This is a genomic window from Caulobacter sp. SRI_008 (genome assembly GCF_057586355.1).
The window spans coordinates 1-56,940 of the sequence record NZ_JBYCZS010000026.1 but is presented as its reverse complement, the minus strand read 5'-3'; the positions used below and the strand labels follow the sequence as shown (position 1 = coordinate 56,940).

Annotated in this window: 51 protein-coding genes, 1 tRNA gene and 1 pseudogene (1 of these 53 only partly in view); 28 read left to right on the top strand and 25 right to left on the bottom strand. The window is 65.8% G+C overall.

What is annotated here, in order from left to right; genetic code table 11:
- The 5 genes from AC2YHT_RS20720 to AC2YHT_RS20700 all read right to left on the bottom strand — a co-directional run.
- Positions 1-411 carry the 5' end (the start) of an alpha/beta fold hydrolase gene (locus AC2YHT_RS20720; protein ID WP_487291779.1) on the bottom strand. 627 nt of this gene lie to the left of the window's left edge, so only the first 411 of its 1,038 coding nucleotides appear in the window; it begins with the start codon at positions 409-411; its stop codon lies beyond the left edge, outside the window.
- Positions 412-449: 38 nt separating this feature from the next.
- Positions 450-1,667 carry an epoxide hydrolase family protein gene (locus AC2YHT_RS20715; RefSeq protein WP_487291778.1) on the bottom strand — a complete coding sequence of 406 codons (1,218 nt, stop codon included), beginning with the start codon at positions 1,665-1,667 and terminating at the stop codon, positions 450-452.
- Positions 1,668-1,884: 217 nt separating this feature from the next.
- Positions 1,885-4,140 carry a TonB-dependent receptor gene (locus AC2YHT_RS20710; protein WP_487291777.1) on the bottom strand — a complete coding sequence of 752 codons (2,256 nt, stop codon included), beginning with the start codon at positions 4,138-4,140 and terminating at the stop codon, positions 1,885-1,887.
- The gene (locus AC2YHT_RS20705; RefSeq protein ID WP_487291776.1) at positions 4,137-5,468 is read right to left on the bottom strand and encodes an MFS transporter; all 1,332 of its coding nucleotides are present in this window, start codon (positions 5,466-5,468) and stop codon (positions 4,137-4,139) included. Before AC2YHT_RS20705 ends, AC2YHT_RS20710 begins: the two co-directional genes overlap by 4 nt.
- A gap of 64 nt (positions 5,469-5,532) precedes the next feature.
- On the bottom strand, positions 5,533-6,096 hold the full coding sequence (locus tag AC2YHT_RS20700; protein WP_487291775.1) for a helix-turn-helix domain-containing protein: 564 nt from the start codon (positions 6,094-6,096) through the stop codon (positions 5,533-5,535).
- 190 nt (positions 6,097-6,286) lie between these two features.
- Between AC2YHT_RS20700 and AC2YHT_RS20695 the strand changes: the two genes are divergently transcribed.
- Positions 6,287-9,085 (top strand): ATP-binding protein, encoded by a 2,799-nt coding sequence (locus AC2YHT_RS20695; protein ID WP_487291774.1) that lies wholly within the window; start codon positions 6,287-6,289, stop codon positions 9,083-9,085.
- 13 nt (positions 9,086-9,098) lie between these two features.
- Complete coding sequence (locus AC2YHT_RS20690; RefSeq protein ID WP_487291773.1) at positions 9,099-11,846, top strand: ATP-binding protein; 2,748 nt, start codon at positions 9,099-9,101, stop codon at positions 11,844-11,846.
- A 171-nt stretch (positions 11,847-12,017) separates the two neighbouring features.
- Here AC2YHT_RS20690 and AC2YHT_RS20685 read toward each other — a convergent pair whose 3' ends face one another.
- Entirely contained in the window at positions 12,018-12,389 is a 372-nt protein-coding gene (locus AC2YHT_RS20685) for an ester cyclase (RefSeq protein WP_487291772.1), read from the bottom strand.
- Positions 12,390-12,598: 209 nt separating this feature from the next.
- Here AC2YHT_RS20685 and AC2YHT_RS20680 point away from each other — a divergent pair, with 209 nt between their 5' ends.
- Positions 12,599-15,463, top strand: a complete 2,865-nt coding sequence (locus AC2YHT_RS20680) for a tetratricopeptide repeat protein (protein WP_487291771.1) — start codon at positions 12,599-12,601, stop codon at positions 15,461-15,463.
- A 33-nt stretch (positions 15,464-15,496) separates the two neighbouring features.
- On the opposite strand, the gene AC2YHT_RS20675 is transcribed toward AC2YHT_RS20680, so the two are convergent.
- The 7 genes from AC2YHT_RS20675 to AC2YHT_RS20645 all read right to left on the bottom strand — a co-directional run bounded on the left by AC2YHT_RS20675 (position 15,497) and on the right by AC2YHT_RS20645 (position 23,094).
- On the bottom strand, positions 15,497-16,435 hold the full coding sequence (locus AC2YHT_RS20675) for an HNH endonuclease (protein WP_487291770.1): 939 nt from the start codon (positions 16,433-16,435) through the stop codon (positions 15,497-15,499).
- A 78-nt stretch (positions 16,436-16,513) separates the two neighbouring features.
- Complete coding sequence (locus tag AC2YHT_RS20670) at positions 16,514-16,636, bottom strand: hypothetical protein (RefSeq protein ID WP_487291769.1); 123 nt, start codon at positions 16,634-16,636, stop codon at positions 16,514-16,516.
- A gap of 223 nt (positions 16,637-16,859) precedes the next feature.
- Positions 16,860-18,887, bottom strand: coding sequence for a hypothetical protein (locus AC2YHT_RS20665; protein ID WP_487291768.1), 2,028 nt, complete (start codon positions 18,885-18,887; stop codon positions 16,860-16,862).
- A 171-nt stretch (positions 18,888-19,058) separates the two neighbouring features.
- A complete protein-coding gene (locus AC2YHT_RS20660; protein ID WP_487291767.1) occupies positions 19,059-20,357 on the bottom strand; it encodes an integrase arm-type DNA-binding domain-containing protein in 1,299 nt (432 codons plus the stop codon).
- Between the two features lie 181 nt (positions 20,358-20,538).
- A complete protein-coding gene (locus AC2YHT_RS20655; protein WP_487291766.1) occupies positions 20,539-22,224 on the bottom strand; it encodes a recombinase family protein in 1,686 nt (561 codons plus the stop codon).
- An 18-nt stretch (positions 22,225-22,242) separates the two neighbouring features.
- Positions 22,243-22,401 (bottom strand): hypothetical protein, encoded by a 159-nt coding sequence (locus tag AC2YHT_RS20650; protein ID WP_487291765.1) that lies wholly within the window; start codon positions 22,399-22,401, stop codon positions 22,243-22,245.
- A gap of 168 nt (positions 22,402-22,569) precedes the next feature.
- Positions 22,570-23,094 carry a hypothetical protein gene (locus AC2YHT_RS20645; protein WP_487291764.1) on the bottom strand — a complete coding sequence of 175 codons (525 nt, stop codon included), beginning with the start codon at positions 23,092-23,094 and terminating at the stop codon, positions 22,570-22,572.
- Positions 23,095-23,242: 148 nt separating this feature from the next.
- Here AC2YHT_RS20645 and AC2YHT_RS20640 point away from each other — a divergent pair, with 148 nt between their 5' ends.
- Positions 23,243-23,461, top strand: a complete 219-nt coding sequence (locus AC2YHT_RS20640) for a helix-turn-helix domain-containing protein (RefSeq protein WP_487291763.1) — start codon at positions 23,243-23,245, stop codon at positions 23,459-23,461.
- Positions 23,462-23,689: 228 nt separating this feature from the next.
- On the opposite strand, the gene AC2YHT_RS20635 is transcribed toward AC2YHT_RS20640, so the two are convergent.
- Positions 23,690-24,703 (bottom strand): hypothetical protein, encoded by a 1,014-nt coding sequence (locus tag AC2YHT_RS20635; RefSeq protein WP_487291762.1) that lies wholly within the window; start codon positions 24,701-24,703, stop codon positions 23,690-23,692.
- A gap of 464 nt (positions 24,704-25,167) precedes the next feature.
- Between AC2YHT_RS20635 and AC2YHT_RS20630 the strand changes: the two genes are divergently transcribed.
- From AC2YHT_RS20630 to AC2YHT_RS20605, 6 genes are all read left to right on the top strand, one after another.
- Positions 25,168-26,532, top strand: coding sequence for an ATP-binding protein (locus AC2YHT_RS20630; protein ID WP_487291761.1), 1,365 nt, complete (start codon positions 25,168-25,170; stop codon positions 26,530-26,532).
- Entirely contained in the window at positions 26,532-27,476 is a 945-nt protein-coding gene (locus AC2YHT_RS20625; RefSeq protein ID WP_487291760.1) for an O-methyltransferase, read from the top strand. Before AC2YHT_RS20630 ends, AC2YHT_RS20625 begins: the two co-directional genes overlap by 1 nt.
- A gap of 70 nt (positions 27,477-27,546) precedes the next feature.
- Entirely contained in the window at positions 27,547-28,626 is a 1,080-nt protein-coding gene (locus AC2YHT_RS20620; protein ID WP_487291812.1) for a DNA cytosine methyltransferase, read from the top strand.
- Between the two features lie 98 nt (positions 28,627-28,724).
- The gene (locus tag AC2YHT_RS20615; protein WP_487291759.1) at positions 28,725-29,198 is read left to right on the top strand and encodes a very short patch repair endonuclease; all 474 of its coding nucleotides are present in this window, start codon (positions 28,725-28,727) and stop codon (positions 29,196-29,198) included.
- A 114-nt stretch (positions 29,199-29,312) separates the two neighbouring features.
- Positions 29,313-29,585, top strand: a complete 273-nt coding sequence (locus AC2YHT_RS20610) for a hypothetical protein (protein WP_487291758.1) — start codon at positions 29,313-29,315, stop codon at positions 29,583-29,585.
- A 349-nt stretch (positions 29,586-29,934) separates the two neighbouring features.
- Positions 29,935-31,245 (top strand): DUF5677 domain-containing protein, encoded by a 1,311-nt coding sequence (locus AC2YHT_RS20605; RefSeq protein WP_487291757.1) that lies wholly within the window; start codon positions 29,935-29,937, stop codon positions 31,243-31,245.
- 160 nt (positions 31,246-31,405) lie between these two features.
- On the opposite strand, the gene AC2YHT_RS20600 is transcribed toward AC2YHT_RS20605, so the two are convergent.
- Positions 31,406-31,777 carry a response regulator transcription factor gene (locus tag AC2YHT_RS20600; RefSeq protein WP_487291756.1) on the bottom strand — a complete coding sequence of 124 codons (372 nt, stop codon included), beginning with the start codon at positions 31,775-31,777 and terminating at the stop codon, positions 31,406-31,408.
- A 111-nt stretch (positions 31,778-31,888) separates the two neighbouring features.
- Positions 31,889-32,506, bottom strand: a complete 618-nt coding sequence (locus AC2YHT_RS20595) for a response regulator transcription factor (protein ID WP_487291755.1) — start codon at positions 32,504-32,506, stop codon at positions 31,889-31,891.
- Between the two features lie 65 nt (positions 32,507-32,571).
- Here AC2YHT_RS20595 and AC2YHT_RS20590 point away from each other — a divergent pair, with 65 nt between their 5' ends.
- The 7 genes from AC2YHT_RS20590 to AC2YHT_RS20560 all read left to right on the top strand — a co-directional run bounded on the left by AC2YHT_RS20590 (position 32,572) and on the right by AC2YHT_RS20560 (position 39,426).
- Complete coding sequence (locus tag AC2YHT_RS20590) at positions 32,572-34,194, top strand: sensor histidine kinase (protein WP_487291754.1); 1,623 nt, start codon at positions 32,572-32,574, stop codon at positions 34,192-34,194.
- Between the two features lie 127 nt (positions 34,195-34,321).
- Positions 34,322-35,377 (top strand): NAD(P)-dependent alcohol dehydrogenase, encoded by a 1,056-nt coding sequence (locus AC2YHT_RS20585; protein WP_487291753.1) that lies wholly within the window; start codon positions 34,322-34,324, stop codon positions 35,375-35,377.
- 200 nt (positions 35,378-35,577) lie between these two features.
- Positions 35,578-36,171 carry a helix-turn-helix domain-containing protein gene (locus AC2YHT_RS20580; protein WP_487291752.1) on the top strand — a complete coding sequence of 198 codons (594 nt, stop codon included), beginning with the start codon at positions 35,578-35,580 and terminating at the stop codon, positions 36,169-36,171.
- A 96-nt stretch (positions 36,172-36,267) separates the two neighbouring features.
- Positions 36,268-37,593, top strand: coding sequence for a histidinol dehydrogenase (gene hisD, locus AC2YHT_RS20575; RefSeq protein ID WP_487291751.1), 1,326 nt, complete (start codon positions 36,268-36,270; stop codon positions 37,591-37,593).
- A 5-nt stretch (positions 37,594-37,598) separates the two neighbouring features.
- Positions 37,599-38,378: an SDR family NAD(P)-dependent oxidoreductase gene (locus AC2YHT_RS20570; RefSeq protein ID WP_487290604.1), complete on the top strand. Its 780-nt coding sequence runs from the start codon at positions 37,599-37,601 to the stop codon at positions 38,376-38,378.
- Between the two features lie 48 nt (positions 38,379-38,426).
- Positions 38,427-38,513 (top strand) — tRNA-Leu (locus AC2YHT_RS20565).
- 181 nt (positions 38,514-38,694) lie between these two features.
- Positions 38,695-39,426 (top strand): hypothetical protein, encoded by a 732-nt coding sequence (locus AC2YHT_RS20560; protein ID WP_487291750.1) that lies wholly within the window; start codon positions 38,695-38,697, stop codon positions 39,424-39,426.
- Between the two features lie 215 nt (positions 39,427-39,641).
- Here the strand turns inward: AC2YHT_RS20560 and AC2YHT_RS20555 are convergent, their stop codons facing one another.
- The 5 genes and pseudogenes from AC2YHT_RS20555 to AC2YHT_RS20535 form a co-directional block, all read right to left on the bottom strand.
- Positions 39,642-40,067, bottom strand: a complete 426-nt coding sequence (locus AC2YHT_RS20555) for a hypothetical protein (RefSeq protein WP_487291749.1) — start codon at positions 40,065-40,067, stop codon at positions 39,642-39,644.
- 80 nt (positions 40,068-40,147) lie between these two features.
- Positions 40,148-40,489 carry a hypothetical protein gene (locus AC2YHT_RS20550; protein WP_110121678.1) on the bottom strand — a complete coding sequence of 114 codons (342 nt, stop codon included), beginning with the start codon at positions 40,487-40,489 and terminating at the stop codon, positions 40,148-40,150.
- A 95-nt stretch (positions 40,490-40,584) separates the two neighbouring features.
- Complete coding sequence (locus AC2YHT_RS20545) at positions 40,585-40,731, bottom strand: hypothetical protein (RefSeq protein WP_199228593.1); 147 nt, start codon at positions 40,729-40,731, stop codon at positions 40,585-40,587.
- Complete coding sequence (locus AC2YHT_RS20540) at positions 40,704-41,060, bottom strand: hypothetical protein (protein ID WP_487291748.1); 357 nt, start codon at positions 41,058-41,060, stop codon at positions 40,704-40,706. Before AC2YHT_RS20540 ends, AC2YHT_RS20545 begins: the two co-directional genes overlap by 28 nt.
- A gap of 172 nt (positions 41,061-41,232) precedes the next feature.
- Positions 41,233-41,421, bottom strand: a pseudogene (locus AC2YHT_RS20535) (LuxR C-terminal-related transcriptional regulator); the annotation flags it as partial.
- A 106-nt stretch (positions 41,422-41,527) separates the two neighbouring features.
- Between AC2YHT_RS20535 and AC2YHT_RS20530 the strand changes: the two are divergent.
- Positions 41,528-41,905, top strand: a complete 378-nt coding sequence (locus AC2YHT_RS20530; protein ID WP_487291747.1) for a helix-turn-helix domain-containing protein — start codon at positions 41,528-41,530, stop codon at positions 41,903-41,905.
- Here the strand turns inward: AC2YHT_RS20530 and AC2YHT_RS20525 are convergent.
- Positions 41,902-42,654, bottom strand: coding sequence for a competence/damage-inducible protein A (locus tag AC2YHT_RS20525; protein WP_487291746.1), 753 nt, complete (start codon positions 42,652-42,654; stop codon positions 41,902-41,904). The genes AC2YHT_RS20530 and AC2YHT_RS20525 overlap by 4 nt on opposite strands.
- Positions 42,655-42,713: 59 nt before the next feature.
- Positions 42,714-44,684, bottom strand: a complete 1,971-nt coding sequence (locus AC2YHT_RS20520; protein WP_487291745.1) for an alpha/beta hydrolase family protein — start codon at positions 44,682-44,684, stop codon at positions 42,714-42,716.
- A 97-nt stretch (positions 44,685-44,781) separates the two neighbouring features.
- Between AC2YHT_RS20520 and sfsA the strand changes: the two genes are divergently transcribed.
- The 9 genes from sfsA (at position 44,782) to AC2YHT_RS20475 (ending at position 54,523) form a co-directional block, all read left to right on the top strand.
- On the top strand, positions 44,782-45,495 hold the full coding sequence (gene sfsA / locus AC2YHT_RS20515) for a DNA/RNA nuclease SfsA (RefSeq protein WP_487291744.1): 714 nt from the start codon (positions 44,782-44,784) through the stop codon (positions 45,493-45,495).
- Positions 45,496-45,737: 242 nt separating this feature from the next.
- Positions 45,738-46,568: a type I methionyl aminopeptidase gene (map, locus tag AC2YHT_RS20510; protein WP_110121681.1), complete on the top strand. Its 831-nt coding sequence runs from the start codon at positions 45,738-45,740 to the stop codon at positions 46,566-46,568.
- Between the two features lie 200 nt (positions 46,569-46,768).
- Entirely contained in the window at positions 46,769-47,461 is a 693-nt protein-coding gene (locus tag AC2YHT_RS20505) for a GntR family transcriptional regulator (protein WP_487291811.1), read from the top strand.
- Positions 47,462-47,654: 193 nt separating this feature from the next.
- Complete coding sequence (locus AC2YHT_RS20500; RefSeq protein ID WP_487291743.1) at positions 47,655-48,179, top strand: antitoxin Xre/MbcA/ParS toxin-binding domain-containing protein; 525 nt, start codon at positions 47,655-47,657, stop codon at positions 48,177-48,179.
- On the top strand, positions 48,176-48,847 hold the full coding sequence (locus tag AC2YHT_RS20495) for an RES family NAD+ phosphorylase (RefSeq protein WP_487291742.1): 672 nt from the start codon (positions 48,176-48,178) through the stop codon (positions 48,845-48,847). The genes AC2YHT_RS20500 and AC2YHT_RS20495 overlap by 4 nt, the downstream gene beginning before the upstream one ends.
- A 181-nt stretch (positions 48,848-49,028) precedes the next feature.
- A complete protein-coding gene (locus AC2YHT_RS20490) occupies positions 49,029-51,431 on the top strand; it encodes a TonB-dependent siderophore receptor (RefSeq protein WP_487291741.1) in 2,403 nt (800 codons plus the stop codon).
- A complete protein-coding gene (locus AC2YHT_RS20485; protein ID WP_487291740.1) occupies positions 51,431-52,714 on the top strand; it encodes an MFS transporter in 1,284 nt (427 codons plus the stop codon). Before AC2YHT_RS20490 ends, AC2YHT_RS20485 begins: the two co-directional genes overlap by 1 nt.
- A gap of 100 nt (positions 52,715-52,814) precedes the next feature.
- Positions 52,815-53,876 carry an LLM class flavin-dependent oxidoreductase gene (locus AC2YHT_RS20480; RefSeq protein ID WP_487291739.1) on the top strand — a complete coding sequence of 354 codons (1,062 nt, stop codon included), beginning with the start codon at positions 52,815-52,817 and terminating at the stop codon, positions 53,874-53,876.
- Positions 53,873-54,523 carry a cysteine hydrolase family protein gene (locus AC2YHT_RS20475; protein WP_487291738.1) on the top strand — a complete coding sequence of 217 codons (651 nt, stop codon included), beginning with the start codon at positions 53,873-53,875 and terminating at the stop codon, positions 54,521-54,523. The genes AC2YHT_RS20480 and AC2YHT_RS20475 overlap by 4 nt, the downstream gene beginning before the upstream one ends.
- A 72-nt stretch (positions 54,524-54,595) precedes the next feature.
- Here AC2YHT_RS20475 and AC2YHT_RS20470 read toward each other — a convergent pair whose 3' ends face one another.
- Together AC2YHT_RS20470 and AC2YHT_RS20465 are read right to left on the bottom strand one after the other, a co-directional pair.
- Positions 54,596-55,288 carry a TorF family putative porin gene (locus AC2YHT_RS20470; protein WP_487291737.1) on the bottom strand — a complete coding sequence of 231 codons (693 nt, stop codon included), beginning with the start codon at positions 55,286-55,288 and terminating at the stop codon, positions 54,596-54,598.
- A gap of 248 nt (positions 55,289-55,536) precedes the next feature.
- Positions 55,537-56,340 carry an SDR family NAD(P)-dependent oxidoreductase gene (locus tag AC2YHT_RS20465; protein ID WP_487291736.1) on the bottom strand — a complete coding sequence of 268 codons (804 nt, stop codon included), beginning with the start codon at positions 56,338-56,340 and terminating at the stop codon, positions 55,537-55,539.
- Positions 56,341-56,432: 92 nt separating this feature from the next.
- Between AC2YHT_RS20465 and queF the strand changes: the two genes are divergently transcribed.
- Positions 56,433-56,888: a preQ(1) synthase gene (queF, locus tag AC2YHT_RS20460; protein WP_110121693.1), complete on the top strand. Its 456-nt coding sequence runs from the start codon at positions 56,433-56,435 to the stop codon at positions 56,886-56,888.
- Positions 56,889-56,940 lie beyond the last annotated feature (52 nt).

The following is a 56,940-nucleotide window of genomic DNA, read 5'->3' as shown; positions in this document are numbered from 1 at the left end:
GATGTCGCCGGCCATGGTCTTCTTGTCGTAGCCGCCAGCCGGCTTGGCCGAGCCGCCCATGCCGCGAATGTCGACGGCGATGACGGTGTAGTGCTTGGAGAGCTCGGGCATGACCTTGTTGAACTCCCACCAGGTCTGCAGCCAGCCGGGCATCAGCACCAGCGGCGGGCCCTTGCCGCCGATCACGTAGTGGATGCGCGTGCCGTTGACGTCGGCATAGGCGCTCTTGAAGTCGCCCAGCCGCTTGGCGAGGTCGGCGTCGGACACCGCGGGAATGACGCGGTCGGCAGGGGCGGCGAAGACGGTCGTCGAGACGGCCAGAGGCGCAGCGAACAACAAGGCCAGGGCGCCGGCCATCAGGGCGCGACGAAGGCTCGCGCCGGCGCGGCGCGTCGAGGACGTATGGGTCATGAGGGGTCTCTTCGGTTGGGGAGGCGGATGCAGCGGCGCTAGGCCGCGGGCAGTTTGGCGAAGCAGTTGCGCAGCTCGTCGACGAACAGGGCCGGCTGCTCGAGGGCGGCGAAGTGGCCGCCCTTGGGCGGGTAGTTCCACCAGATCAGCTTGCTGTAGGCGGCCTCGCCCCAACTGCGAGGAGGCAGATAGACCTCGCCGGGGAAGACGCTGATGCCGACCGGGATATCGAGCGGGATCGCCGTGAAGGTGAAGTTGCGGTTTTCCCAGTAGGTCCTGGCCGAGGACGCCCCGGTGTTGGTGATCCAGTAGAGCATGATCTCGTCGAGGATCTCGTCGCGCGTCAGGACCGTCTCGGGCACCCCGCCGCTTTCGGTGGCGTCGACATAGTGGTCGTACATCCAGGCGGCTTGGCCCAGCGGCGAGTCCGAGAGCAGAAAGCCCGTCGTCTGGGGCTTGTTGGCCATCTCGTGGAAGTAGCCCGACCGGGTGTCGCTGTAGAGCTTGAGCGCGGCGATGGCGGCGGCTTCCTGCGGCGTCGGGGCGGTCGGCAGCTTGGCCGGCAGAACGATCGGGAAGTTCAGGTGAATGGCGTCCAGCCCCGGGACATGGTCGCGCGCCATCAGGGTGGTGACGATCGCGCCCCAGTCGCCGCCCTGGGCTACGAAGCGCTCGTACCCCAGCCGACGCATCAGCGTCGACCAGGCGTGGGCCGTCGTCTGGTGGGTCCAGCCGGGCTTGCTGGGCTTGCCCGAGAAGCCAAAGCCCGGAAGCGCGGGGATCACCAGGTGAAAGGCCTGATCGGCCGTGCCGCCGTGCGCGGTCGGGTCCGTCAGCGGACCGATGACCTTCATGAACTCCAGCACCGATCCAGGCCAGCCATGGGTCATGATCATCGGCTTGGCCTGCGGGTGCTTGGAGCGGATGTGCAGGAACCAGATGTCGAGGCCGTCGATCCTGGTCTTGAACTGCGGATAGGCGTTCAGCTCCCGCTCGATCCGGCGCAGGTCATACTTGTCGCGCCAGTGCGCCATCAGCGCCTTCATCGGTTCGGTGCGAATACCTTGGCTGCGATCGGGGACGATTTCCGGGTCCGGCCAGCGGATCGCGGCCAGTCGGCGCTTGAGATCGTCCAGATCGGCTTGCGCCAGCGCGACCTTGAAGGGGACGACCGCCTCACCGGCGGGCGCGGCAGCCAGGCTTTGAGTCGCTGGCGCCAGACCCGCCAGCGCGACCAGGGCCAGTCCCGAAGCCACCAGACTCCGGCGAGAGACAAGGGGCTCGTCGCGAAGACGGTCTGTGGAGGATGCGGACGTCATGGCGGGCTCCCGGCGAAGATCTCGGACTGGCCGCCGTCCGCCAGGATTTGGCGCGAGCGGCGGTGTCCCTCCTTCGTGCCAGCCGCCCAATCGAATGTGTTGAAGACGCCCACGCGAACTGGGACGAGAGCGCGGTAATGACGGTTTCTGCGGGCTAGAGCCGGCGCCGGACAACCAGGCCCAGCGTGCGCGGGGGCGCGCTCGTCACCTGGGTTCGGCCAAGGGTGACGGCGTTGGCGGCGGCGGTCGACAGCGCGACCTCGTCGAACAGGTTGTCGATATAGGCCAGCATCGACCACCGACCATCCTGGCTCTCGACGCCGACACGCAGGTTGGTCAGGACGGAACTGGGAAGCCGTCGGTAGAAGGCGTTGGTGGGCCGAAACTCCGAGTAGGACGCGCCTGAATAGCTCAGGTCCAACTGGATCGATCCGGTGAGGCCGGCGATCGGGCGCTCGTAGCGCGCCGAGGCGGTCGCGATGGTCTTGGGAATGTAGGGGATGCGATCGTTCTTGCGGCCGGCGGCGACCACGGCGGCGTTGATCTGATCTTCGGAGAGCGCCGCGTCCAGGGCGGTCAGCGCGCCCGTCAGGCTAAGGCCCGGCGCGGGACGGATCCGAGCTTCCAGTTCAACACCCGAGATCTCGGCGGCGCCCGCGTTGGCGGTGAAGCGGAAGAGGCCGTCGGGACGCGAGCCGAGCGCCTGCAGATCGCTCCAATCGCTTCGGAAGGCCGAGGCCTGGAGGTCGGCGCGGCCGGCCAGACCCTCGAGCCGAGCGCCCGCCTCGTAGGTCCAGACGTGATCCGACCGATAGGCCACCAGTGCGTCGGGCAAGCCCAGAACCTGGTTCACGCCGCCCGGGCGATACCCCTTGCTGGCCTGGCCAAACACCAGGGCGCCCGGCGCGATCCGATAGCTGGCGTTGAACCGCGACACCCACCCCGTCTCACTGGCGTCGTAGCGTGCGTAGGGCGTGGCCGGCGCGTTGATCAGGTCCAGGCCCAGCGGCGTCTGGCCCGCGCTCTGGCGCTCATAGCGAAACCGGCGCGCGCCAGCTTCCAGGCGCAGGCGTTCGCTTGCCTGCCAGCCAAGATCGGCGAAGACGGCGGTCTGGCGCAACTGCTCGGAGATCTGCCGGATGAAGCGCGGCGCGCGGCCTTCGATGACCTGGCCGTTGGCCGGATCGACATCCATCTGGACGTTGGTGACTTCACCGTCGCGCTCGGCGTGGAAGACGCCGACGGTCCAGGCCAGAGGGGCGGCCGCCTTGGAGCTGGCGCGCAGCTCGAAGCTGTCGTTGTCAGTGGCCTGGCGCGGCTGGATGACGTTGGGGATGAAGCTGGCGACGTAGCTATTGAACGTCGCCATCGTCTCGGGTGAGCAGGGCGCGCCGCCGCCGCGCAAGCGCGCGCACATGGCCGCGTTATTCAGATAGGTCGCGAAGAAGGCGCTGGCGTCGGTGTTGAACTGATCGATCCGGCGGTGGCTGTGCGAGGCCAGCCCCGTCACCACGACCGCGCCGAGATCCCAGCGACCCGTAAGGCTGTAGATTTCCTGCTTGTCGAGATTGGTCCGGCGAGCCTGGGCGTCGTCCTGATAGTCGCCCGCCTCCAGAACCCAGGACGGAAGGTCGCCGCGATTGTCCTGGTAGTGGACGGCCGCATCGATGGTCAGGTCTTGCCGCGGCGTCCAGCGCAGGAGCACCCGCCCGCCCCACCGGCGCGCGTCATTGAGGTTCTTCGCTTGGCGCGCGGAGCTGTCGATATAGCCGCCGCCGCTGTCTTGAAACCCGACCAGACGCAGGGCCAGACGCTCGTCGACCAAGGGGAGGTTGAGCAGGGCCGACGCGCGTTCACCCAGCTCGCCGCCGGCGCGATGATAGACATCGATCTGACCGGCCGCCTCGGTTGAGAAGCTGGGCTTGGCGAACAGGACCTTCACCGCGCCGGCCATCGCATTGGAGCCGTAGAGCGTGCCTTGCGGGCCGCGGAGCACCTCGATCCGCTCAACGTCGAAGAGCGCCAGGCCTGGGGCGGATCCGCCCGCGTCATTGCTCGCGCCGACCGATCCGGAAACCGCCACCTCGTCGTAATAGAGCCCGACCGTGCCCTCGCCGATCCCCTGGATCCCGCGAATAGCCAAGCGAAGGTTGGAGGCGCCGCCATTGAGAACGGTCAGGCCCGGCGCCAGACCATTGAGGCTGGCGATATCGACCACGCCTCGGTCTTCAAGCGCATCGCCCGTCAGGGCCGAAACAGCGGCGGGCGTATCGCGCAGCAAGGCCTCGCGCCGGCTGGCGGTGATGATGATCTCGTTGACGCGATCGCCTTGTTCCTGGGCCCGCGCGCTTGTCGCCAGCTGCGGCGCGGCCAAGGCGCCGGCCAGCAGCATCAGGTTTCTGGCTTTCATTGAACCGCTTGCCCCCGAGCGCCGCGCGGCGCGACGGTCACGATGACCAGGACACTGAGCGCCAGGGCGGCGATCATGATCCCGGCGATCGCGAAGGGGCCTTGCGCCTTGAGCAGGGGCAGCAGGGCCAGAGGCGCCAGAGCCGCGCCCAGGCGGTTGAACGCCCATGAGATAGCGACAGCGAAGCTGCGCATGCGGGTCGGGAAGACCTCGCCGGCCAGGATGTAGAGCATCGGCACATACATCAGGGCCACCAGATTGAAGGCGAAACCCGACGCCATGAGCACCAGGGGACTGGTCCCCCACGCGAAGGCGATGATCGCGACCGCGATCAGGCCCGCGCAGAGGCCCAGACCCAGACGGCGGTCGATCTTGTCGATGAAGGGCGTGGCCGCCAACGAGCCGATGGGCGGCCCGAACGCGGCCACCCCGACATAGAGCAAGGTGTCAGACAGCTTGAAGCCCTTCTCCAAAAGGATCGGGGCGCTGATGATGGGGAAGCTGATCAACGCCCAGCCGCTTAGGAAATAGAGCCCGAAGATCACCGCCCAGACCAAACGCGAGGGCGTGTCGGACGGGGGCGGGTCTGGCGGCGGGCGCGTCTGATCCGCGGCCCTGAACCTCACGAGCCGCGGCGAGGCCAGGAAGCGGCTCATGATCGTGTCGGCCGCGCCATCGCGACCACACGCCAGCAGCCAACGCGGCGACTCGGGCAAGGCCGCGAACGCCAGCGCCAGGACGGCCGCGCCGCCGCCGCCGATCACGAAGGCCCAGCGCCACCCCTCCAGGCCGAGCGGCGCCAGCGGCGTCAGGTCCCGAACCAGAAAGATGGCCAGCGGCGCCCCCAGGGCCCCGATCGCGCTCACCAGGATAAGCACCGGTCCGCGCCGCGCGGCGGGCAGGATATCGGTGAGATAGGCGAACATCACCGGAGGATAGGCGCCCATGGCCATGCCGCCGATCACGCGCAGAATGGTCACGCCCACCAGACTTGGCGTCATCGCCGCAGCGAGCGAGGACAGGCCCAAAAGCGCCATCAGCCCGATCAGCACCGTGCGCCGTCCAAGCCGGTCCCCGGCCTTGCCGAACACCGGAGCGCCGACCAGGGCGCCAATATAGATCGAGGACAGAAGCCACGGCAGTTGGCGGGCTGTCGCCGGGTCCGCATGGGCGCCGAAGACCGCCGACAGCACGCTGGTCAGGGCCACTTCCCACAGATCGAAACCAAACCCCAGGGCGCAGACCGCGATGATCGCTACATGCAGTCGGGACAGCGGCGCCGAGGGCGTCTCGTCCTCGGCTTTGAGATAGGTCTTGGCGATCGACATACTGACTCGCAAACCGGCGTCCAACGGGGCCATACCTCTTGCTGAAGCTCCAGGGGTCAAGACGCTAAGCGGGGCGAGCGGGCGGTTCGTCGGCGACTGTCCGAAGCCAGACCTGTTCTCGTCGCCAGTGGTTGGGCGAGCGGCCCAGATGAATACGGAAGAGCCGTGACAGGTGAGACTGGTCGGCCATGCCGCAGGCCAGGGCGATCTGGCAGAGCGGATCGCCGCTTTCGACCATCATGGCCTGGGCACGTTCAAGCCGGCGGCGAGTGACATAGGCCTGCGGCCGTTCCCCGAAATTGACCTTGAAGGCCTCGGAGAAGTAGCGATCGCTCAGCCGAGCGACCCGCGCCAGATCGATCGTCCGGATCTTCTCGTGAAGATGGGCGTCGACGAAATCGGCCACGCGCTTGACCTGCCAGGGGGCCAAGCCACCCGAGGCTGGCGGCGCGAGCAGCGCGCCGCGCAACAGATCTCGCGCCTGGCTGATGTGGTCGCGAGCAGGCTTGTGTTCCTCGCCCAGGCGCCGGGTCGCATCGACCAACAGCTCCAGCACGACGTTGAGACTGGACGGCGGCGCCTCTTCGCGCCGCGCCCTCGGCTCAAGCTCCAAAGCCACGGACATCATTGTCCCCTCCTTGCCGTTCGACCGGCGCTTGTCGGTCGAATGCCACGGTGAGGCCCGGACCGGGCGCTAGCCAGTCAAGACCTGCAAAGAGTTGTTGCGGGTGTTGCGCAACAGGGCTGATGGCGTTCGCGCAACGTTGCGCCAGGGTGCGACACAGGCATAGTTGGCCGACTGTCAAACGGAGCTGGCCATGCTTTCGGAAGGCGGCCACGAGCACTGCTTTGGCCCTTATCGTCTTTCCATCGCCCAGAAGGCCCTGTTCGACGCCAGCGGCGCGGTCCGCCTGGGCGGACGGGCCCTGGACATTCTGAGCCACCTGGTCGAACGCGCCGGCGACGTCGTCAGCAAGGACGAGCTGATGGCCGCCGCCTGGCCTGGCCATTATGTGGAGGAAGCGACCCTGCGGGCCCACATCGCCACGCTGCGCAAGACCATCGGTGATGGTCAGGACGGCGCCCGCTACATCGCCAATATTCCGGGGCGCGGCTACTGCTTCGTCGCCCCGATCAGCGCGCGACCCGCGCTCGCCGCTAACGCCGAGCCCATCGCGATCCAGGCGGGCGGGGTGCGGGCGCCGCCCGCCCTGCCGCGCATGATCGGCCGGGGGGCGGCGGTGGAAGCCTTGGCCCTTCAGCTGCGTGATCGTCGTCTGGTGACGATCTGCGGTCCGGGCGGCATCGGCAAAACGACGGTGGCTGTCGCCGTGGCGCATCTGGTCGCGCCGCGCTACGCCGATGGCGTTCATCTGATCGACCTGGCGCCGGTCGCCCACGCCGAAGCGGTGGTCAGCGCCTTCGCCGCGACGCTCGGCTTGAACACGGCCACCGGCGAATCCGTCGAAGCCCTGGCGCGCGCCCTGGTCGGCAAGCAAATGCTGCTGCTGGTCGACAACTGCGAGCACGTGGTCGAGACAGTCGCCGCGATCGTCGAAGAAGTGCTGAGCCGCGCGCCGCAAGTGGCCATTCTGGCCACCGGTCGCGAGGCGCTAGGAGCCGACGGGGAGACCGTCCACCACCTGCCGCCGCTTCAGACGCCGCCCTCGAGCGACTTCATCAGCGCTGACGATGCGCTGCAGTTCGCCGCGGTCGAACTCTTCGTCGAACGCGCCCAGGCCGGCGACGACGCCTTTGTCCTGTCGCCCGCCGAGGCGCCGGTGGTCAGCGTCCTTTGCCGGCGGCTGGACGGCATACCGCTCGCGATCGAACTGGCCGCCGCGCGCATCGGCCAACTGGGCGTGACGGGACTGGCGGCTGAGCTGGATCAGCGGCTCCTGACCCTGACCCAGATCCGGCGCTCCGCCCAGCCGCGCCATCGCACCTTGGCGGCGATGCTGGACTGGAGCTATGAGCGGCTCGACGCGGGCGAGCAGAACCTGCTTCGCAGACTCTCGGTGTTCTCAGGTCGGTTCACGGCCCGGGCCGCCGAGGCGGTGTGCGGTTCCGATCCCTTTGATGGCGTCGTGCTCGAGACCCTTCAAAGCCTTCGCGCCAAGTCTCTGGTCGCCGCCGAGACCAGCGGGGGCGTGGTCTATCGTCTTCTCGACATGACGCGGGCCTATGCCGTCGCCAAGTTGGAGGCGCATGGCGAGGGCGATGAGGTCCGGCGGCGGCACGCCGCGCTTTGCCTGGATATTCTGGGCCGCGCCGAGCGCGCCTGGCCCGAGCAGACGCGTGACGCCTGGATGGCTGACTACGCGCCGTGGATCGACGACATCCGCGCCGGAATAGACTGGGCGTTTTCGACCGGCGGCGATGCGGTGACGGGGATCGAACTGACCTCTGCTTCGGTCCCGCTGGCCTGCCAGCTGTCGTTGATGCGGGAGTTTCGGGGACGCGTGAACCGCGCCATCAGCGAGCTGGAACGTCTGCCGTTCCCGCTGCCTCTGGCCGAGGTCCAGCTCAACACCTTTCTGGGGACGGTCTCATTCCACGAGTCCGGCTCCGGTTCGATGATCACCTCGGCCTACGCCAAGACCGTCAGCCTGTCGGAGACCCTCAACGACCCCAACCACGACAAGTCGGCGACGCTGGATCTTTTCCAATGGGCCTTCAGCCTGGGGGACTATCCGGCGGCTCTGAAGGCCGCCGAGCATCTGGGCATGCTGGGCCGCGCCAGCTCCGACCCGATGCTGCAACTGACCTCCGATCGTCAGATCGCCCAGGCCAGCCACTTCCTGGGTAATCACACGCGCGGCCGGACCTACGCCGAGCGCGTCCTCAACCATCCGACCCAGGGCATCCGCCTTCCTGTCGGCAGTCCGATGCAGCTGAACCGCAAGGTCTCCATGCGGATCATCCTGTCCAGGATCCTCTGGATCGAAGGGTTCGCCGACCAGGCCCTGGCCATGGCGCTGGAAGGGATCGAGCTTTCGGCCTCGGACCTGTCGCTGGCGCTGTCGCAGACCCTGGCCCTAGCGGCCTGTCCGATCGCGATCTGGCGCGGGGAGACTAGCCTGGCTTTGCAGCTCACCGAGCGTTTGCGCGACCACGCCCGCGCCTCGGGCACGGAGTATTGGGCCAGCTGGGCCGAAGCGATGCTGCATGCCCTGAGCACCGATCCGCTGGACAATCGCCTGCACGTCAACAGTCACCTGCTCGGGGCCAAGCAGTTGGACGGCTTGGGCGCGCTCGATTGGCGCTACGCCAGCGCCGAATCCCTTGAGCGCGTCGAGCGTGGCGTCGTGGGCTGGTGCGCGCCCGAAATCCTGCGCGCCGAGGGGCACATCGCTCTGGCCGCCGGCGATCTCGACGCTCGCAGGGTCGCCGAGAGCTATTTCGAGCGCGCCCTGGAACTGGCCACCCGACAGGGCGCCCTGGCTTGGCGGCTTCGGGCCGCCACCAGTCTGGCGGGGCTGATGGCCGGCGATGGTCGAGGCCGGGAGGGGGCGAAAATTCTGGCCCCGATCTATGAGCAGTTTACCGAGGGCTTCTCGACCGCCGACTTGAGGGCGGCCAAGACCCTTCTTGAAACCCTGAGCGAGACGGCATGAGGCGGATGGGTCGATGAGCACCACGAGACCTGGCGCTGTCGAAGATGCGCTCACCTTTGGTCCGTTCAGTCTGCGCCGTTCGGCCAAGATCCTGCGCGAGGGCGACAGCGACGTTCATCTGGGCGAAGCGATCTTCGCGGTGCTGGCGGCTCTGGTCGAGCGGGCCGGAGAGCAGGTCACGCCCGATGAACTGATCGTCTATTCAGGCCGCGCACACGATGGCGGCGCTGAGATCATCGAGGCCTATGTCCGGATCCTCTGTCGGCGCCTGGGGCTTGATCCCAACGGTCGCGCCTACATCACCCGACGCTCGACGGGGTACTGCTTTGGCGCGGCGGTAAGCCGCCAGCGTGTCCCCTCGACCCCGGCGTTGCGGGTGGTCAAAGCCAGAAACAACCTGCCAGGACCCGGCGACCGTCTCGTGGGGCGAGACGATGATGTCCGCGCCATCGCGGAGATGGTGGATCAGGCCCGGTTCGTCACCGTTGTCGGCGCGCCGGGCGTTGGAAAGAGCGCCGTCGCCGTCGCAACGGCCGAAGGCGTCAGCACGCGCTTCGCCGACGGCGTATGTTTCGTTGACCTTGGGGTCGTCAAATCGCCGGAGGGGTTGGCTGCGGCCGCAGCGATCGCGCTCGGCGTCGGCAGCCTTGCGGAAGATCCGCTTCCCACCATCCTGGCCCATCTACGCGACAAGCAATGTCTTCTCGTGCTGGACGATTGCGCGGGCGTGGCCGAGGCCGCGCCTGGCTTTGCCGGTCGCCTTCTGGAGGCGTGCCCGGGCGTGCGCTGCCTGACCAGCGCGCCGCGCCCCCTGGGCGCGCCCGATGAGCGGGTCTATCGGCTGCAGGGCCTTCCGGGCGAGACCGGCCGCGCATCGCCGGCCGCGACCCTAATGAAACAACGGCGGATCGAGCGGCTGATGGCGCCTGATCTGTCGGATATGGACCTCTACCCCTACGGCCGCCTGGTCGAGGCCTTGGCTGGCGCGCCGCTTTCCATAGAACTCGTCGCGGCCGCGCCGCCCGAACATCTCGACGCCTTGGCCGCCCGTATCCCGACCTATGGGGGCGATGGCCTTGGCCTCGATGCCGTATTGGCCTGGTCGTTGTCCGCCCTCGATGAGTCTGATGCGGCTTTCCTGCGCCAGCTCGCTGCCTTCAACGGCTTTATCAGTCTCGCGGCGGCTCAGTTCATGGCCGAGATTTGCGGAGTCGCGGATCTGAGCGCGGTGATGGGACGTCTGGCCGGGATGCACCTGGTCACACGCGACGTCGTCGATGGGGTCCTGCTCTATCGGTTGCATGCCGCCGTTCGCGACTTCGCCCTGTCCGGTCTTCAGAGCGAAAACGACTACGCGCTTGTTCGGCGTCGTCACGCCGAGGTCTGCAACGCCGTGCTCAAGGTGGCCGAAGGCGATTGGGACGAGCTTGGTCAGCGTCAGTGGGTGGAGCGCTACGGCTATGTCATCCACGATCTAAGGTCAGCCATCGACTGGTGCATGAGCATTGGTGACCGTCCGCTCGGCGTGGCGTTGACGGCCGCGGCCGTTCCCTTGGCGGTGCAGCTGTCTCTGACCGCGGAGTTCCGCGGGCGTGTGAAGCTGGCGCTAGACGTCAGCGATGGCTGGCGGCGTAGCCCGATCCTGCAGATGCGGCTCAACACCGCCTTTGCAAACCTCGCCCAGCTGACCTGGGGCACCGGAGCCGAAGCGACAGCCGCCTTTTCCAAGGCTCACGAACTGGCCGAGCGGGTCGGCATCGCCAGCGAGCAGGCGTCGACCCTTCTGGGGGTCTGGTCCTGCGCCTTCGGCAAGGCCGACTACCCGGCCGCGGCTGAGTTCAGCAATCGTCTGAGCATGGTGGCCAAGGTCTCGTCCGAGCCCTTCATCACCCTGCTGGGCGATCGCACCTCGGCTCAGGCCCAGCACTTTCTTGGACGCCACGATCGGGCGCGGATCCTGGCCGAGCGGGTCATCAACTATCCCCAGCGCTCCATTCCGCTGTCGATGTCTATGCCTGGCGTCAGCCGACAAGTCTCGATGCGCATCATCATGGCCCGGATCCTGTGGATCCAGGGGCATCCGGATCAGGCCGAGGAGATGGTCGAGGCGGCGATCAGCCATGCCGCCGCCGACCTGGGCATCGCCATGTGCCATGCACTGGCCTTGGCAGCCGCGCCGGTCGCCCTGTGGCGGGGGGACGAGGCCCGAGCCCAGACCCACATCGACCGCCTCCTGGACTTGTCCAGCGCGGCTCAGGCCAACTATTGGCGCAGCTGGGCCCAGCGCTTCGAGGAAGTGCTGCGTTGGCGCCAGACCGGCGTCGCCGTCGCGCCGCCCCAAGATGCTAAGCAGGCCGACGCCATGGCGACCTTCGCCGAGGTGTTCGTCACGCCCGGCGTGTTGGCCCGCGTGGAGGCGGGTCTGGTCGGCTGGTGCGCGCCGGAGGTTTTCCGCGCCGAGGGCGAGCGCCTCCTGGGCCAGGGCGAACATGATGGCGCCGAAACAAGCTTCAAGCGTGCGCTCAACCTGAGCCGTCGTCATCGCGCGACCGGTTGGGAGTTGCGCGCCGCCAGCAGCCTGGCGCGGCTCTGGAACAGTCAGGGCCTGGCCGATGAGGCCGAGGCGCTTCTGGCCCCGATCGTCGAAGGGTTCAGCGAAGGGCACGCCACGGCCGATCTGCGAGCGGCGCACGAGGTTCTCGCCAAACTCAATCGCGGCGGTGTGCGAAACCACAAGGATGGCCGCCCTCCTCGGGGTTGAGGCGGTGGGAGGAGGGCGGCGGGTCCTGGGTTTGGGGGGAGGAGGACCCGTCCTTGAGGACGTCTCCACAGTCTCATTTCAGCGGCGATGGTGCTTGGACGCTCAACGTCGATTTGACAGGTTCGGCGGTGCTTTAGTGAGGCAGAGGGTGGGGCTCCGCATCCCGATCGTCTATGCGACCGGCTCGATCCGCCAATGTTCGCAGAGCTTACCGGCGCTAACGCGATAGGCCTGCAGGGCTTCAAACGCGATCCTGGTTCCAGTGGGCGGCAAGTCGCCCAGAGGATTAAGGTGGGTTCCCGTGATCCGAGCCAGAACCATAACCCGATTACCTTCAGCCATCATGTCCAACGGGCGCCAGATCATGTCCGGAAAGGCCGAGCGAAGGCCGCCCAGATAGCGTTGGAGTTCGCAGACGTCGAATTGGCCGTCGTTGGGCGATCGACAAGACACGTCGACCAGCTCGCCAAGGGCGTCCAACGCTCCTTGATTGATAAGATGATAGTAGCGGAAAACAACGCTCTTGTTGATTTCGATCGACATCTGCAAACCCTTGAGCAACGCGATCTCAAGAGTGAGCGATGCGGTGGGGGCGGCCTTGAACTTTGCCGTCCGCGTTGGAGCCCGTCAGCGGTACTTGGCGCGCGAGGGCGTCAAGCAAGGCCGACGATCTTCAAGACGCTTGGCAATACAGGGGGGCTCTGGGCGAGACGGCTCATCGGCCTTGCGATAGACCTCGGTGCGAGGAGGCGATGATCAGCCGGGCGACGCTTGGTGCGTCGATGACTTGGCAAACGCCAGCCAACGACGAGAGCGAGCGCTCGACAACCACAGGCCTTCTGTGCTCGATCGTGGAGTCGCCTGGCCGACCCAAGACCGACCAAAGCCGTTCGATCATGAATCCTGTTCGCCGCACTGCCATGATCGAAAGACTCGCCCGGGGCATCGAGCGCATCGGCCCGCGGTTCGAGGTGTTCGCGGGCATCGTGATGGCGGCGCTCGCCAAAGTCCCGACCACCCACGACGGCGTCAACGCTTTGGGCTACCCGGTGGCCAAAGTGGCCGACGGCGAGAGCGATGATGGCTCTACGGTCTTCGAATACTCCGACGAGGCAGGCTACTTCGTAGCCAAGATGCCCAAACCTGAACAGGATTTGCGCAAGGTCCTGAAGGACAAGCCCAACGCCACGACGATCTACCTGGTTTCGGGGTCCAAGCGGAAACCCCAGAAGATCGCAACCTTCAGGAAGACGGTCGAAGCTTGGCCCGGCATGAAGGGCAAGGTTCTACACATCTGGGCGAGCCAAGACATCGCCGCGCACCTCGTTGATCATCTTCTGGTCAATGACCGGCTGGTCAGACGTCTTGCGCCATACCTGCCCGAGTTGCAGCGGCTTGCCGACGAGGAAGCGGCGACCCGCCTTGCGCCAGCGCCGGACGCCAACCGGGTGCCGCGCACGGACGTCGACCAGGAAATCGCCCGGCGCTTGAAGGCCTTTCCGGTAGTGGCCATCGCCGGCATGGCGGGCTTGGGCAAGTCCAACGCGGCGGCAGCGTTTGCGGCCAATCACGCCGAAGACTACGATCTGGTCGTCTGGCTGGAGGGCGAGGAGGTCGATCGCATCGAATCCCTGCTATCGGTGCCTTTGACCCGAGTTGGCGAGCAACGAAACATTGTCACGCTGCTCAAGCACCAGGCCTGCTTGCTTGTGGTCGACAATGTCCAAGGGCAGCTGGCGGCGGTGGATATCGCCAAGCTTTGCGGACCCAAATCGCACGTGATTCTGACGCAGCGGCGCTCGGTCGGTGAGACCTACGACCTCCCGCTACTGGATGAAGTTGAGGCACGGGCCGTTCTCAATCGCGCTGGCACGCCTGTTCCAGATCCGGTCTTCGATACGATCTGGGCTAAGGTCGGCGGCCATCCGTTCAGCCTGAATCTGCTGCAGGCCGCGGTCGCCGAAGAAGGGGCGACCTGGAGCGAGGTCCAAGCCGATTGCGTCGAACTCGGCGAAATGGCCGATGACCGGGGCCAGCGCCTAGCCGATCGCATGCTCAAGCATCTGGCTGGCGTGCTCACGCGCGAGCTGGCCGTCTTCGAGTGGGCAGGGCTGCCCGCGATTGGCGAAGAGTTTTTGCTCCAAACAATCCTGCCGCTGGGCGTTCGCAAGCTCCGGTCGTTCGGGCTGACGGCCGTCGACCGGTCGGGAGTCTTGCGCCTGCACGATGTGGTGTTCGCCGTGCTCGACGGCCGCGGCTGGGCGGACGCGAGCCGGTGTGCCGAGCTCGACGACAGGCTGGAAGCCTATCTGATCGCGACCGCCGAGGAATTGGGCCTGACGTTCTGGGCCACCGCGCGAAGCCTTCGGCCAAAGCTGGAAGCGCTCGTCGCCGCCGGCGACCGGCGATCAGCTTTTCTTTATGCGCTGTTGGTGGTCTGGGAGCCGTCGGAGGTGAGACCCGATCTGGTTGGCGATCCGGTCGCCACCGCCCAGGCGCTGGCGGAGGCTGCCCGAGGGCCGCTGGGCGTCATCGCGGTCATCGAGGCGATCGAGCAATTGTTCCTGCTCGAAAAAGAACTTGAGGGCGACGTCGCCAGGAAAGGGCTCCAGGCGCGTCTACCGGCTTTCGACACCATGTTGGCGCTGGGCGATCTCTCGGATCGCGAACGCGCTCAGCTCCAGCACCACAAGGGCAAGGCCCTCAAGCGTTTGGGCGACACGGCCGCGGCCGCTGCGCTCTTCGACACGGTGTTGGCCGGCCCTTACCCGATGAACGAGTCGCGGTTGCAACTGATCGACATTCGTCGAAGCGATCCCACCCAAACCGCCGCCACGGTTCAGCATGTCGATGCGATCTTCGCGGACCTGCGAAATGGCGGCGAGGTTACCTATTCGGTGCTGCTGGGGCTCATCGAGCGGCTCCCGGCCGGCAAGGGCGCATGGCGCAACACCGTGATTGCTCAACATCTGGACGAGATCACCAAGACGATCGTCCAGGCCGCCAAGCTCGGGGTCAGCCAAGCCTTTAGGGCCTTCGCACCGCTTGGTCGGTTCATGTCGAGCGAGATGCCGGATGAGTTCAGGGCGATTTTCGATCAGCTTCCGGCGCCAGGCCTCGAAAGCCTTGGCGTCGACGGCGATCGCTTTGCCTGGGCGGAGATCTACGCAGAAGCCGCGCGCCTCCCCGGCGCCGCCAGCGTGCAACTCCGCAGCAAGGCCTTGGCGCTCTACGAAGGCCTGGTCAAGCCGCAGAAGTTCCATACCCAAAGGCGCGCGGAGCTGCTGATCGATATGGGCCGTCCAGCGGATGGCGAGGCGCTCATCCGGACCCTGCCCGATATTGAGGGCGACGATGGCTGGCTTCAGCGCCTAATGGCTCGCGCGCGCTTGGCGCAAGGCGATCCTGACGACGCGCTCCGCTGGATTGACTTGGCGCTCGACAAGCTGAAGGCGGCGAATTTCAAGAGCGAGTTTCTCGAACTGCGCTTCGCTATCCGCGACCGGCTGGGCGATAGCCAAGCCTATGAAGATCTGATCGCAGCGAGGGCCGCCAGCGAGAAGACCGGTGAACAGTTGCGTCTCGATCAGCGTCTTGCAGATCTGGGACGGAGGTAAACGCGAGGGCGCAGATCAGCTAACGGCAAGGTCTCATGCCCGTCTTGCCTCCATTGTTTCGGTATCACCCTCGCTCGCCCGAACCAGAAACAATCTGTCCTCGACTTCCAGCAGCGGTTGGTCGACACGACCCCAAAACGGACGCTCGCCATCCTCATGGGCGAAATCGTAGTCCATGTTCGGCAGGCTCTCTGCCATTCGGCGGATCTCTGTTTCATCGCCAGCGAAGCCGACCGTCCGGATGGCGTGGTTCCACTCCAGCGCCCAGGCCCAGACTTCCTTGCCCTCGGGGTGGCGCCGGATGATCATCTTGAAGAACGTGTCGCCCCCGATCGCGTGAATCCGCAATTCCCAGTCGGCGACCAAATCGTAGAACCAGCGCAGCCAGGGGTTACCCCAGTCGGCCCGCCGAGCGGTGATCAAGGGGAAGAAGCCGCCTTGGACGAAGCCGCCACGGCGTGTCTGTTCCTGATGGGTGATGAGGAAGAAGAAGCCGCGAAAATGATAGTGGGCGAGCCGGAAAATTCTCGCCTCGTCGATCTGCGGCGGCGCTGTCAGGGCATAGGTGATGACCCCGCCCTGGATGGGGATCTCGAACTCGACCTCTTCCTGGCTCTTGGCGACCAGTTTTCGGGTACGACGGCTTCTGGCGTTTTGAGCCTTTCGTAGGGCTTCGGAAACCAGACGAGGGTCGTCGATCGCATACCGCCCCCACAGGTCCGGCTGCATCGATATCGCTGAGATGTCGTCTTCAAGGTCGGCCTTGTCGCCGTTGCAGGCCTCACAGGCATTGAGGATCAGGTTCCATTGCCCGTCGAAGCATCCGCGGGGGACGAAACGCCGCCCGATCACGTGCTCCTTGCTGGCCGCTTTTTTGGCGTCGAACAGGCTGCCGCAATAGGCGCAATTGACGTTTCGCAGGACGATCGCGCGTCCTGGGACATAGCGGATAATGCCGTCTTCCTGGCTCATCGAGGTTTTGCTCTCTGGAGCGACGGGAGTGCCGCGACGCCACCGAATCGTTGACGTCGAGCGTGACAAGGCGGCCACCTAGCCGGCAAAAAAGCAACGCCAGCCCACGAGGGCGAGGACGATCACCGCCAAGGCGACCACGCCCCAACCGTCGGCTTCGATCCGCTTAGGCGTGATTTTCAGAAAGTGGCGACGGGACATTTTCACTCCGCTTGAGGTCGGACCAACCTCGCGCGATCGGGTGATCACCACGAGGCCGTTTCGATCTCGGTTGTGGGCGTCACGACCCCGCGCGGGCAATCGACCTGCGTTGTGTGGAGCACAGCGCACAACGCTGGGCCGGCGTTCGGGCGCTAACCGATGTGGAAGTTTGGAAAGTGGCGACGCTTCCGCCATGACGGGCGCCGCCGCTCCCCCCGGTCGCCTAGGCAGACCACACTTGGTTCAGAACCTGGGCGGCCAGGGCCGCCTTGTCCTGCGGCAAAAAGCGGCCGTAGTGCTCAGCGATCGTTTCGGGTGTGTCCTGGATCGCGTAGCTGGCCTGCTCGTATGAGCCCGTCTGCTTGAGGACATGGGTGGCGATCACGTCTCTGATGTTGTGCGGACCGTGTGGCAGCAGGCCTTCGATTGCCCCGCGACCGGTGTAGGGATTATAGATTCCATGCCGTTCTATCGCTAATCGCCAGGCCGCATAGAAGCTGTTGGAGTCGTATGCGGCGTCCTTGCTCTTGGTCTTCATCGTCTTGACGAAGAACACGCCCGGGTCAGCCGCACCTTTCAGCAGTACCGCGCGGTGACGGTCGATATAGGCCTCTATCTCTCGATAGAGACCGGCCAGATCTGGAAGCGCGAGGCGGAAAGGGTTTTTGCGGAAGTAGGATGAGCCAGCGTTTTTGAAGGCGGCCGCCGGTATCAGCACCTCCCAGGTGTGATCGCGCGTGTTCCAGCGCAGCTCCCCGCACTTGAGCGCCTCAAGTTGCCGCTCCGACGTTGGGATGCGGTCCTTGGGGCAAACGAGCAACTGGCGAAGGTTTTTCTGCCGCAGGCCAAGGTGCAGACCAAGGCGAAGCATCAGAAACGCACGCGTCGATTCCGCTGCAGGGACCGGATAGAGCCGCTCGTCGGCGCGCCACTTGAGAACCTCAACGGTGATCTTGCGATACTCCCCAACCGGGCTTTCGGCTTCGAGGATGGGAAGGATCGGCTCGAAGGGATCACGATGAACCCGCGCAACGCGCGCCACTTCCTTGGCGCGCAGAAGTACGTGTCGATGCTGGGTGTCGCATGCCTGGTCCCAGTTCTCACAGGCGGCGCGGACGTCGTCGGCGCTGATCAAGCCCTCGACCGGCCGCAGGCGCTCGGCCAGCTTGGGCGTCTGTCTCAGCCAACCGGTCTCCTTGCGCGAGAGGCCGGCCGCCACGGTCAGCATCTCCGTCTCCCATTGGGTGAAGAAGCCGCGCCGGCTCTCTCGCCATTGCAAGTACCAATCCCATACGGCCGGAAAGACCAGGACGGCGAAACTCAGGCAGCGCACCGGCGCGCCATAGCCGCGCACGGGGCCAAGCGGGCAGGCCGCCAAGGCGCCGAGCATTAAGCCCAGATGCTCCATCTTCTGGTCAGCGGTGGCGTCGTTCCAGACGCCATTGCGACGGCGGCCGCGAGAGGTAAGGGTGGCCGTCTTGAACGCCATCAGATCGGCCGCTTCGGCGTCGAGAAGCACGGGCGCGGCAAATGCGCCAAGGGGGCGTCCGGTTTCACGCAGGCCCGGATCGGCCAGGCGGTCCTCAAGGGCTTGACCTGGGGTCAGCTCTCCCGGATCGACACCACCGATCCGCGCCGAAAACTGCACGGCGAAGCGCTGCTTCATGGCTTCAGCCTGAAAGCGCCGGTAATCGGTATGGCCCGACATCACAACCTCGCGCACCCAGCGCTCGATCTCTTGGCGCTTGGCCGTGGGCAGTCGGGCGAAATCGTCGGGAAGGTGCCAGGCCATGCGTCGACGCTCGGACATCGGCAACGGCAGACTCTTGGCGTCGGCGACCATCCGGCCCGGGTGAGGAAGCTTGGCCCGCAGGTAGCCCACGGGAAGGCGCCAGCGCCGCTCGAGGGCGGCCAAGATCCGCAGGCTCGTCGCGCCGCGCGGCGCCTTCAAGCCCAGACGCCACATCCGAAAGGTGCTGACCTCCAGGCTATCGCCCTTCAGGCACACCGCCCGTCGCAGGCCATAGCCGGTGTCGCCGTGACGGCGCATGTGCAGGTCGAGCGCCTCGGCGAAGGTCGGCGGATCTTCCCAATCCTCCCAGAGCGCCTTTGGAAATGCGACGACTGGGCGGGGCGCGTAACCGGTTTTACGCTTCTGCGGACCTATTGGCGTCCCCGGCTGTGGGGAACTGGCTTTCTGGAGGGAGGGCTTCGGCGGCTCGGATTTTCTAGGCATTTCACTCAAGTTCACGCGCGGATCTGATCGTCCGCGCGGCCTAGACGCGCCAGCTTCGACTTCTCCCTGTGTCGCCGGAGCGGCCATGATCGGCGTGCCGCGTGAACCTGGGAATCGAGCGCTGACCGCGCCGCATCAATTACGGGGTCAGCGGTTCGATATGGCAGCTCCCCACCATTTGCCGGCCTATGCCGCTATCCGCATCTCGGCAGCGCCAGGGCCGACGCCATCCGCTGCCGCAGAATGCTTGGCGAAGCCGGCGATCCAGAGCTGAATATCCGGTCCAGACTTGGCGGCGCTCTGACACACCACCTGGGAAATCCGCTCCTGCTGTTTGCGCAGGTGGCCCGAGAGCAGCCGGTCTCGGGTGATGTAGCCCGTGTTCACGCCGGGCAGGGAGTGGTTCATCAGCAGATGAGCGTCTAGCTCGGAAACCTCGGCGATCTGCGCGACCGTCCGGAAGGTCTGGCGCAGGTCATTGCCCCACTTGGACAAAACGATCCGCTTTTCCTTGTGCTCGACGATGTGGCCGCTCGCGCTGTCCGCCGGGAAGAGCCAGAACTCGGCCTGCTCGGGATGCAGCATTCGGCCCCAACGCATCGCCCGGATCACGCACCGCATCATCGCTCGCGACAGGGGGATGTCGAAGGCCTTCTTCGCGCCGCCCTTCGGGCGCGGCACGTGCAGGATCCTCTTGCGGAGATCGACGTGCTCAATCCGGACCTTTTTGAGCGCGGTTGGTCGCGAGCCGGAAAGCAGGACGAGCAGGTGATACTCGCGGCGTATGGGGCTTTCCAGGGCGTGCGCCTGGCGCAGCCAGCCCACAAGATCCTGGTCTCCCATGCCGGTGTCGCGACGGACCTCGACGTTCCAGTCGATCGCTTTGACCGGGTTCACGCCGGGCAACGCGGGATTGGTCTTCAGGGCGTGATTATAGATCGCTCGCAAGCTGCGCATGGCGCCGTTGGCGATGTAGGGTCCGTTCAGCTCGCTGATCCGCTCGTGGCGCTCGACGACCATCGACGGCGTTTCGCCCAGGCGAGCGAGCGGTCGATCAAGCCAATCCGCCATCAGTCGCTCGATATGGTCGCGGTAGTTGGCGATCGTTCCGGGATCGCGTCCCTTACGGAGCAAATGGCGATCAAGATAGTTCTGCCATGCCGTCCGTAAGGTGATCGGTCCGCTTTTGGACTTCGCTTCCCCGCCAGGTTTTTCGCCCCGCGCGATCTGGCCGAGAACGTCTTTGGCCTTGTTGCGAGCGTCGCGGCTAGAGAGCTCGCCGAACTCGCCCAGCTTGGCCTGAGCACGAAACTCGCGAACGCCGTGCTTCCAGTGCTCGCCCTCCGCCATGAAGGTTTTTCGGCGCTTGCCGACCTTGAGCAGGAAGCCGGACAGCTCCGTGTCGCGGACGAGATACTGCCCTGTCTCGGCGTAGGGGAGTCGGGCGATCGCCTTGTCTGTGAGAAGAAGCTGTTCGGACGCCATGTTCAGACCCAGAATTTTAGTCGGGGTTTAGTCGGGGGAAGTGCTCCGTGTGAGTTTCTCGAGGTCCATGTACGCTAATGTACGCTAGATCGCGAAAATCGTCATAATTACAATGACATATAATTCTTCCGCGGGCAAGTAATGCGGCTCTAGAGAGCGCCGGCGAAGGCCCTAATACATTCTACGAATCTGAGGGTCGGACGTTCGAATCGTTCCGGGCGCGCCATTTCGGTTTAAGGATGCGAACGCCGAGAACCGCCGATTGTTCGCCTGCCGAGGCGGCCATGGTTCTCAGCAAATCAGTCCTATTTCCCATGATCCGCATCTCGTTTGACGAGATGACTTCCACGCGCTGAGCCACCGCGCGAACATGCTCGCGACGGTATTTGCCGTCTTCGTCGCGTAGTCGCTCCTTCGTCGCCTCGGCGAACCGCGCGAGAATCTCCGGCGTCAGCATCGGTCCCAACTTCTCGATGGCCGCTTCGGCGCGATCGGCGTCCGCCCTGGATTCGTCGCGGATGATCGCCAGTTCCCGCATACGGTCCTTGAGGTCCTGGTCGTCAGTCGAGGCTAGGCCGTCCTCGACGGCCTCATAGAGCCGCTTGAGCTTGCTGGCCGCCTGGGTCGCCCGCTGCCTCAACTCGACGACGTGAGACCGGCGCCGGTCGATCCAATCGGTTCGCTTGTCGATGACATTGCCCAGCAGCACCTCCAGGCGCTCGGGGTGCAGGAGCCTGCGCTCCAGATGATCGACGACGGCGGCCTCCAGCTTGTCCACGCGGACGGTGATGCCCTCACAGCCGGTTGGTCCCTGCCGAGCCTTGGTCGAGCACGTGTAATAGCGGTAGCGCAGTCCGGTCGAGCTACAGCCGGTACGCAGGGTCATGGCCCCGCCGCACTTGGCGCAAAAGCAGATGCCGGCCAGCAGCAGGCCGCAGTTCACATGATTGGGGCGCATCTGCTTCCAGTGGCGCAGGTGCAAGGAGTCCTGGACCGCCTGGAACTCCTCGCGGGTGACGATGGCCGGCACTTCGCAGATGGCGTGTTCGGACTCGGGCTTGCGTTTTTTCAGCTTGGCGCTGGTCCGGTTGAAATGATGCTCGCCCATGTACGAGGGCCGATGAAGGATTTGGTGGATCGCATCGAGCCCGAACTTGCCGCCGTCTCGGGTGCGAATCTCGCGGTCGTTCAGATAGGCGGCGATGGCTTTGAAGCCCATTGGTCCGTAGCCGTCGGCGCCGACTAGCGCCAGGCGGTAGATGAGTCGAATCTTCTCAGCGTTGACTGGGTCGATCTCCAGCTTCTTCTTGAGCTTGGGGCCGCGCTGCTCGGCGACGTAGACTCGATAGCCTAGCGGCGGCCGTGAACCGTTCCAGAAGCCCTGACGGGCGTTCTCCTTCATGGCCCGCAGGGTGTGCTTGGCGTTCTCCCGCGACTGGTACTCGTCGAACAGCGCCATGATCTTGCGCATCATCTCGCTCATGGGGTCGTCGCCCAGCTCCTGGGTGATCGAGACCAGCCGCACGCCGTTCTTGGCCATCTTGCGGAAGTAGAATTCGAACTGGAACTGGTCGCGGAAGAAGCGCGAGAACGAGTGGACGATAATCACGTCAAAGGGCGCCGGTTTGGTCAGCGCCGCGTCCATCATCGCTTGAAAGGCTGGCCGCTTGTCGTCGGTCGCCGTGTTGCCCGGCTCGACAAACTCCTCGCCCGCCGTCCAGCCTTTGCCGGCGCAATAGGCCTGCATCTGCCGGCGCTGGTCCGGGATCGACAGGTCGCTTTCGGCCTGGCGGCCGGTCGAGACACGAAGGTAGAGCGCCGCCCTCGACGCCATCGAGGTGGGTTCAGGCGCGATCAGGCGGCCCATAGGATAGCTCCAGATGTTTTAGGGGATGGGGCCGAACAGCTCGTCCAGCAGGTCGGCGAAGAAGGCTGTGATGATCCGCGCCTCGTGATCGGTGACGGGCACGAACTCGGGCCAGTCGTCGGTGACGGTGATGGAGGGCGAGATGGGCGGGGCCGGCCTCTCGGATCGAACGACCAAGGGCGCTTGCAGGTAATCGTGAAGGTCTGTCGGCGGCGGGGCCTGCCGAAAGCGACGTCGAGCCATGGGGCGACGATGGCCCTGCGCGGCGTTCGATCAACGCCGACTTGGGTGCGGTCGTAGCCTGGCGAAGAAAGACAGGGAAACGGCGGGTCCGCGTTCGCCGCGTCAGGCCGTGGGCAGGCTTGGCGGCACATAGGGCTCTCCACAGCCGGGGCACTTGGCCGACGCAAGGAACTCAATGGCCTTGCGCACCAGAGGCGCGGTCTCGCCTGGGTCATGCACGTCCATGCGGGCGGCGATGACGAGGAGGCTGGCGACTTCGTGGATGTTGCAGGGGGCGAGCCGCGTGATGGCCAGGTAGCCCCGCTTACGCTCCTTCCAGAGGTCATCCATCTGGACCTCCAGGGCGGCCATCTCGGGCGCCATGGGAAGCTGGCCGCGCTGCCGTTCGGTCATGCGGAAGTAGTCGTATCCAGAGGCCGCTAGGGTCTCCAAGGCACCCCAACGTCGGGCTAGGCGGTCGGACTCGAAATCTACCGTCAGCCATTGAGCGCATTGGGCGAGGAGGCTGTCAGCGGCGGGCATCGCCGCCACGGCTCCACCAGCCTTGCAGGCCAGGGGCGCGGCCGACGCCGCGCCTAGCAGGGTGCGGCGGGAAACGGTGGTCGGATCTGCCTTACGTTCAGACATGCGGGGGCTCCCGGCGCAGGCGCTCGGTCCGACTGGCAAGCCAATCGGTGGAGTTTCGGTTCAGTGTACGCAATACTTCGCACAGAACGCGCACCAAGTCCACACCCTGTGTGAAATTCTTGTTACGGAGTATGAAGTGCTGACCCCAATGCAGATTCGTCTGGCCCGGACGGCGCTGGGTTTGGGCGTTCGGGAGCTTGCCGCTGCCGCAGGAATCTCGCCTTCAACCGTCCAGCGCTTCGAGTCCGAAATCGGGGGAATGCAGACGCGAACGCTGGATAGGGTTCAGCAGGTGCTCGAAGAGGGCGGTATTATTTTCATCAACGCCGACGCCAACGGCGGCCCAGGCGTTCGACTTCGCTCGTGAGAGCAGGGAGCGGCCAGCGCTCAGGGCTCGCCCTGGTGCGCTTGCCGAGCCTCTGCCGGGCGGGACGATGAGGGTCAAGGGCGGCTGCGCCGTCGCTCCGCGATGGGCGCCGTAGGCGCCCACCCTTGACGCTCATCGGCCCGTCCGGCCCTCGTTCCACCAAGCGCACCAGGGCGCGTTCTGCACGAGCTTAAGGACTGCGGCGGGGGTTGGGGTGCTCCCGTCGATCTAGATCGTGTCGAGCGTGAACGGGACTTTGATCTGCGCAGAACCGTCCGGGGCGCTGCTGAAATATATTCCCCCTGCCTCGAACACGCGCTTACCGATCGCGACCAACGGGCCGAACGTATCGAGCGTCGGGTCCCACTGGCCCTGCGTGTCCCACAACGCCCTCAAGGCTTGGTGGAGTTCATCGACGAGGCCTCCATATCCCCCAGCCTCAAGGGCCTGACGCGCGACGCTCTGATCCGCCCAGGTCTCGTTGGCCCCATCCATACCGCCCAGCAGATAGGCGACAGCCTTCATGGGCTCGCAGAGGGCTGGACCTGCTTCGCCCACGAGGCGATTGAGATCGCCGTAGTGCCGGTAGCTGCGAATAGCCGCATTGGAGCGATCACGAGCAACGGCGACCACGCCGGTCACGGTTTCGGCGTGGTGCTCATTCTGGTTCAAGGCGAATGGTGCCGAGATGCGGCAAGCTGCGTATTCGTCCCAGCAGACCTCGGCCAGTTGGAAGAGAATGGCGCGTTCATAGCCCTCTATCCGCGCTCCAAATCGAGCATCTGGGATGGCCACCTCCTTCTGAGCCGTGATCTGCACGTGGGCGCACTCATGAGCGATAATGCCGATGGCTAGCTGGACTTCCTCTTCCGGAGCGTCTTCGACGGCCAGCGCGGCGATCATGGCGGCGTTGAAAATCAGGTGGGTCTTCACCTGGCCGTCCCGCATCACAGCCGGTGACATGGCCACGCCTTGCATCTCCTCGCTGTTGGATCGCGACAGCGGCCGAAGGCCATCAAGTCCGCGATCCAGGCCGGTCAGGGCCGCATCGTAATCAATCGCGATCGTTACGCCGTCGAGCGTGGAGAGATCGATCAGGCGACCAAGGCCATGAATCCAGCCTAGGACGACCGATCCTAACTCCCGCGCGCCCTCTTCGTTGGTGAAGCCCTGGACGCTCGCGCCGAGGCCGGCCGGCACTGTGGTTTCCGGCAGTTCGATCGCGTCGTCGTCCGTCGACATGAACTCTCCTTGCGAAGGTGATGAGGCAATTGGAGAGGTAGGGATGCAGCTTGGCCTTGCAAGCGCCGGCAGGAGCAACCGCCTTGAACCAGAAAGACGTAGGTCCCGGAGAAGCCCCTGATCTGTCGAGGAAAGCCCTGAAATCCAGGACCTATCGTGATTTATAGGTCCCGGAAATTCCTCCACACCATCAAGGCCATGGACCTAAAAGGTCCCGGCCCTTTAATCTCGCCGTCGTAATCGGGGTACTGAGTCTCTTCTTCTGAGCCATCCCAGCCTCCATCCTCTGATTTTACCAGGTCTATCCAAGGGCGACAGGGTTCGCCATTGTACGCCGGAAGTCGGCAGGATGGTCCGCTAGCATCTAGCCTAGCGCGATGCAGGCAACGCCGGACCCGTTAGAGTTGCTTTCGTCATGCCGGCCGATATTGTCCATCTGTGCCGTAAGGCAGGGGGCGTGGTTTATGACGGTGGCAGGGAAGACCAAGGCGGTAGCCAATCCGACGAAGGCATTCTTCGTCCGGATGATCACCAGGGACATTTCCCTGGAAGACTGCATCCTCGATCTGATCGACAACAGCGTTGACGGAGCTTGGCGAAGCGAGGGCAGCCGTCCGATGGGCCTGGCCCAAGACGCTGACCTGTCCAACTACAGCATCGACATCGTAGCCAACGACCAGTTGTTCTCGATCTCGGACAACTGTGGAGGCATGACTCTAGACGACGCGGTCGATCATGCGTTCAGTTTTGGGCGCCGCTCCATCGACCAGCACGACGACTACAGCATCGGTGTCTATGGCATCGGCATGAAGCGTGCGGTCTTCAAGATCGGCACAGACATCAAGATCTCAAGCACCTACGACAACGCTGGAACCCGCGAGTCGTTTTCGGTGCCCATCAACGTCGATACCTGGCTTAACAACGATGTTCCGCCGTGGGACTTCGACATTGTCGATAGCGACCACCTCGACCAGAACGGCGTGAACATCGTCGTCAATGGGCTAACGTCGGGAGCCTCTAGCGCCTTCTCCAGTCCTGCTTTCTTGCAAGAACTGCGACGGACGATCGCGCGGGACTACTCCCTGCATCTGAACCGGGGCCTGAAGATCTCCCTGAACGACACGCCCATCGTGGGTTGGAAGATCGAATTGCTGGAGGGGGCGGACTTCTCGCCGATGCGGGTCCAGTACGACGACGAGACCGACGGCGACCCCGTCTCGATCGAGATATTCGGCGGCATGGCCGCGCCGCCCCCGGAAAGCTCCGAACCCGACGCCGAAGACGAAGGCGAGCGCCGGTTCGGGTGGTACGTCATCTGCAACGGCCGGATCGTGCTGGCGGCTGACAAGACGACCTTGTCGGGATGGGGCACGGAAGACTGGCCGCAATGGCACCGACAATACTCCGGTTTCATCGGCATCATCCTGTTCACCGCGGCCAAGGCTGCGGCTTTGCCGCTTACGACGACGAAGCGGAGCGTGGACAAGTCGTCCGAGGTGTTCCGTCGCGCCCGTCCGAAAATGCGCGACGTGACGCGCCTCTGGATCGACTACACCAACCAGAGAAAGCAATCGCTTGAAGAGGCGAAAAAGATCGAAGTCGCCGCCGCGCCGGTGTCGATATATGCCGTAAAGCAGCAGGCCACGGTTCAATTGCCGAAGTTTGCGCCTAAACCGCCAACTGAGCGGATGGCGAACATCAACTACTCGGTCCCTGTCGCTCGCTTGAAGAAGCTGGCAAAGGAGTTGGGCAGCATCAATCTCAACTATCGTGAGGTTGGCGTAAAGACGTTCGAGTACACCTATGACGATCTTGTCGGGGACGAGTGATGTCGTCTTTTGACGCGATCAATTATAGCCTGCGACCGAGCAAGAGCATTCAGCGTCAAGTCGTCTTCGACGGTGTGAAGCTGCTTCAAGCGCAACTCGATCTTGATAGGCTGATGTATATTGGCTTCGGATCGATCTGGTTCACCGATTTCGTCATCGCTCACCGCGTGCTGGGCGTGGATGACATGATTTCGATCGAGGGTAATGAAGTCGGGTATAAGCGGGCCGTGTTCAATTCGCCTTACGCCACAGTGCGGGTCGAACACGGCATGTCGGGTGAAGTGCTTCCCAAGCTGTTCGCTGACGAGGGGATCAGGAACAGGCCCTGGATGATTTGGCTCGACTACGATTATGAGCTGGACGAATCCGTCCGGGACGACATTCGAGCGGTCATCGAGAACGCGCCGATCAACTCGATTCTCCTTGCGACATTCAACGGCCATGAAATGGGGTACGGAAAGGCACCGGAGCGGCCTGATCGACTTCGAGACCTACTCGGTGCCCTGGTGCCTGACGACCTGCCAAAGGCGTCCTGCAAGGACGAAAGGATGCAGGACACGCTTGCCGACCTCTCCTTGGGGTACATGCAGTCGGTCGCGGCCGAAGTCGCCAGGCCCGGCGGGTTCGTTCCCGCGTTTCGCATCCTCTATCGCGACGGCGCGCCGATGGTGACGGTGGGCGGCATTTTGCCGGCTCGGGGCGCCGCGCGGATCGCGGCCGATCTGGTGGCCGATCCGACCTGGCCATGCCGGCCTGCCGTTCCGATCAAGGCACCTCATCTGACGTTGCGCGAGGCAGCTGTGTTGCAGGCTCAGCTTCCTAGAAACGACCAGCTCACGAGGGCGGCGGTTCAAGCCTTGGGCTTCGACTTGGAAGACGATCAGATCGCAGCGTTCGAAACCTATTACCGGCAGTATCCGGCGTTCGCCCAGATCGTCTCGTGATGTTGGGCCGGCGGCGAAATCGACCTTCCGTCTATGTGATACGCTCGGATGGCGCTAGGCCGTGGGCAAGATGATTCTGGTTGACCTTTTTTCTGGTTGCGGCGGGTTTTCCCTGGGCGCTCATCGTGCCGGGTTCTCGGTCGCGTCCGCCTATGACATTGACGCGACTCTGACCTCCTCGTTCGCCGCCAACTTCCCGAATACGAAGCTCGTGCTGGCTGATGTTTCGTCGATCTCTGGGGCTGGGGTGCTCGCTGCGGCCGGCGGCCGGGTCGACGGCATCTTCGGCGGCCCGCCTTGCCAGGGCTTCAGCGACATAGGCCGTCGCCAGAAGGATGATCCGCGACGCCAACTCCTAGGCCACTTCTTCCGCATCGTCAGTGAAGCCGAGCCTTCGTTCTTCGTGATGGAGAATGTGCGGGGGCTGGAATACTCAGACGCCCGCGACGTTCTGGACGAGGCCATGGCGCTGGTGTCCGACCGTTACAACATTCTTGGTCCCAAGATTTGGAACGCCGCCGACTTCGGCGCCGCGACTAAACGTCGGCGACTGTTCGTTATCGGCATCCACAAGGACGCGGGCGACGCCCTCACCATCGCCGACGTCGAGGCGATGATGAAGCCGGCGGCGACCGTTCGGGCGGCGATCGCCGATCTACAGGATGCGACGTTCGTCGAAATGGCCGATGGCTTCGATGTGTGGCGGATCGAAAAACAGGGCCGACCGCATGCCTATGCCAAGCCGCTGCGGTCCGGTGACAAGCTTTTCACCGGGCAGCAAGCTACCGTCCACACCGACAAGGTCATTGAGCGCTTCAAGTCCGTACCCCAGGGAGGGGTCGACGCTATCGGCCGGCACCCCCGCCTCTCCTGGGATGGGCAATGCCCGACGCTGCGTGCCGGTACAGGTTCCGATAAGGGCTCCTATCAAGCCGTCCGTCCCCTCCATCCGGTCGAGCCAAGGGTGATCACAGTCCGCGAAGCTGCGCGCCTCCAAGGTTTTCCTGACGCTCACCGCTTCCATCCAACGGTCTGGCATTCGTTTCGGATGATAGGTAACAGCGTGTCGCCGATCATGTCGGAAGCGATTTTTACCGCCATCCGCAACAAGCTGGCCCTGTGTATCGGGCTAGATATAGCCGCTGAATAAATCGAACGAATGCCTCGGAGCCTGGTCGTGAGGTGCGCTCCGAGTCGACACCAAATCTTTGTTCAAGGGTTCTCTCGGCGACGAGCGGAGAAGGTCCATTGGCGGATAAGACTTTAACACACAATTCGTCTGAGCCGCCGGTCACCGATCTGACCCGGCGAATAATGCAGAGCGTGCGCGGCAAAGATACTTCGGCTGAACTTCGGGTGCGCCGCGCGCTGCACGCGCTGGGCTATCGCTATCGGCTTTTCGACAAGAGGCTCCCAGGGCGCCCCGATATTGTTCTATCGAAACTAAGAACGGTGATTTTCGTCCATGGGTGCTTTTGGCATCGCCATGAGAATTGTCGCTATGCGTCAACTCCGAAGACGCGGACTGAGTTTTGGACGAAAAAGTTCAAGTCTAACGTTGAGAGGGATTCAAATAATAGGATTGAACTAGAAAAAATGGGATGGGAAGTGATCGAGGTTTGGGAGTGCGATATTAAGAAGGAGCGCTTCTTAGATCCTTTAATTCTTAAACTTCGTCAAATTGCAGCATCGAAAATCTCCCCTATAGCCGAACCTCGTTGAGGTCGTAGGCAGGGCGCCACGAACGGATCCAACATTTCATAAACGGTGCGCTATTTCCGTCACCAATTGCATTTGGGATCCAACCTAGGCTGATCCAACGAAAGCAGAGGTCCCATGTCCGCCAAAAATATCTGCACCTGGATTTCAGTAGTGCTGGCCCTCGTGGCCGCAGCCATGTGGTGGCGAGCCAGCACCGTGAAAGTTGACGCCAAGAAGCTTGCGGAGGCGCACATCAGCGCCGACGGCTGGGCACCGGCACAAATTACGCTCGGCGACGCAGACGTCGTAGCCACCGGTGCGGTGTCCTCTCGATGGAATGCGTGGGCGGCGATGGTCACTGGCCTAAGCGTTGCCTTACAAGCGATCGCAAACCTTTTGCCCGCGTGATGGCAGTGCAAAGCTGGCCGCTGGCGGAAATCGTAATTTAGAGGGCTGCGGCGTAGGCGTAGCTCTCCTCACCGTTCGATTCTGCGCGCCATTCTTCTTCTAATAATTTCAATAAGTTCGTGGCGTTTGTAGCTTGCGAGCGCTCGTTTCTGTAGCTGTAACAGCTTTAACAGCCCCGTATATCAACGTTGAGGGCGGCTGACGCGCCTTGGTTTGCCCCGCATGCGAGCGAAAAGCATAAAGCTAAACTTGCTTGAAGCTCATTGTTGCTGTGATGTCTCCAGCATCGTGCTCGGTCTGGGTTCGTTTGGCTTCGTCGCGATGCGGTCGGGTAACGCTTGGAGTGATCATGGCGCGACGCAAACCCATTGAGCTTGGAGCTGCAGAGCTATGTCCTTGCGAGAGCGGCAAGGCTTATGGCCGTTGTTGCAAAAAGCGTGCTTTCAAATGGGAGCGCGACTATCGTGGCAATATACTGAAGTCTATACCATTGACTGATAGGGTGGTTGACGTTTTCTCTAAAATGAGAGTTGAATTTAAGGAAACATTTGGAAGAAGCCCTGGAAGGGGAGATCCCTTATTTATTCAGCAATTTTATGTCTCTGAGGCGGATATGCGCCGGGAGGTGCTGCGGGCGATGAAAGCGGCAGGGACACCGCCGTCCCTGGTCTATGCCTATAAGCGGACTGGGCGAATGGTGACGAAAGAGGGGCGCAGAATGCTCGCGCCTGATGAATTGCAAGAGTGGGATGCTGCGATTGACGAATATTATGAAGCTATCGATTCCGGGGAGGATTTTGACGTATTTGAAGATGGAAATGGGCTGCTCGAATTTTTAAAAGATGGAATTAAGAAAAATCAGGTAATTTTGGGATTTTTTATAGATAAGCATTTCAATAATTATCGAAATAGGAAGGGTTCTGAAGCTGACGTGGAGTCGGTTGTAGCTTTTTCGACCACGAATTTCGTCAGAACGCTGCGGTCAATACATATATTACTTGAGCAAGGCGTTGCATATGAGGCTTATCATCTCGCAAGGGTTCTTTATGAAAATTACCTAGCGGTTAGGTATGTTTATGCTGTGCCCGGCGCATCCGAAATATTCTTCGCCCAGTTGGGGCTGTTGGTGGGCACGCACGAGCTGGCGCGGAGTAGGGGCGGCTCTCCACTTCAGTCCAAGATTTTAGAAGTCGCTACAGGGGAGAAAATTAACGTCCCCTCGCGTCGTTCGATGGCGGCCAATGTGGGAAATGTAGATCTGGAGGTGTATGATCACCTTTATCGATCGCTTTCTTCGCATGTTCATTCCGAAATAACCAATATAGATAGATTTATTTCTGATCGAGGTTTCGATTATTTTGAGCACGATCCATCTATGGATGTTTTGGCTACATCTCATTTAATTTGCCTATTATTCATCTCGTGTATGAAAAATAATAGTCCATGCACAAAGCGCCTGAAGGGGGATTTGTCATTTGCGGCGGAGCGATCACTATTCGCTCTTGAAATGGTTAAGGAGATGGCGAATTTGGATGGTCAGGAGATGCCTGAAATCTACGCCATAGTGATCGAGAGCGTGATTGCTGCTGATCCTCACCTTGCGGCGCTCGTCGAAGCAATCCGACAAGGGGCTGCGGAGGGCCGTGACGGCTCGATGTAGAGCCGGTGCTCTCTTGTTACAGGTCTTTCCGGCTAAGTTTTTGATATAGTACTATAATTGGCCGACTGCGAATCTGAGGGGCGGGCGTTCGAATCGTTCCGGGCGCGCCATTTTCCAAAATCACGAAACCGACGGCCTCGCGGTCGTTGCGTCGTTCGCGTCAGCGGCTGGCCAGCGCCGCTTCCAGGCACTTCACCAGGCTGTCGCCGCTGAAGGGTTTCTTCAGGAAGCAGGCGGCGCCGAGGGCGAGGCCCCGGGCGCGGGCGCGGGCGTCGTCGAAGGCGGTGATCAGGATCACGGGGGTGGCCAGGCCGCGTTCACCCAGGGCCAGTTGCAGGTCGAAGCCGGAGAGGCCGGGCATCTGGACGTCGCTGATCAGGCAGTCGGCGCCGGACGCGGCCTCGGAGGCCAGGAAGGCGGCGGCCGAGGCGAAGGTGGCGACGCGGTGGCCCAGCGAGCGGATCAGGGCTTCCAGGGAAGCCCGGACGGCTTCGTCGTCGTCGACCACGGCAATCAACGGGGCTTGCGACACCTACTCGTCCCTTCCGGTCCCGCCGGAGGCGCGCGGACTGGCGGCGAGTGGCGGGTGGGACCTATCTGCCCCAGACCGGACGGCGGCGGAATCATACTCGGGTGTATGGCGTCATGTCGCAGGGGCGACGCCGAGCAGCTCGGCCATGCGCACGAACTCCAGCATCGAGCGCGCCTCCATCTTCCGCATGGCCGAGCCGCGGTGGATCTTCACCGTGATCTCGGAGAGCCCGATCTCGAAGGCGATCTGCTTGTTCATCAGGCCGGCGGCGACCAGGGCCATGACCTGGCGCTCGCGGGCGGTGAGGGTGTCGTAGCGGCGGCGGGCCTCGTCGAGCCCCGAGCGTTCGGCCCGCTGGGCCTGGTCGCGGCCGATGGCGGCGGTCACCGCGTCGAGCATGTCCTGGTCGCGGAAGGGCTTGGCCAGAAAGTCGACGGCGCCGGCCTTCATGCCGCGCACGGTCATCGGGATGTCGCCGTGGCCGGTCATCAGCACCACCGGCATGCGGATGTCGGCGGCGTTGAGCTGGGCCTGGAAGTCGAGGCCGCTGACGCCGGGGAGCCGTACGTCCAAGACGAGGCAGCCCGCGTCGTGCGCATGTCCGGAGCGAAAGAAGTCCTGGGCGTTGCCGAACAGGCGCGTCTCCAGCCCGACCGAGCGGAACAGGCTGTCCAGGGCTTCGCGTATGGCCCCGTCGTCGTCGACAATGTGCACCGTCGGAACCGACATGAGGGCGATAGCTGGACCAACCACTGCGCGCCGTCAATAAAGGGGCGCAACCTTCGGTGATCTCGATGCGCGACCACCCCGACGTCTTGAACGTTTCGACCGAATCCCTGCTCGGCCTGCTGGACACGGCCCGCGAGCCGATCCTGGTGCGCGACCTGGAGGGGCGGATCCTGTTCTGGAACCAGGGGTGCGAGGCGCTGTACGGCCACAGCCGCGAGGCGGCCCGCCACGCCCATGCGCCGCGGTTGCTGGAGACGGTGTTCCCGGCCCCGCTGGAGGAGATCAACGCCCGCCTGCTGGCGCAGGGCGCCTGGCGGGGCGAGGTCACCCGGCGGCTGGCCGACGGTCGCCAGGGGGTGATCGACCTGCGCTGGTCGCTGCGCCGCGACGCCTCGGGCGCGCCAGCCGAAATCCTGGAGACCGGCCGCGACGTCACCGAGGCCCGCAAGGCCGAGGAGGCCCTGCGGCGCAGCGAATACCGCTTCCGCAACGTGTTCCACGCCATGAGCGTGTCGTTCTGGGAGCTCGACTTCTCGGCCCTGGCCGGAATGTTCGGCGCCCTGCGCGCCAGGGGCGTGACCAGCCTGCGGGCCCACATCGCCGAGAACCCGGGCTTCGTGCGGCAGATGATGGAGGCCAGCCAGGTCGTCGACGTCAACGAGAAGTCGCTGCAGCTGTTCGAGGCCACGCGCGAGCAGCTGCTGGGTCCGGTCGACCGCTTCTGGCCGCCGTGCAGCGAGCACGTCTTCGCCGCCAGCGTGATCGCCGCCCTGGAGAAGAAGCCGCACTACGAAAGCGAGGCGCGCTTTCGCACCTATGACGGCCGCGAGTTCGACGGCCTGTTCACCTGCTGCTATCCGCGCGAATACCTGCCGCAGGGGGCGACCCTGGTCGGGGTCATCGACATCACCGACCGCCTGCGCGCCCAGGAGGATCTGCAAAGGGTGCAGGCCGAGCTGGCCCATGCGGCGCGGATCTCGACCCTGGGCGAGCTGACCGCCTCGATCGCCCACGAGGTCAACCAGCCGCTGTCGGCCATCGTCACCAACGGCGAGGCGGGGCTGCGCTGGCTGCAGCGCGAGACGCCGGACCTGGAGGAGGTGCGCAGGGCCTTCGACCGGATGATCGGCGAGGCCAACCGCGCCTCGGGCGTGATCGGCCGCATCCGCACCATGGCCGTCAAGGGCGAGCCGGAGACGACGCGGCTGGCGCTCGGCGCGCTGGTCGAGGACGCCGTGCTGCTGGTGCGGCGCGAGCTGACGGCCCACGGGGTGGCCCTGCGGGTGCAGGTGCCTGCCGACCTGCCGGAGGTGGACGGCGACCGGGTTCAGCTGCAGCAGGTGCTGGTCAACCTGATGGTCAACGCCGTGCAGGCGATGGCGGAGGGCTTGGAGGATGAGGCGGAGCGGGTGCTGACCGTGCGTGGGGCTGTGGAGGGGCAAGGGGAAGACGAGGCGGTGGTGCTGTCGGTGGCCGACAGCGGGCCGGGCGTGGCGCCCGAGCGCCTGCCGCAGCTGTTCAACGCCTTCTACACCACCAAGTCCGGCGGGATGGGCATGGGGCTGTCGATCTGCAAGACCATCGCCGAGGCCCACGGCGGAACGATCGCCGTGACGTCGCAGCCGGGGGAAGGGGCGCGGTTCGATCTTCGATTGCCCCTGGCGGCCGCGCCGCAAGAGGTCGATTGATGAATTTTGCTCATCGAGCCGTGAAAAGCTGAGCGGCTAATTTTACGATCGCGCGAGCGCTAGATTGGCCCCGCAAGATCCCTCGCGGGTCTTCCTCCCCCCAAAAGCCAATCGGAATATCCTGCACATGGCCATCAAAGCCTATGGCGCCTTCGCCGCCGACAAGCCGTTGGAAGCGATGGACATCACCCGCCGCGCCGTCGGCGCGCACGACGTCCAGATCGAGATCGCCTATTGCGGCGTCTGCCACTCCGACCTGCACACCGTGCGCTCGGAATGGGCCGGCACCCTCTTCCCCTGCGTGCCCGGCCACGAGATCGTCGGCCGCGTCTCGGCCGTCGGCGGTTCGGTCAGCCGCTTCAAGGAAGGCGACGTGGTCGGCGTCGGCTGCATGGTCGACAGCTGCCAGCACTGCCACTCGTGCGACGACGGCCTGGAGCAGTTCTGCGAGAACGGTTTCGTCGGCACCTATAACGGCCCGACCGAAGACGCCCCCGGCCACACCCTGGGCGGCTACTCGCAGCAGATCGTCGTCAATGACGGCTTCGTGCTGAAGATCAGCCACCCCGAGGAGCAGCTGGCCGCCGTGGCCCCGCTGCTGTGCGCCGGCATCACCACCTGGTCGCCGCTGCGCCACTGGAACGTCGGCCCGGGCAAGAAGGTCGGCGTTGTCGGCATCGGCGGCCTTGGCCACATGGGCGTCAAGCTGGCTCACGCCCTGGGCGCGCACGTGGTGGCCTTCACCACTTCGGAAGCCAAGCGCCAGGACGCCCTGGACCTGGGCGCCGACGAGGTCGTGGTGTCGCGCAACGCCGATGAGATGGCCGCCCACGCCAACTCGTTCGACTTCATCCTCAACACCGTCTCGGTCAGCCACAGCCTCGACGCCTTCACCGCCCTGCTGAAGCGCGACGGGACCCTGTGCCTGGTCGGCGTGCCGGAACACGCTCACCCGAGCCCGGACGTCGCCGCCCTGATCTTCAAGCGCCGGTCGATCGCCGGTTCGCTGATCGGCGGCATCGCCGAGACCCAGGAGATGCTCGATTTCTGCGCCGAGCACGGCATCGTCTCCGACATCGAGATGATCAAGATCCAGGAGATCGAGACCGCCTACGAGCGCATGCAGAAGAGCGACGTGAAGTACCGCTTCGTGATCGACAGCGCCTCGCTGGCCGAGGGCTGACGGGCGGGGTCCGCGCGGCGTCGAAAGCCGCGCGGACCCACCTCGCAAGGTAGCGATCCCATACCTGGGTATGACCCCGCCAAACCCAGGGACTGCGACGATAAGCGCGGGTGCGATGGCGACGTGCGTCGCGCTCGCAGAACAATGATCCTCGAAAACGAAGGGGCCCGTCGGGGCGCCCGCAGTCAGGGATCGAAACCATGTCCTTCCTCGCCCCGTCATCCTTCTCCGACGCCGCCCCCTCCACCGGCCTGATGGCCGCGCGGGAACTGGCGGGCGAGCCCCGCGGCTTCGCCGACCTGCGCGAGGTGCTCGGCGCCCTGGAACGGTCGCTGGAGCGTTCGGCCGAACCCGAGGCCGCCACGGCCCGGGCCCTGATCGCCAAGGCCTCGGCCCTTGTCGTCGGCGTTGGCGTCGTCGGCGTCGCCGCGCCGCAGGTCGCGCCGGCGGTGCAGGGCGGCCTGGCCCCCTGGCAGGCCCGCAAGCTGCGCAAGCACATCGACGAGGGCCTGGAGGGCGATCTCAGCACGGCGGCCCTGGGCGCCCTGGTGGCGCTCAGCCCCAGCTATTTCGGTCGGGCCTTCAAGGTCACCTTCGGCCAGACGCCGCACGCCTATGTCACCCGCCGGCGGCTGGAGGCGGCCCAGCACATGATGCTGACCACCCGCGAGCCGCTGAGCCAGATCGCCTATCTGTGCGGCTTCGCCGACCAGTCGCACCTGTGCCGGCTGTTCCGCCGCGCCATGGGCGCCGCGCCCCAGGCCTGGCGCCGGGCTCACCGCCTGGCGGCCTGAATCGTTCTCCGCCAAGCGACCGTTCCCGCTGCACGCCGCGCGCGAGCCGCCGATCCGCGCCAAACCTTTCCCGGGAGACTTCCAGGAGAGACGGCCATGGCGAAGTGGTTGAAGAGCGGTGCGGACGCGGGCGTTGTTGCGGCGGCGGACCGTGCGGTGCGCGAGACGGTGGAGGGGATCCTCGCCGACGTGGCGGCGCGGGGCGATGCGGCGGTGCGCGAGCTGTCGACGAAGTTCGACGGCTGGGACCGCGAGAGCTACCGCCTGTCGCCGGCCGAGATTCAGGCCTGCATGGACCAGCTGTCGGACCGTGATCTGAAGGACATCGAGTTCGCCCAGACCCAGGTCAGGAACTTCGCCCAGATCCAGCGCGATAGCCTGAAAGACGTCGAGGTCGAGACCCTGCCGGGCGTGATCCTGGGCCACAAGAACCTGCCGGTGAACGCGGCCGGCTGCTACGTGCCGGGCGGCAAGTATCCGCTGCTGGCCTCGGCCCACATGTCGGTGCTGACGGCCAAGGTGGCCGGCGTGCCGCGCGTCGTCACCTGCGCCCCGCCATTCGGCGGCAAGCCGGCCCCGGCCATCGTCGCCGCCCAGGCCATGGCCGGCGCCGACGAGATCTACACCCTGGGCGGCGTGCAGGCCGTGGCCGCCATGGCCCTGGGCACGCAGACCATCGCGCCGGTGGACATGCTGGTCGGTCCCGGCAACGCCTATGTCGCCGAGGCCAAGCGCCAGCTGTTCGGCCGGGTCGGCATCGACCTCTTCGCCGGCCCCACCGAGACCCTGGTGATCGCCGACGACACCGTCGACGGCGAGCTCTGCGCCACCGACCTCCTGGGCCAGGCCGAGCACGGCCCCGACAGCCCGGCCATCCTGCTGACCACGTCGCGCAAGCTGGCCGAAGACACCATCGCCTGGGTCGAGAAGTTGCTCGAGATCCTGCCCACCGCCGCCATCGCCCGCCGGGCCTGGGAGAGTTTTGGCCAGGTGATCCTCGCCGACAGCGACGATGAGATGGTCGAGATCGCCGACAAAATCGCCTCCGAGCACGTGCAGGTGATGACCCGCGACCCGGACTATTTCCTCAAGCACATGACCAACTACGGGGCGCTGTTCCTGGGCCCGCGCACCAATGTCTCGTTCGGCGACAAGGTGATCGGCACCAACCACACCCTGCCGACCAAGCTGGCGGCCCGCTACACGGGCGGCCTCTGGGTGGGCAAGTTCATCAAGACCTGCACCTACCAGAAGGTGCTGACCGACGAGGCTTCGGCGCTGGTCGGCGAGTACTGCTCGCGGCTGTGCGCTCTGGAAGGCTTCGCCGGCCATGGCGAGCAGGCCAACATCCGCGTGCGCCGCTACGGCCATCGCGAGGTGCCCTATGCCGGCGCGGCCTCGCCCGTGCTGGCGGCGGAATAGGGGCGATGGAGCTGCCCCCTCTTGTGTTGCCAAGCACGCCGTCGTTCCGGCTGGACGGCCGCCGGGCCCTGGTCACCGGGGCGGGGCGAGGCATCGGCCTGGCCGCCGCCGCGGCCCTGGCCGACGCCGGCGCGGCCGTCACCCTGGTCGCCCGCTCGGCCGGCGAAATCGAGGCGGCGGCCCAGGCCATCCGCGAGCAGGGCGGGGCCGCCGAGGCTCTGGTGCTGGACGTCGGCGACGTCGAGGCCGTTCGCACGGCGCTCGCTAGCCGTCCGGCCTTCGACATCCTGGTCAACAACGCCGGCACCAACCGCCCCAAGCCGTTCACGGAGGTCACGGTCGAGGACTACGACGCCGTGCTCGATCTGAACCTGAAGGCCGCCTTCTTCGTCGCCCAAGCCGCCGCCCAGCGGATGGTGGAGGCGGGGGGCAAGGGCTCGATCATCCACATGACCTCGCAGATGGGTCATGTCGGCGGTCCCAACCGCACGCTCTACTGCGCCAGCAAGTGGGCGCTGGAGGGCCTCTCCAAGGCCATGGCGCTGGACCTGGCCCCGCACGGCATCCGCGTCAACACCATCGCCCCCACCTTCATCGAGACCCCGCTGACGAGGCCGTTCTTCGAGGACCAGGCGTTCCTGGCCAGCGTGCTCGCCAAGATCAAGCTCGGGCGCCTCGGCCAGGTCGAGGACCTGATGGGCGCCATCGTCTTCCTCGCCTCCGACGCCAGCGCCCTGATGACCGGCTCGTCGCTGGTGGTGGATGGCGGCTGGACGGCCGATTGAGGGGCTCGACAGCCTCCGCCCGGCTAGGTTAGGCCTCGCACTACCAGTGCGGGCATGGCGAAACTGGTAGACGCAGCGGACTTAAAATCCGCCGGCCGCAAGGCCTTGCCGGTTCGACCCCGGCTGCCCGCACCATTTGTACCTAGTCTTGGCATCACGCGTCGCGCTTTTGTGCCGCCTATCATGCATTGAATTCCATAATTCTCTCGTTGCATGTGTGATGGTTGATTTATCACAATTGCTCTTCGGTTGTGATTTTGACTCTTTCTGAACGCTAAGAAAATCATTTAACCTGTAATATTTGATGGGGGCGGGGGTGTCTGGAAAGGTTGTTTGGATTGAGGACGATCACACGGCTTCTGATGGAATATATGTTAGACTTTTAAAGGCGAGAAAGTGGAGTTATATATTTGCAACGCTTCTTTTTATGCATTCGTATGGAATTTTTCATGTAAATAAAGCGATACTATTTTATGGATTATCGATAACAATTCCCGATTGGATGATTGGTAGGGCGCTATTATCGGTAAATTTTTATGTTCTTTTGCAATACGTAATGCTTTCTGTTCAGGCCGTGTATGCGTATCCTCGGGTGTATGCTGAGAGGTTGCGTGAGCGGGTGGAGGAAAAATTGAGTTCCATGAATTCTTCTTTGGAGGATGAAAGGAAGAAAATTGAATTGGTGACTGAGCAAATGGAATGGAATAAGGATGAATATGCTCAATTAATGACGGATATTAGTCATTATGAGCAGTTAAATCTTCAAACGCCAAATAAATATGATATGGACATAAGGCACTCTAGATTTAAGGAAATGCAAGCTAAGAAAACTTATGAAGAGAGATATTTTCAGGTTGAAAATCTAAATAAAAGTATAAAGGCAAGAATCAATAAAATTGAAGAAATAGAAAACAAAAGCCCTGAGTTAAAAAAGCCTTATAGGGTAATGGAGGCTTCCATGGATGCAATCAGATTGATTCCTCCATTGATTTACGTAGTGGTGGCGTTGTTATTTTTTGGATTCCAAAAATTTATAGGCCAGGCTTAGAGGCGGTATCGATTGAATTTCTAATCGCCTCAGTTCGATGGATGGAGTTCGACCCCGGCTGCCCGCACCAGCTTTTCCACGATATGGCGCCGCTTGTGCGTCAGCGCACAGATGAGCGCGGCGACTCTCGCGAGGTCGGGCGCGCGTTCGTTTCCACTCCACACTGTCGGACGCCGGCCGGCTCGCGCGTCCCAGCCCGGGCCGGCCACCCTCGCTCAGCGGCGAGCCTGTTTCTTCTGCCGCCACGCCAGCGCCGCCAGCCCGATCGCGAAGGCCACGAGTTCCGCGTAGCTCCACAGGTAGTAGGCCGAGAAGAAGCCCCACTGCATCAGCGAGCGGTCGAGGGCGAAGGCGACGTGGGTCAGGACGATCAGCAGCTGGAAGGTGGCCATGAACAGCAGCCAGATCCGGCGGTCGAAGAGGGCCAGGCTGCCCAGCACGCCGAGATAGACGAGGTCGACGGCGAAGATGCCCCACTGGGGGATGCGGTGGTCGTCGATCTCCAGGGCGGCCGAGCCCACCCAGGCCAGGATGGTGGCGATGGCCAGGCCGCGCTCCATGCGGCCGCCGATCCACAGGGCGACGCCGCAGATGACGAACATGGCGCCGGCGCCCAGCTGGGTCGGCAGGATTGAGAACAAGGCGGCCCCCGAACGTGTCCGGGGGCCATTGTCGCGGTGAATCGCGGGATCGGCAAAGGGGCGAAGGGCGCGCGGCGGCCTCAGGCCGACTTCACCACCTCCAGCTGGCCGCGCGTGGAGTCGGGTTCTTCCTTGTCGCCGCCGCCCACCAGGGTGACGCGGCGCAGGCCGATCTGGTCCTTGGCGTCGGACAGGGCGCCGTGGGCGGCGATCAGCGAGCGGCGGACGTCCGCTAGGCCCGAGGCGGCCACCATCACGTGATCGACGGCCTGCTGGCCCACCCCGGCGGCGACCCTGGCCTGGAGGCGGGCGCGGGGCATGGCGGCGATCAGCTCGCCCATGGCGGCCAGGGTGTTGTCGACGGCCTCCTCGGCGGTGAACAGGCGGGTGGCGAGATGCTCGGCGACGATGCGGCGGTTCATGTGGAGTTCCCCTCGAAAGGTCCGGCGGCTTCGGCGGGCCGCGATCCGGACGTTGAGCGAAGGCGCCGGCGGGCGCCTTCTGGGGAAAGGCGGCCTCAGCCGTGGCGCAGGTTCTGGAAGAGCTCGACCACCTGGCGGGCGCTGAGCAGCCCGCCGATCAGCATGGCGAAGCCGAGCGCGATGGCCAGGACGGCCAGCAGGCGGAAGGCGGGGGTCAGAGCATGGTCGAATCCTCCGCGCATTTCTCGCGGAAGCTCTCGTCCAGCACCGTGGCGGTGATGGTCAGGATCTCCCTCAGCACCATCTCGGGCGGCTTGGCGGCCGCTTCCTTGCGGATCGCCGAGACCAGGTCGGTCACCAGCGGGGCCAGTTCCGGCGGGGCCAGGTCGGTCAGCTGGCGCTGCAGTTGCGACCAGCCGAAGGGCGGGACCGGCGGCTCGGGGGGCAGGGGCGGCCAGGCCTGCTCGAAGGCGGTCACCGCCTGCCTGATCTGGCGGGCCTTCCACACCAGCATGCCCAGGCGATGCTCCTGCAGGCTGACTGGGGCGGGGGTGTTCTGGTCGGATGTCACGGTCGTCGTAGGCCTCGGTTTTACGCAAGGACGACGGTGGCGAGCCCGGCGGGGCGCCCGCCAGTCCGATTGGGTCGGGGTGGTATCGAGTCCCATAGTCGGCGGGCGGGGCGGCTGGGGGAGCGAGGGGGGGATCGATTCCCCGTTCATGCTCGCTCAGCACCCGGGCCGCGGCCCGGCGGCCGTTGACGCCCAGCTTGCGGCAGGCGCTTTCCACCAGGGCGTCGGCGCGCGACTTGGAGACCCCCATCAGCGGGCCGATCTCCTTGGAAAGCCTGTGTTCGCTGACCAGGCGCAGGGCTTCGCGCTCGCGTTTGGTCAGAAGTTCGAGGCCGGCGGCGGGGTTGAAAGGCGTGTCCATGGGGGCGAGCGAATCGGCTCCACTCGATCTAGGGATGAAGTGCGTTGCGGCGCGGGGCGGCCACGCCGATAGATAGCCGAGTTCTTTGATTTTCGGACATGCCTAGATGACGACAGCCGGCCCGGATCCCATCGACCTCGCCGTCGGAACGCGCATTCGTATTCGTCGTCGCTACCTGAAAATCAGCCAGGACGAGCTGGCCGAGGCCCTGGGCCTGACCTTCCAGCAGATCCAGAAGTACGAGCGCGGCGAGAACCGCGTGTCGGCCTCGATGCTGGTGCGCATCGCCGCCCGGCTCGAGACCTCGGTCGCCACCCTGGTGGGCGAGGACGCTCCCGCCGAGGAGAGCGCCGGCATGCTGGCGGCCCTGACCCTGCCCGGCGCGCTGGACCTGCTGAGCGCCTACGCCCAGGCTGGCCCCAAGACCCAGCGGGCGATGGTGGGCCTGGCCCAGGCGATGATCGAGGCTGGCGAGGAGGATTAGGCCTCCAGCCGCTCCACGCCGCCGACGCCGAGGTCCGCGAGGGCCTTTTCCAGTTCGATCGCGGCGGCCTCGACCTCGGCGGGATCGCGGCCGCGGATGACGAGGCTGGCGCCGTAGACGTCGGGCAGGGCGAAGAACGGATAGCTGCCGATCGACAGGTCCGGATGGGCTTTGGCGACGGCTTCCAGCGGGGCTGCGATCGTGCCTTCGCCCGTGCCGGTGACGCGGACGGTGGTGGCGACCACCACGGCCCCGGTGCGCAGGCGCGGGCCGACGTCGTCGAGCATGCCGCGCATGATCGCCGGCACGCCGGCCAGCACGAAGACGTTTTCCTTCTGGAAGCCGGGCGGGCCCTGGACGGGGTTCTTCACCAGGGTTCCACCCTCGGGCACGTGCGCCATGCGGCGGCGGGCGGCGTTGGGCTCGCCCCAGCGCTCGCGCAGCAGGGCCATGATCTCGGGATGCTCGGGGGCGGTGACGCCGAACGCCTTGGCCACCGAGTCGGCGGTGATGTCGTCGTGCGTCGGGCCGATGCCGCCGGTGGTGACGACGTAGTCGTACTTGGTCCGCAGGGCGTTGACCGCCTCGACGATCTCCTGCTCGACGTCGGGCACCACGCGCGCCTCGGCCAGGTCGACGCCGTAGGTCGCCAAGTACTTGGCGATGGCGTTCAGGTTCACGTCCTGGGTGCGGCCCGACAGGATCTCGTCACCGATGATCAGGACGGCGGCGGTGACACGATCGACCATGCGGCGAAACTCCCCTGGAACGCCTTCGACTTAAGGCCGCGACAGGCCTGCCGCAACCGTCATGGCTTGCTGGTGACCTGGGCGGCGACCTGGGAGGCCGGAACGTCCAGATGCGCGTCGAGGAAGAGCTCCAGCGCCCGCAGCATGGCGAGGCGATCCTTCTCCCGCGTCAGGCCGTGATCGGCCAGGGGGAGTTCCAGGTAGTCGACGGGCTTGCCCGCGGCCTTCAGCCCGGCGGCCATCGCACGGGACTGTTCGACCGGTACGGACTGGTCGATGTCGCCGTGCACCATCAGGATCGGCATCGCCGCCGCGGCCGCGCGGCGGGCGGGAGACTCCGCGACGATGCGGGCGCGGTCGCGCCGGGCGTCCCCGATCAGGCGCTGCGTGGCCAGGTCCCCGCCATAGAACTGGCCTTTGGATTCGATCAGGTCCGAGAGATCGGAGACGCCGGCGATCGCGGCCGAGCAGCGGAACAGGCCGGGAGCGGCATCGGTCGCTGCGGCCAGCGCCAGGTAGCCGCCGAACGACCAGCCGGCGACGCACATCCGGCGCGGGTCGGCCAAGCCCGACTGGACCAGCCAGCGTCCGCCGTCGATCACGTCCTGATAGACCGCCGCGCCCCAGGCGCGTTCGCCGGCCTTGCGGAAGGCGTCGCCATAGCCGGTCGAGCCCCGGAAGTTGGGTTGCAGGACGGCGTAGCCGCGCGTGGCCACGAACTGCGCCCACCAGTCGAACCCGATGTCGTCGCGCGCCTCCGGTCCGCCGTGCGGCATGACGACGAACGGCAGGTTCCGCGCCTGGTCGAGGCTGGCCAAGCCTGGCGGCAGGGTGACATAGGCCGGGATCTCCAGACCATCCCGCGCCTTGAAGCTGACGGCGAACCGGCGTCCGAGGGGCGCCTCGTCGAGGGCGGGCTGGAGACGCGCGAACGGCTTCGTCTGGCCGGTCTGAAGGTCGATCCATATCGAGGCGGCGGGACGATCTTCCTTCGCGACGCTCGCGATGACGAAGCGGCCGTTGCGGGTTTCGGCGGCGATCGCGGCGTCGTCGGCGCCGGCGAGCTGCGCGATCCGGGCGGCCCGGGCCTTGGCTTCCGGGTCGAAATAGACCGTGCGTACGGCGTCGGCCACATAGCGCACGCCGACGACTCGCCGACCGTCCGGAGAGAAGACGGCGCCGGCGACGTCGTAGCGGGCGTCCTTGAACAGCGTGCCGATGAAGCGCCGCTGGGAAAGGCTGTAGACATAGAGACCGTCCACGCCGCCCTCGTGCGCGGAAGTCACGACGAGGCGATCGGGATCGCCATCGAAGCCCAGCGGGGTCATGGGCTCGGCGTCGGCGGGCGTCGCGGGGAGCAGCTTTCCGTCCGGGGCGAGGCCGAGCAGCATCGGCCGGTCGCGAACGACGTCCCCGATGGCCAGGCGAGGCCGACCATCCCCGTCCGCCAGCCAGAACAGGACGTTCTTGTCGCGTTCGAGCACCCGGGTTTCCTCGCCGGTGCGCACGTCGAGGCGCAGGAGGCCGGGGTGCAGCGGATCGACCCAATCCACAGCGACGAGCACGCCGTCCGGATCCTCCGGCAGCAGGCTGACGACGTTATCCTGGATCTGAGGCTGGGTGATGGCCCGTCGGGGGCGGCGGACGAGGTTGGTGAAGGACTGCAGGCGCTCGTCTGTCGAGAACAGCCGGGTCCTCTTGATCAGGAAGTCGTAGGTTCGATCGGGGATGCCCACGCCGAACAGCAGGCGATCGCCTTTCCAGGCTATCCAGTCGGCCGTGCGGGCCGAGCCCAGCGGGTATTCGGCCGTGGGGCCGTCGGCCAGGCGATCGACGTGATAGACCCGCAGCACGTCGAGGCTGTCGTGCTGGCCGATGACGGCGATGCGCGATCCGTCTTCGGACAGGGAAATGTCGCTGTAGGCGTCTGGTCGGGCGAAGCGCGCGGCGTCGATGCGTTCCGCGCTCCAACTTGCGCCGCCGGCCAGACAGGATAAAGCCGCGGCCATGGCCGTCACGAAAACACGCACTCGCAAGCCCCCTTGCCCCGGGTGATCGTTATTCGCTCTCTGGTGGTCCCGTCAAAGTCATTCTCGCTCCCCGTTTTCTCCGTCGCCGGTCGCCTCCATGCAGTTTCCCTCCGCCCTTACCCACGGCCGCATCGTCCAGCGCTACAAGCGCTTCTTCGTCGATCTGGTGCTGGACGACGGGCGGGAGGTGACCGCGCACTGTCCGAACTCCGGGGCGATGCTGGGGGTGAACCTGCCGGGGCAGGGGGCGTGGGTGTCGTTCTCCGACGATCCCAAGCGCAAGCTGGCCTGGACGCTGCAACTGGTCGAGGCGGCCGGGGCGGACGGGACAGGGCTGGTGGGCGTCAACACCATGCTGCCCAACAAGCTGGTCGCCGAGGCCCTGGCGAACGAGGTGATCCCCGAGCTGACGGGCTACGCCAACGTGCGGCCGGAGGTGAAGTACGCCGCCGCCAGCCGGGTGGACTTCCTGCTGACCGACCCAGACCGGCCGCCGTGCTGGCTGGAGGTCAAGAACGTCCACCTGTCGCGCTCGCCGGGCCTGGCCGAATTCCCCGACTGCAAGGCCGCCCGCTCGACCCGCCACCTGGAGGACCTGGCCGCTCAGGTCGCCGAGGGGCACAGGGCGGTGGCGCTGTTCGTCGTGCAGCGCGAGGACTGCGAGGATTTCCAGGCCTGCCGCGAGCTGGATCCGGCCTTCGCGCGCGGGCTGGACGTGGCGGCCGAGGCGGGAGTGGAGATCATGGTCTGGGCGTGTGCGATGAGCACGCAGGAGATCCGGATCGCGCGGCCGATCGTCTGGAAGCGGTGAGGCGCTCCCTCTCCCTCGATGGGGGAGGGCCGGGTGGGGGTGGCTACGGCGGTTGGGTTAGCGCTCTTTTCTGAACCGCTGTCACCCCCATCCCCGACCCTTCCCCCATCAAAGGGGGAAGGGAGAGGAGCGCGCGCCGTGCCCCAGTTGAACTTTCGTGCTATAGTCGCGACATAAGCCCGACCGACATTTGTTCCTGGCGCTCCCTCGCGTGACGCGCCCCGTTTGAGATTGAGCCGCCCATGACCCTCGACGACGCCTTCGAGATCGAGACCGAGACCCGTACGGGCCAGATCAAGATCCACAAGCCGGAAGACTTCGAAGGCATGCGCAAGGCCGGCCGTCTGGCCGCCGAGTGCCTGGACATGCTGATCCCGCACGTCGTGCCGGGCGTCTCGACCGATCACCTGGACACGCTGGCCCGCGAGTTCATCCTCGACAACGGCGCCCTGCCGGCCTGCCTGTTCTATCGCGGCTATCCCAAGACGGTCTGCATCTCGCGCAACCACGTGGTCTGCCACGGCATCCCGGGCGACTGGACCCTGCGCGAGGGCGACATCGCCAATATCGACGTCACCGTCATCGTCGACGGCTGGCACGGCGACACCTCGCGGATGTACGGCGTCGGCGAGGTCGGGCCGCGCGCCCGCCGCCTCGTGGACATCACCTATGAAAGCCTGGCCCGCGGCCTGGCGGTGGTGAAGCCGGGCGCGACCCTGGGCGACATCGGCCACGCCATCCAGAGCTACGTCGAGGCCCAGCGCTGCAGCGTCGTGCGCGACTTCTGCGGCCACGGCCTGGGCAAGGTGTTCCACGACTCGCCCAACATCCTGCACTTCGGCCGTCCCGGTCAGGGCGCGGTGCTGAAGGCCGGCATGTTCTTCACCATCGAGCCGATGGTGAACTTGGGCAAGCCGGCGGTGAAGGTGCTGGGCGACGGCTGGACGGCCGTGACCCGCGACAAGTCGCTGTCGTCGCAGTGCGAGCACTCGATCGGCGTGACGGAAGACGGCTGCGAGGTGTTCACCGCCTCGCCGACCGGCCTGTTCCAGCCGCCGATGCAGGGCGTCTGAGGCGCCGCGGGCGCTTTGCGTCCTTCGAGGCTCGACCGGATCGCCTGAGCCCGCACCCTTACGGGTGCGAAGCCACTAGGCGAAACTGACATTTCAGCTTACCTATCAGTCCGAAGACAACCTTCGGGAGCGGTTTCGTGCGCCAGCCTTCGCCCTTGCGGGCCCCTGACGACGGTGTCGCCGGCGGCGCGCGGTCGCGCATGCTGGTGCTGGACGTCTGCTCGTCTTCGGGGCTGGAGGACTGGTCGCCCGACCTGCAGAAGGCCAAGGTCTATGAGAAGATCCTGCTCGACCTGATCCTGGGCGAGCTGGCGCCGGGCGCGCGGCTGGACGAGCAGTCGCTGGCGGCGCGCTACGACGCAGGGCTCGCCGGGGTGCGCGACGCCCTGGGCCGGCTGGCGCTGGAGGGGCTGGTCATCCGCCGCGCCCGCTCGGGCACCACGGTGGCGCCGCTGGATCTGGTGGACCTGCGCCAGGGCTACGAGGCCCGGGCCCTGATCGAGCCGCACTGCGCGGGCCTGGCCGCCCGCCACGCCTCCAAGGCCGACGTCGCCGCCATCAAGGCCGTGTTCGACGGGGCCGAGGACGCCGCCCGGACGCGCGACCTGCCGGCCCTGGTGGCCATGGACCAGCGCTTCCACGCCGCCGTCGCCCGCGCCTCGGGCAATCTCGCCCTGGCCCGGATCCTGATCCCCCTCCAGCACAAGGCCGCCCGTTTCTGGGTGTTCTCGTTCGGCGGGGCGACCGAGGCCGAACTGATGGCCGACATCGAGCAGCACCGCGAGGTCGCCGACGTCATCGCCAGCGGCGACGTCGAGGCCTCGAAGGCGGCGATGATCCGCATCCTCAGCATCACCCCCGAGGCCGTGCAGCGGCCGCAGGTGGAGGCGTGACCTCAAGCCCTCCCCCTTGATGGGGGAGGGTTGGGTGGGGGTGGTTGCAGCGTTGGCCGCTCCGCGTTTGCCTGAACCGCCGCGTCACCCCCATCCCCGGCCCTTCCTCCATCAAGGGGGAGGGGGGCTTTTCGGCGCGCACCTTCCATCAAGTCCAAATCTGGACTATATTCGGATCTGGATGGAGATCCGCATGCCTGTCGCCAAGCGCAAACCTGTCGAAGTCGCCGCCGGTTCGGGCGTGCTGGACCTGTCGCGCTTCTCGCCCGCCAACCGCCGCCGGCTGAGCGGGCCGGGGTTGCGCACCTTCCTGGCCATCGCCGACCTGTGGGACCTGTCCGAAGACCAGCGCCTGCTGGTGCTGGGCCTGCCGTCGCGCTCGACCTACTACAACTGGGTGAAGGCGGTGCGGGAGCATCGCGACGTGACGCTGGATCTCGACATGCTGACCCGGATCTCGGCGGTGCTGGGCGTGCATCAGGCCCTGGGCGTGCTGCAGGCGAGCGAGCGGGAGGCGGTCGCCTGGCTGCGGACGCCGCACACGGCCCCGCTGTTCGGCGGCCGCCCGCCGCTGGAGGTGCTGACCTGCGGAACCCAGGACGGCCTGATCAGCGTGCGCCGCTTCCTCGACGGGGCGCGGGGCGGGCTCTACATGCCGCCGGGCGATCTCGACCGCGACTTCTGTGCCTACGACGACGCCGAGATCGTCTTCTCGTGAGCGAGGCCTACGCGCCGGCGCCGCAGCCCAGCTATCGGCTGATCCCGTCGCGCTTTCCGCCGATCGGCCTGTTCGACACGGTGGCGACGGCGGCCGATCTCGACGCGGTGATGGACCTGGCCGGCTGGACCAACGACCGCCTGGTGGCCGAGCGCGTGGCGCGCCTGCCGATCGATGAGCGGGTCCATGGCCGGACCAACGCCAGCATCGTCATGGCCTCGTTCCTGCACGTCGCGCCCGGCGGCATGCGCTTCAATGGCCCGGACCTCGGCGCCTGGTACGCCGCCGCCGAACTGACGACGGCGGTGGCCGAGGTGGCCCACCACCTGCGGCGCGAGGCGGTCGCCACGGGGGCTAAGGCCCTCAGCCGCCAGTACCGGGTCTATTCGGCCAGGCTGGAGGGCGACTATCTCGACATCCGGGGCCAGCAGGGGGCGCGGCCCGAGGTCTACGCCAGCGACGACTATGCGGCTGGCCAGGCGATGGGCGAGGCCGTGCGCGCTTCGGGCGGGGCGGGGATCCTGTTCGACAGCCTGCGCCACGCGGGCGGGATCAATGTCGTCGCCCATCGCCCCCGCAACGTCCAGGACGTGACCCAGGGCGACCATTACGAGCTTCGGGTCGAGGCCGCGTCGCGCCGGATCGAGGCCCGGCGCCTGGCTGCCTGAAGGCCCGGCTGTGGCCGGCGGGCGACAGCCGGCGGAACGTCTCGCCAACTGTGAGGCTTTCTCGACACAGGGCTTTGGCAATTCGTTCTAAAATGTCAGAAGAGATTTTGACGAACGTCAAGCCATCCCCATTTGGTGCGGCGAGGCGGGGCCAAAGGCGCCGCTTCCCGGAGCCTGCCGCATGTCCCGTCGCCTCGCCCTTCTCGCCACCGTCGCCTCCGTGGGCGCCTTCGCCGGCCTCGCCGCCGTCTCCTCGGCGCGGGCGGCCGACCAGCTGACGGAAGTCGACGCGGTGGTGGTGACGGCCCGCGACCGCAACGCCGGCCTGCTGGAAAAGCAGCCGAACGACACGGTGTTCGGCCTGGACAAGCCGCTGATCGAGACGCCGCGCTCGGCCAGCTTCGTCTCGGGCCTGACCCTGCAACGCTACGGCGTCGAGACCATCGACGACCTTACGGCGGTGTCGCCGGGGACCTACACGGCCAGCTTCTACGGCGTGCCGGGGGCGCTCAATATCCGCGGCACCCTGGCCGAAAACTACTTCCGTGGCTTCAAGCGCGTCGAGAACCGCGGCACCTACGCGACGCCGATCGGGGCGGCCGAGCAGATCCAGATCGTGCGCGGCCCGCCGACCCCGATCTACGGCTCGGGCAAGGTTGGCGGCATGCTGAACTTCATCCCGAAGTCCGGGAAGGGCGAAGGCGGCTATCTGGAGAACCCCGAGGGCGAGATCACCCTCACCTACGGCAGCTACAACAAGAAGGACGCCACGGCCCAGGTCGGCCTGCCCGTCGAGGTCGGCCAGGTGATCGGCGGCGTCCACCTCTATGGCGAGGTCGAGGACAGCCACAGCTTCTATCATGGGATCTATCCCAGGCGGCAGACCGGCCAGGTCTCGGCCGATTTCGACCTGGGCGGCGGCTGGAGCGTGGCGCTGGGCGGCATGATCTATCGCTCGCAGGGCGACGTGCAGACCTCGGGCTGGAACCGCCTGACCCAGGACCTGATCGACAACGGAACCTATGTCACCGGCCGCGACACCAGCCTGGTCGACAGCGACGGCAACGGCCGCCTGACGCCCAGCGAGATCGGCTACTACCCCTACGCCAGCGCGCTGTACCTGGCCTATTTCGGTTCTCCGACGACGGACGCGGCCCACACGCTGGACACTGGGGTGGGCACGACCAAGCTGTCGCCGCGCACCGTCTACGTCTCGGCCGCCGACTTCTCGAAGACGGCGACCAACACCCTCTATTTCGACATCGGCCGCAAGCTGTCGCCCGACAGCTCGGTCAAGCTGCAGCTGTTCTACGACTCCCTGGAGAACAAGCGCTTCGTCTCCTACGGCTATCCAGCCTGGTTCGACAGCGACGTCTGGGAGGCCCGCCTGACCTGGGACTTCCGCAACGAGGCCTTCGACGGCGCGGTGCGGGCCCAGTCGTTCGTCGGCGCCTCCTATCGGGCCTTCGACGGCCGGCGGCGCGAGAGCTTCAACAGCGGCCTGATCGCGCTGGACCGCCAGGACCTGTCGTACGGCGCCACGGCGACCGACATCATCGGCAGTCCGTTCAATCCCGGCGACGGCGTGGCGTGGGAGAACGACAACCACTCCAAGTGGACGCAGTCCGGCGTGTTCTTCACCACCGACATCGCCATCGGCGACAAGCTGAACCTGATGCTGGGCGGTCGCTACGACGACTACGACGTCACGTCGGAGGACGTCGGCTATCTGTCCTACACCGTCGCCGGCGTGCAGAAGGCGGCCAAGGGCAAGGGGACCTACACGGCCAGCGTCAGCTACAAGGCGCCCTTCGGGCTGATGCCCTACATGACCTATGCCAAGGCCTCGGCGCTCGAGATGAGCCAGGCGGGCGACATCGCGCCGGGCCTGGTGGCCGACGCCAGCGACGCCTGGCTGTCGGACAGCGACCTGGCCGAGGCGGGCGTGAAGTTCCAGTGGCTGAAGGGCACGCTGATCGGCTCGCTGGCCGGCTATCGCCAGAACCGCACCCAGCTGACCGGCATCAAAGCCACGCCGACCGGTACGCGCGCCGAGGGCGTCGAGCTGGAGGTGCGCTGGCTGGCCAGCGACCACTTCAGCTTCACCTTCTCGGGCAACAGCCAGCACACGACGGTGAAGGGGCCGGACAAGTCGTTCCAGTACATCCCCGTCTACACGGTCGGCGTCAGCGGCGTGGACGGCTATGGCGGGGCCTATCTGGTCTGGGATTTCACCAGCATCCGGCCGGGCGACTACGACTACACCCTGATCCCCAAGTCGGTGGTCAGCCTGTACGGCGCCTACGCGTCGGACCAGCACGACTGGGGCAAGGTGTTCGCGACGCTGGGCGTGACGCACGTGACCAAGACCTCCGGCCTGGTCCCGGGCGCGGTGGTCTATCCGGCCTACGCCGTGGCCAGCGGCTCGGTCGCCTACGAGTACGGCCCCTATACGGCCACGCTGAACATCGACAACCTGTTCGACGAGCTCTACTTCACGCCCGTCGCCGACACCTACGCCAACCTCGCCGCCTTGCCCGGCAAGGGGCGGGAGTGGCGGGTCACCCTCGCGAGGCGCTTCTGATGGCCCACGTCCGGATCCAGCATCGCCCCTGGCTGCTGCTGGGCGCCTTTTCGCTGCTGCTGTTCCTGATCACCGCGGCGACCTATTCGTCGCTGGGCGTGGTCATTCCGGCCATGGTTCCTGAGCTGGGCTGGAGCTGGGAGCACGCCTTCCTCGGTTTCTCCATCATGGGCGTGGCCACCGGCGCCTCGTCCTGGCTGCCGACCCTGCTGATCCGTCGCTGGGGCGTGCGCGCAACCCTGGTGGCCGGCGCGGCCGTGATGGCCGGGGGGCTGGCGCTGATGGCCAATGTCCATGGCCTGCCGGCCTATTTCCTGGCCACGGCCCTGCTGGGCGTCGGCTTCCAGGCGGCCGCCCTGATCCCCGGCACCTACGTGCTGTCGGCGATCTTCCGCCAGCGGGCCATGCCGTTCGGCATCTACTTCACCTGCGGCGCCCTGGGCGGCGTGGCCGGGCCGCTGATGGTGCTGGCCAGCCAGGGCGCCTTCGACGGCCACTGGCGAGTCTATTGGGCGCTGCAGGCGCTGGCCATCGGCGTGCTGGGCCTGCTCTGCGCGGCCGTGGTCGGCGGACCCAAGTGGCTGGAGGAGGCGGGCCGGGCCATGGACCGCCTGACCGCCGCCGACGCCAAGGCCGCGCCTGCCCATCCGCGCGTCTTCCGCACCGATCACGACTGGAGCGTCCGCGACGCCGTCCGCACCCCGCAGTTCGCCATACTGGTGGCGGCCTATTTCAGCCACCTGCTGGCCGGGGTGACCGCCGCCAGCCTGACCCAGGCCCACCTGACCCAGCTGGGCGTGGCCGGGGTGGTGGCGGCCGGGGCGCTGAGCGCCGAAGGCCTGATGCAGGTCGTCGCCCGCCTGGCCGGCGGGGCCGTCGGTGATCGGGTCGATCCTCGCTGGTTGCTGGCCTTGGCCCAAGGCCTTCTGGTCGTGGGCCTGCTGGCCCTGTCGCGGGCCACGACCTTGCCGCTGCAGGCGCTCTACGCCGTCGGCGTGGGCCTGGGCTTTGGCCTCACCGTGCTGGCCGTCAGCCTGCTGCTGCTCAACTATTTCGGCCGCAGGAACAACGTCGAGCTCTTCTCGCTGGTCTGCCTGGTGGGCGCGGTCTCGGCGGCGGGGCCGTTCATCGGCGGCTTCATGCGCGACCGTCTGGGCGGCTTCACCCAGACCTTCGAACTGTTCGCGGCCCTGACCGCGGTGGTGTTCGTCGCCGCCCTGATGATGCGCCCGCCCAAGCCGCGTCTCGCGACGACGGAGACGGAGGCCGTCCCGGCGCCCTGATACCGCGCGCCGATACCTCGTCCCGGGGTCTCGCTACGTCACCCTTTTGGTCTATGGTCGCGCCGACTCGCCAGCAGGGTGAGCACGGCGGGAGGCGAGCATGGGGCGCGAGGACGGACGCAAGGAGTTCGGCGTCTTCCTGCCCGTGGCCAATGGCGGCTGGATCGTCTCGAAGACGACGCCGCCGCTGGACGGCCTCTACGCCCAGAACCGCGCCGCCGCCGTGCTGGCCGACGAGATCGGCCTCGATTTCATCATGTCGATGGCCAAGTTCCGCGGCTTCGGCGGCGAGACCGACCACTGGGGCGCGGCGCTGGAATCGGTGACCCTGATGGCCGCCCTGGCCGAGGCCACCAGCCGCGTGAAGATCTGGGCCACCCTGCATCCGCTGCTGCAGAACCCGGCCGTGGCCGCCAAGATGATCGCCACCCTCGACCATGTCAGCGGCGGCCGGGCGGGCCTCAACATCGTCGCCGGCGCCTATCGCGACGAGTTCGCCCAGATGAGCGCCTGGGACGACACGCTGAGCCACGACGACCGCTATGAACTGGCCGAGGAGTGGACCCGCCTGGTCAAGCGCCTCTGGACCGAGGACAGCGTCAGCCACGAGGGGCGGTTCTTCACGCTGAACGACTGCCGATCCAAGCCCAAGCCGATCAGCGCGCCGCGTCCGGACCTGATCTGCGCCGGCGTCTCCGAGCGCGGCTTTGCCTTCGCCGTCGCCGAGGCCGACGCCTGCTTCATCGGCGGCGAGGACGAGGCGGCCCTGCGCGAGGCCAGCCGTCGGGCCAAGGCGCGGGCGGCCGAGCTGGGCAAGGCTGTCCGCACCTACGCCATGTGCACGGTGGTCCATGCGGCGACCGACGCGGAGGCCGAAGCCCTGGCCGACCATTATCGCGACGGGGTGGACATGACGGCGGTCACCACCATGTTGTCGAACTGGGGCGTGCCCCCCGAGCGCCTCGCCGAGACGGCCGCGCGCCAGGGGGCGTTCATGACCCGGACGGTGATCGGCGCGCCGGCGACCTGCGGGGCGCGGATCCGCGACCTGGTCGAAACCTGCGAGCTGGACGGGCTGATGCTGATCTTCCCCGACTACGAGGCCGGTCTTTCCATGTTCGGCGCCGAGATCCTGCCGGGCCTGCGGGAGGCCTATCCTTGAACACGGCCCCTCTCCGCGCCGACGACGGCCTTTCGACCTGGATCGCGCCGGCGCGCACGGCGCTGCTGGTCGTCGACATGCAGGTGGACTTCGCCGCGCCCGACGGCGTGATCGGCCGGTTTGGCGTCGACCTTTCGGCGGTCGAAGCCGCCCTGGACGCGGCCGGGCGTCTGGTCGAGTCGGCCCGGGCGGCCGGCGCGCCGGTGGTGTTCGTCGGCCTGGAGACGACGCCGCAGACCGACGCCCCCACCTTGCTGGAGCGCATGCGCCGGCGGGGCGGCGATCCTGAGATCGAGCGGGCCATCTGCCGGGCCGGAACGTCCGGCGCCGACTTCTACGGTCCGGTCCCTGGGCCGGGCGAGCTGGTGGTGCGCAAGCCGCGCTACAGCGCCTTCGTCGGCACCGACCTCGACGCGCGGCTGCGGGCGCGGGGCGTCGATACGCTGGTGGTCTGCGGCCTGACGACCGAGTGCTGCGTCGACAGCACCGTGCGCGACGCCTTCCATCGCGACTACCACGTCTTCGTGGCCAGCGACGCCTGCGCCGCCTACGAACCCGACCTGCACGAAGGCGCGCTGAAGAGCCTGGGGCTGAGCTTCGCCCTGCTGGAGACCGCGTCCGGGATCCAGGCCGCCTGGGGCGGCTAGTTCACACAACGCGCAAAGAAAAAGCCGCCCGGGCGAACCCGGGCGGCTGATCCTTTACCGAAGGGCTCTGGCTTAGAAAGCGGCCTTCAGCGAGACGGCGATGCGCGACTTGTAGATGTCGCCGAAGTCATGCTCGCTGGTGTCCCAGTAGCGGACGTCCAGGCCGAGCTTGTCGGTCAGGGCGTAGCCGACGCCGACGTTCCAGGTGGTGTAGTCGGCGGCGTCTTCGACCGATTGCTTGCCCAGGGCGGCGCTCAGCGAGAACTTGTCGTTCAGCGGCACCGAGCCGTTGACTTCGACGTAGGTGGCGGTGCCCAGGTCGCCCGGCCATTCCGGCGAGACGTAGGCGGCGGCGCCGAGGGTGACCTTGCCGAACGGCTTGGACACGGCGGCCTTCAGTTCGGTGTAGCTGAACTTGCCGGGGGTCAGGCCCTTGTCTTCGACGTAGCCGTAGTACAGCACGCCGAAGTCGAACGACACGTCGCCGACGGTCGGCTTGATGCCGCCGTACAGGTCGACTTCCACCGACGGATCATCGGTGCCGAAATCGACGTTCGAAGCCCAGACGCCAGCGTAGCCGATGCCGTAGCCGAGGTCGACGCCGCCGAACACTTGCGGGTCTTCCTGGGTTTGGCTCACGCCGCGGAACACGTAGTCGCTGGCGATGCCGACATTGTACGAGAGGCTGACTTCTTGGGCCATGGCGGCGCCGCCGAGGGCGACCGTCGCGGCGGCGGCCGCCAGCGAAAGCTTGAAGAACTTCATCCGTGCTATCCCCTTTTTTGTTAGCCCGCCGGGAGTTTGCTCCCAACCTGTGCGGCGCCTGCAAGCGCGTCAGTTCACAAGCCAGGATTAACTGCGGGCCGTGCTCTAGTTGCAATCAGCTAGGCGACAGCGCCAGCGATAAGAACAAGGGTCGTCCAAAACTTGGGCATGTGTGACGAATTTGCTTCATAAGCAGCTTCCTAGGCCACAGTTGTCGCCAGGTGGATGTTTAGCGCTTAACTGCGGCTTCAGCGCATCGCCATCGTCGCGGCCCCCAGGTGCAGGCCGGCGTCGACCAGCAGGGTTTCGCCGGTGACGTGGCGGGAGGCGGGCGAGGCCAGGAACACGGCGGCGCCGGCCACGTCCTCGGCGCTGGAGGCCACCTGCAGCGGCGTGGCCGCCGCCGCGCCGGCCCGCAGGCGCTCGATCTTCTCCTCGTCCATGGCCTTGCCGAACCACGGGGTGTCGATGAAGCCCGGGCAGACGGCGTTGACCCGGATCCGTGGGGCCAGGGCGCGGGCCAGCGACAGGGTCATGGTCGTCATCGCGCCCTTGGAGGCGGCGTAGGGCACCGACGAGCCGTTGCCCATGACGCCGGCGATCGAGCTGGTGTTGACCACGGCGCCGGGGCGGGGCGCTGCCTCCAGCAGGCTGCGGGCGGCGCGCACCATCTGGAAGGCGCCGACCACGTTGACCGAATAGAGTCGCAGGAAGTCGTCGGCGTTCACAGCGTCGAGGTCGGCGTGGCGCGGGGCGAACTTGGTCACGCCGGCGTTGTTGAACAGGGCGTCGATGCGGCCCGAGGGCGCGGCGGCCTCGACGATCCGCCGGCAGTCGGCGTCGTCGGCGACGTCGCCCCTGGCCAGAACCGCGCGGGCGCCCAGCGCCTCGACCTGGCGGGCGGTCTCCTCGGCCTCGCCTGCGCTGCTGGCGAAATTGACCACTACCAGGGCCGCGCCGCGACGGGCGGTCTCGACCGCCATCGCCCGCCCCAGGCCCGTGGACGCGCCGGTGACCACCACCGAAAAGCCGTCGAAGTCGCGACCCGTCATCCGTTTCCTCCTGCGTTCGAACGCTTGTTTGCGACACCGTAACCGGCGCGCGGGCGCTTGTCTCGCCGGGGGCGGAGGCCTAAATCGCGACCATGACCGAACTTTCCGTGACCCAACTGGGCCAGACCGTCTCCGCGCCGGAGAGCCCCGAGGCCGCCGTGCTCGAGGCCGTGCCCAATCCGCAGAACGACGTGCTGTACCTGGCCCGCTTCGTGGCCCCCGAATTCACCTCGCTGTGCCCGGTGACCGGCCAGCCCGACTTCGCGCACCTGGTGATCGACTACGCGCCGGGCGACTGGCTGATCGAGAGCAAGTCGCTGAAGCTCTATCTGACCAGCTTCCGCAACCACGGCTCGTTCCACGAGGACTGCACCGTGAAGGTGGGCCGCAAGATCGTCGAGGTCGCCAAGCCCCGCTGGCTGCGCATCGGCGGCTACTGGTACCCGCGCGGCGGCATCCCGATCGACGTCTTCTGGCAGACCGGCCCGGCGCCGGAAGGCCTGTGGGTGCCCGAGCAGGGCGTGCCGGCTTATCGCGGCCGGGGGTGATTTCACTCGTTCCCTCTCCCCTTGTGGGAGAGGGTGGCCCGCGAAGCGGGTC

Bases quoted from the DNA above. Each gene is read 5' to 3' on its own strand.
- AC2YHT_RS20585 (WP_487291753.1), top strand. From the start codon at position 34,322: ATGGCCATCAAAGCCTATGGCGCCTTCGCCGCCGACAAGCCGTTGGAA.
- AC2YHT_RS20675 (WP_487291770.1), bottom strand. From the start codon at position 16,435: ATGAGCCAGGAAGACGGCATTATCCGCTATGTCCCAGGACGCGCGATC.
- AC2YHT_RS20645 (WP_487291764.1), bottom strand. From the start codon at position 23,094: ATGTCTGAACGTAAGGCAGATCCGACCACCGTTTCCCGCCGCACCCTG.
- AC2YHT_RS20640 (WP_487291763.1), top strand. From the start codon at position 23,243: ATGCAGATTCGTCTGGCCCGGACGGCGCTGGGTTTGGGCGTTCGGGAG.
- AC2YHT_RS20610 (WP_487291758.1), top strand. From the start codon at position 29,313: ATGTCCGCCAAAAATATCTGCACCTGGATTTCAGTAGTGCTGGCCCTC.
- AC2YHT_RS20635 (WP_487291762.1), bottom strand. From the start codon at position 24,703: ATGTCGACGGACGACGACGCGATCGAACTGCCGGAAACCACAGTGCCG.
- queF (WP_110121693.1), top strand. From the start codon at position 56,433: ATGACCGAACTTTCCGTGACCCAACTGGGCCAGACCGTCTCCGCGCCG.
- AC2YHT_RS20580 (WP_487291752.1), top strand. From the start codon at position 35,578: ATGTCCTTCCTCGCCCCGTCATCCTTCTCCGACGCCGCCCCCTCCACC.
- AC2YHT_RS20570 (WP_487290604.1), top strand. From the start codon at position 37,599: ATGGAGCTGCCCCCTCTTGTGTTGCCAAGCACGCCGTCGTTCCGGCTG.
- AC2YHT_RS20470 (WP_487291737.1), bottom strand. From the start codon at position 55,288: ATGAAGTTCTTCAAGCTTTCGCTGGCGGCCGCCGCCGCGACGGTCGCC.
- AC2YHT_RS20695 (WP_487291774.1), top strand. From the start codon at position 6,287: ATGCTTTCGGAAGGCGGCCACGAGCACTGCTTTGGCCCTTATCGTCTT.
- AC2YHT_RS20705 (WP_487291776.1), bottom strand. From the start codon at position 5,468: ATGTCGATCGCCAAGACCTATCTCAAAGCCGAGGACGAGACGCCCTCG.
- map (WP_110121681.1), top strand. From the start codon at position 45,738: ATGACCCTCGACGACGCCTTCGAGATCGAGACCGAGACCCGTACGGGC.
- AC2YHT_RS20605 (WP_487291757.1), top strand. From the start codon at position 29,935: ATGGCGCGACGCAAACCCATTGAGCTTGGAGCTGCAGAGCTATGTCCT.
- AC2YHT_RS20530 (WP_487291747.1), top strand. From the start codon at position 41,528: ATGACGACAGCCGGCCCGGATCCCATCGACCTCGCCGTCGGAACGCGC.
- AC2YHT_RS20630 (WP_487291761.1), top strand. From the start codon at position 25,168: ATGACGGTGGCAGGGAAGACCAAGGCGGTAGCCAATCCGACGAAGGCA.
- AC2YHT_RS20625 (WP_487291760.1), top strand. From the start codon at position 26,532: ATGTCGTCTTTTGACGCGATCAATTATAGCCTGCGACCGAGCAAGAGC.
- AC2YHT_RS20620 (WP_487291812.1), top strand. From the start codon at position 27,547: ATGATTCTGGTTGACCTTTTTTCTGGTTGCGGCGGGTTTTCCCTGGGC.
- AC2YHT_RS20490 (WP_487291741.1), top strand. From the start codon at position 49,029: ATGTCCCGTCGCCTCGCCCTTCTCGCCACCGTCGCCTCCGTGGGCGCC.
- AC2YHT_RS20655 (WP_487291766.1), bottom strand. From the start codon at position 22,224: ATGGGCCGCCTGATCGCGCCTGAACCCACCTCGATGGCGTCGAGGGCG.
- AC2YHT_RS20680 (WP_487291771.1), top strand. From the start codon at position 12,599: ATGATCAGCCGGGCGACGCTTGGTGCGTCGATGACTTGGCAAACGCCA.
- AC2YHT_RS20670 (WP_487291769.1), bottom strand. From the start codon at position 16,636: ATGTCCCGTCGCCACTTTCTGAAAATCACGCCTAAGCGGATCGAAGCC.
- AC2YHT_RS20465 (WP_487291736.1), bottom strand. From the start codon at position 56,340: ATGACGGGTCGCGACTTCGACGGCTTTTCGGTGGTGGTCACCGGCGCG.
- AC2YHT_RS20500 (WP_487291743.1), top strand. From the start codon at position 47,655: ATGCCTGTCGCCAAGCGCAAACCTGTCGAAGTCGCCGCCGGTTCGGGC.
- AC2YHT_RS20505 (WP_487291811.1), top strand. From the start codon at position 46,769: ATGCTGGTGCTGGACGTCTGCTCGTCTTCGGGGCTGGAGGACTGGTCG.
- AC2YHT_RS20700 (WP_487291775.1), bottom strand. From the start codon at position 6,096: ATGATGTCCGTGGCTTTGGAGCTTGAGCCGAGGGCGCGGCGCGAAGAG.
- hisD (WP_487291751.1), top strand. From the start codon at position 36,268: ATGGCGAAGTGGTTGAAGAGCGGTGCGGACGCGGGCGTTGTTGCGGCG.
- AC2YHT_RS20590 (WP_487291754.1), top strand. From the start codon at position 32,572: ATGCGCGACCACCCCGACGTCTTGAACGTTTCGACCGAATCCCTGCTC.
- AC2YHT_RS20480 (WP_487291739.1), top strand. From the start codon at position 52,815: ATGGGGCGCGAGGACGGACGCAAGGAGTTCGGCGTCTTCCTGCCCGTG.
- AC2YHT_RS20690 (WP_487291773.1), top strand. From the start codon at position 9,099: ATGAGCACCACGAGACCTGGCGCTGTCGAAGATGCGCTCACCTTTGGT.
- AC2YHT_RS20660 (WP_487291767.1), bottom strand. From the start codon at position 20,357: ATGGCGTCCGAACAGCTTCTTCTCACAGACAAGGCGATCGCCCGACTC.
- AC2YHT_RS20710 (WP_487291777.1), bottom strand. From the start codon at position 4,140: ATGAAAGCCAGAAACCTGATGCTGCTGGCCGGCGCCTTGGCCGCGCCG.
- sfsA (WP_487291744.1), top strand. From the start codon at position 44,782: ATGCAGTTTCCCTCCGCCCTTACCCACGGCCGCATCGTCCAGCGCTAC.
- AC2YHT_RS20685 (WP_487291772.1), bottom strand. From the start codon at position 12,389: ATGTCGATCGAAATCAACAAGAGCGTTGTTTTCCGCTACTATCATCTT.
- AC2YHT_RS20525 (WP_487291746.1), bottom strand. From the start codon at position 42,654: ATGGTCGATCGTGTCACCGCCGCCGTCCTGATCATCGGTGACGAGATC.
- AC2YHT_RS20545 (WP_199228593.1), bottom strand. From the start codon at position 40,731: ATGCGCGGAGGATTCGACCATGCTCTGACCCCCGCCTTCCGCCTGCTG.
- AC2YHT_RS20550 (WP_110121678.1), bottom strand. From the start codon at position 40,489: ATGAACCGCCGCATCGTCGCCGAGCATCTCGCCACCCGCCTGTTCACC.
- AC2YHT_RS20595 (WP_487291755.1), bottom strand. From the start codon at position 32,506: ATGTCGGTTCCGACGGTGCACATTGTCGACGACGACGGGGCCATACGC.
- AC2YHT_RS20485 (WP_487291740.1), top strand. From the start codon at position 51,431: ATGGCCCACGTCCGGATCCAGCATCGCCCCTGGCTGCTGCTGGGCGCC.